This is a genomic window from Caulobacter sp. GW821-FHT10F06 (genome assembly GCF_058809215.1).
In genome coordinates this window covers 111,354-167,424 of the sequence record NZ_JBXASK010000009.1, presented here as the reverse complement: position 1 = coordinate 167,424, position 56,071 = coordinate 111,354, and the positions used below count along the sequence as shown (strand labels likewise).

General features: G+C 68.2%; 53 protein-coding genes and 1 other RNA gene (2 of these 54 only partly in view). 27 read left to right on the top strand and 27 right to left on the bottom strand.

The features are described 5' to 3' along the window. The 5 genes from AC1RUS_RS19660 to coxB form a co-directional block, all read right to left on the bottom strand. Window positions 1-331, bottom strand: the 5' portion of a protein-coding gene (locus AC1RUS_RS19660) for a cytochrome c oxidase assembly protein (RefSeq protein WP_492918273.1). The gene continues 299 nt to the left of window position 1, outside the view; only the first 331 of its 630 coding nucleotides appear in the window; the start codon lies at window positions 329-331; the stop codon falls past the left edge of the window. Beyond that, window positions 321-470 (bottom strand): cytochrome c oxidase system small membrane protein, encoded by a 150-nt coding sequence (locus AC1RUS_RS19655; RefSeq protein ID WP_492918272.1) that lies wholly within the window; start codon window positions 468-470, stop codon window positions 321-323. Before AC1RUS_RS19655 ends, AC1RUS_RS19660 begins: the two co-directional genes overlap by 11 nt. Then, complete coding sequence (gene cyoE, locus AC1RUS_RS19650; RefSeq protein WP_492918271.1) at window positions 467-1,480, bottom strand: heme o synthase; 1,014 nt, start codon at window positions 1,478-1,480, stop codon at window positions 467-469. Before cyoE ends, AC1RUS_RS19655 begins: the two co-directional genes overlap by 4 nt. Before the next feature lie 100 nt (window positions 1,481-1,580). Continuing rightward, a complete protein-coding gene (gene ctaD / locus AC1RUS_RS19645; RefSeq protein ID WP_492918270.1) occupies window positions 1,581-3,242 on the bottom strand; it encodes a cytochrome c oxidase subunit I in 1,662 nt (553 codons plus the stop codon). Window positions 3,243-3,265: 23 nt separating this feature from the next. After that, window positions 3,266-4,189, bottom strand: coding sequence for a cytochrome c oxidase subunit II (coxB, locus tag AC1RUS_RS19640; protein WP_492918269.1), 924 nt, complete (start codon window positions 4,187-4,189; stop codon window positions 3,266-3,268). A 366-nt stretch (window positions 4,190-4,555) separates the two neighbouring features. Between coxB and AC1RUS_RS19635 the strand changes: the two genes are divergently transcribed. From AC1RUS_RS19635 to AC1RUS_RS19615, 5 genes are all read left to right on the top strand, one after another. Beyond that, window positions 4,556-4,882: a PadR family transcriptional regulator gene (locus AC1RUS_RS19635; protein ID WP_492918268.1), complete on the top strand. Its 327-nt coding sequence runs from the start codon at window positions 4,556-4,558 to the stop codon at window positions 4,880-4,882. Beyond that, complete coding sequence (locus AC1RUS_RS19630; protein WP_492918267.1) at window positions 4,879-5,445, top strand: DUF1700 domain-containing protein; 567 nt, start codon at window positions 4,879-4,881, stop codon at window positions 5,443-5,445. Before AC1RUS_RS19635 ends, AC1RUS_RS19630 begins: the two co-directional genes overlap by 4 nt. Window positions 5,446-5,455: 10 nt before the next feature. Next, window positions 5,456-6,262, top strand: a complete 807-nt coding sequence (locus AC1RUS_RS19625; RefSeq protein ID WP_492918266.1) for a GIN domain-containing protein — start codon at window positions 5,456-5,458, stop codon at window positions 6,260-6,262. Between the two features lie 62 nt (window positions 6,263-6,324). Next, the gene (gene tldD / locus AC1RUS_RS19620; protein ID WP_492918265.1) at window positions 6,325-7,755 is read left to right on the top strand and encodes a metalloprotease TldD; all 1,431 of its coding nucleotides are present in this window, start codon (window positions 6,325-6,327) and stop codon (window positions 7,753-7,755) included. 356 nt (window positions 7,756-8,111) lie between these two features. Beyond that, window positions 8,112-10,109, top strand: a complete 1,998-nt coding sequence (locus AC1RUS_RS19615) for a TonB-dependent receptor plug domain-containing protein (RefSeq protein ID WP_492918264.1) — start codon at window positions 8,112-8,114, stop codon at window positions 10,107-10,109. 161 nt (window positions 10,110-10,270) lie between these two features. Here the strand turns inward: AC1RUS_RS19615 and AC1RUS_RS19610 are convergent, their stop codons facing one another. Continuing rightward, window positions 10,271-12,169, bottom strand: coding sequence for a peptide MFS transporter (locus AC1RUS_RS19610; protein WP_492918263.1), 1,899 nt, complete (start codon window positions 12,167-12,169; stop codon window positions 10,271-10,273). A gap of 187 nt (window positions 12,170-12,356) precedes the next feature. On the opposite strand from AC1RUS_RS19610, the gene AC1RUS_RS19605 reads away from it, so the two are divergent. Beyond that, window positions 12,357-12,851, top strand: coding sequence for a DUF427 domain-containing protein (locus AC1RUS_RS19605; protein WP_492918262.1), 495 nt, complete (start codon window positions 12,357-12,359; stop codon window positions 12,849-12,851). Between the two features lie 246 nt (window positions 12,852-13,097). Beyond that, a complete protein-coding gene (locus AC1RUS_RS19600; RefSeq protein ID WP_492918261.1) occupies window positions 13,098-13,244 on the top strand; it encodes a hypothetical protein in 147 nt (48 codons plus the stop codon). A 4-nt stretch (window positions 13,245-13,248) separates the two neighbouring features. On the opposite strand, the gene recR is transcribed toward AC1RUS_RS19600, so the two are convergent. The 4 genes from recR to ffs form a co-directional block, all read right to left on the bottom strand. Beyond that, window positions 13,249-13,857, bottom strand: a complete 609-nt coding sequence (recR, locus tag AC1RUS_RS19595) for a recombination mediator RecR (protein WP_492918260.1) — start codon at window positions 13,855-13,857, stop codon at window positions 13,249-13,251. Window positions 13,858-13,979: 122 nt separating this feature from the next. Continuing rightward, complete coding sequence (locus AC1RUS_RS19590; RefSeq protein WP_492918259.1) at window positions 13,980-14,309, bottom strand: YbaB/EbfC family nucleoid-associated protein; 330 nt, start codon at window positions 14,307-14,309, stop codon at window positions 13,980-13,982. Window positions 14,310-14,434: 125 nt separating this feature from the next. Beyond that, window positions 14,435-16,276 (bottom strand): DNA polymerase III subunit gamma/tau, encoded by a 1,842-nt coding sequence (locus tag AC1RUS_RS19585; protein ID WP_492918258.1) that lies wholly within the window; start codon window positions 16,274-16,276, stop codon window positions 14,435-14,437. Window positions 16,277-16,378: 102 nt separating this feature from the next. Continuing rightward, window positions 16,379-16,471, bottom strand: an RNA gene (gene ffs / locus AC1RUS_RS19580) — signal recognition particle sRNA small type. A gap of 86 nt (window positions 16,472-16,557) precedes the next feature. Between ffs and nudC the strand changes: the two genes are divergently transcribed. Together nudC and AC1RUS_RS19570 are read left to right on the top strand one after the other, a co-directional pair. Next, window positions 16,558-17,499: an NAD(+) diphosphatase gene (gene nudC, locus AC1RUS_RS19575; protein WP_492918257.1), complete on the top strand. Its 942-nt coding sequence runs from the start codon at window positions 16,558-16,560 to the stop codon at window positions 17,497-17,499. 216 nt (window positions 17,500-17,715) lie between these two features. After that, window positions 17,716-18,954, top strand: coding sequence for an acetyl-CoA C-acetyltransferase (locus AC1RUS_RS19570; protein WP_492918256.1), 1,239 nt, complete (start codon window positions 17,716-17,718; stop codon window positions 18,952-18,954). 124 nt (window positions 18,955-19,078) lie between these two features. Here AC1RUS_RS19570 and AC1RUS_RS19565 read toward each other — a convergent pair whose 3' ends face one another. Beyond that, window positions 19,079-20,533 (bottom strand): AMP nucleosidase, encoded by a 1,455-nt coding sequence (locus AC1RUS_RS19565; protein ID WP_492918255.1) that lies wholly within the window; start codon window positions 20,531-20,533, stop codon window positions 19,079-19,081. 301 nt (window positions 20,534-20,834) lie between these two features. On the opposite strand from AC1RUS_RS19565, the gene AC1RUS_RS19560 reads away from it, so the two are divergent. Together AC1RUS_RS19560 and AC1RUS_RS19555 are read left to right on the top strand one after the other, a co-directional pair. Beyond that, entirely contained in the window at window positions 20,835-22,088 is a 1,254-nt protein-coding gene (locus AC1RUS_RS19560; protein ID WP_492918254.1) for a dicarboxylate/amino acid:cation symporter, read from the top strand. Window positions 22,089-22,254: 166 nt separating this feature from the next. Beyond that, window positions 22,255-22,680, top strand: a complete 426-nt coding sequence (locus AC1RUS_RS19555; protein WP_492918253.1) for a DUF6491 family protein — start codon at window positions 22,255-22,257, stop codon at window positions 22,678-22,680. Between the two features lie 18 nt (window positions 22,681-22,698). On the opposite strand, the gene AC1RUS_RS19550 is transcribed toward AC1RUS_RS19555, so the two are convergent. The 3 genes from AC1RUS_RS19550 to AC1RUS_RS19540 all read right to left on the bottom strand — a co-directional run bounded on the left by AC1RUS_RS19550 (window position 22,699) and on the right by AC1RUS_RS19540 (window position 26,754). Continuing rightward, the gene (locus tag AC1RUS_RS19550) at window positions 22,699-24,546 is read right to left on the bottom strand and encodes a caspase family protein (RefSeq protein ID WP_492918252.1); all 1,848 of its coding nucleotides are present in this window, start codon (window positions 24,544-24,546) and stop codon (window positions 22,699-22,701) included. A 96-nt stretch (window positions 24,547-24,642) separates the two neighbouring features. Next, the gene (locus AC1RUS_RS19545) at window positions 24,643-25,524 is read right to left on the bottom strand and encodes a 2-dehydropantoate 2-reductase (protein ID WP_492918251.1); all 882 of its coding nucleotides are present in this window, start codon (window positions 25,522-25,524) and stop codon (window positions 24,643-24,645) included. Window positions 25,525-25,713: 189 nt separating this feature from the next. Continuing rightward, window positions 25,714-26,754 (bottom strand): ribonucleotide-diphosphate reductase subunit beta, encoded by a 1,041-nt coding sequence (locus AC1RUS_RS19540; RefSeq protein WP_492918250.1) that lies wholly within the window; start codon window positions 26,752-26,754, stop codon window positions 25,714-25,716. A 145-nt stretch (window positions 26,755-26,899) separates the two neighbouring features. On the opposite strand from AC1RUS_RS19540, the gene AC1RUS_RS19535 reads away from it, so the two are divergent. From AC1RUS_RS19535 to AC1RUS_RS19520, 4 genes are all read left to right on the top strand, one after another. Then, the gene (locus AC1RUS_RS19535; RefSeq protein WP_492918249.1) at window positions 26,900-27,571 is read left to right on the top strand and encodes a glutathione S-transferase family protein; all 672 of its coding nucleotides are present in this window, start codon (window positions 26,900-26,902) and stop codon (window positions 27,569-27,571) included. A gap of 68 nt (window positions 27,572-27,639) precedes the next feature. Continuing rightward, window positions 27,640-27,894, top strand: coding sequence for a type II toxin-antitoxin system Phd/YefM family antitoxin (locus tag AC1RUS_RS19530; RefSeq protein ID WP_492918248.1), 255 nt, complete (start codon window positions 27,640-27,642; stop codon window positions 27,892-27,894). Beyond that, window positions 27,894-28,319, top strand: a complete 426-nt coding sequence (locus tag AC1RUS_RS19525) for a type II toxin-antitoxin system VapC family toxin (RefSeq protein ID WP_492918247.1) — start codon at window positions 27,894-27,896, stop codon at window positions 28,317-28,319. Before AC1RUS_RS19530 ends, AC1RUS_RS19525 begins: the two co-directional genes overlap by 1 nt. 224 nt (window positions 28,320-28,543) lie before the next feature. Further along, window positions 28,544-29,596 (top strand): aspartate-semialdehyde dehydrogenase, encoded by a 1,053-nt coding sequence (locus tag AC1RUS_RS19520; protein WP_492918246.1) that lies wholly within the window; start codon window positions 28,544-28,546, stop codon window positions 29,594-29,596. A gap of 87 nt (window positions 29,597-29,683) precedes the next feature. Here the strand turns inward: AC1RUS_RS19520 and AC1RUS_RS19515 are convergent, their stop codons facing one another. Continuing rightward, complete coding sequence (locus tag AC1RUS_RS19515; protein ID WP_492918245.1) at window positions 29,684-30,622, bottom strand: LysR family transcriptional regulator; 939 nt, start codon at window positions 30,620-30,622, stop codon at window positions 29,684-29,686. 96 nt (window positions 30,623-30,718) lie between these two features. Here AC1RUS_RS19515 and AC1RUS_RS19510 point away from each other — a divergent pair, with 96 nt between their 5' ends. The 4 genes from AC1RUS_RS19510 (at window position 30,719) to AC1RUS_RS19495 (ending at window position 34,799) form a co-directional block, all read left to right on the top strand. Next, a complete protein-coding gene (locus AC1RUS_RS19510) occupies window positions 30,719-31,879 on the top strand; it encodes an MFS transporter (RefSeq protein ID WP_492918244.1) in 1,161 nt (386 codons plus the stop codon). A 175-nt stretch (window positions 31,880-32,054) separates the two neighbouring features. Then, window positions 32,055-32,825, top strand: a complete 771-nt coding sequence (locus tag AC1RUS_RS19505; RefSeq protein ID WP_492918243.1) for a sulfite exporter TauE/SafE family protein — start codon at window positions 32,055-32,057, stop codon at window positions 32,823-32,825. A gap of 71 nt (window positions 32,826-32,896) precedes the next feature. Continuing rightward, on the top strand, window positions 32,897-33,556 hold the full coding sequence (gene trhA / locus AC1RUS_RS19500) for a PAQR family membrane homeostasis protein TrhA (protein WP_492918242.1): 660 nt from the start codon (window positions 32,897-32,899) through the stop codon (window positions 33,554-33,556). Between the two features lie 7 nt (window positions 33,557-33,563). Further along, a complete protein-coding gene (locus AC1RUS_RS19495) occupies window positions 33,564-34,799 on the top strand; it encodes a patatin-like phospholipase family protein (protein ID WP_492918241.1) in 1,236 nt (411 codons plus the stop codon). 132 nt (window positions 34,800-34,931) lie between these two features. On the opposite strand, the gene AC1RUS_RS19490 is transcribed toward AC1RUS_RS19495, so the two are convergent. From AC1RUS_RS19490 to AC1RUS_RS19435, 12 genes are all read right to left on the bottom strand, one after another. Beyond that, window positions 34,932-35,252 (bottom strand): hypothetical protein, encoded by a 321-nt coding sequence (locus AC1RUS_RS19490; protein ID WP_492918240.1) that lies wholly within the window; start codon window positions 35,250-35,252, stop codon window positions 34,932-34,934. A gap of 60 nt (window positions 35,253-35,312) precedes the next feature. After that, window positions 35,313-36,260 carry a lipid A-modifier LpxR family protein gene (locus tag AC1RUS_RS19485; RefSeq protein WP_492918239.1) on the bottom strand — a complete coding sequence of 316 codons (948 nt, stop codon included), beginning with the start codon at window positions 36,258-36,260 and terminating at the stop codon, window positions 35,313-35,315. Between the two features lie 227 nt (window positions 36,261-36,487). Next, the gene (locus AC1RUS_RS19480; RefSeq protein ID WP_492918238.1) at window positions 36,488-38,371 is read right to left on the bottom strand and encodes a ribonucleoside-diphosphate reductase subunit alpha; all 1,884 of its coding nucleotides are present in this window, start codon (window positions 38,369-38,371) and stop codon (window positions 36,488-36,490) included. 413 nt (window positions 38,372-38,784) lie between these two features. Further along, entirely contained in the window at window positions 38,785-39,987 is a 1,203-nt protein-coding gene (locus AC1RUS_RS19475) for an OmpA family protein (protein ID WP_492918237.1), read from the bottom strand. Window positions 39,988-40,311: 324 nt separating this feature from the next. Continuing rightward, window positions 40,312-41,439 carry an ABC transporter permease gene (locus AC1RUS_RS19470; protein ID WP_492918236.1) on the bottom strand — a complete coding sequence of 376 codons (1,128 nt, stop codon included), beginning with the start codon at window positions 41,437-41,439 and terminating at the stop codon, window positions 40,312-40,314. Continuing rightward, a complete protein-coding gene (locus AC1RUS_RS19465) occupies window positions 41,436-42,353 on the bottom strand; it encodes an ABC transporter ATP-binding protein (protein ID WP_492918235.1) in 918 nt (305 codons plus the stop codon). The genes AC1RUS_RS19470 and AC1RUS_RS19465 overlap by 4 nt, the downstream gene beginning before the upstream one ends. After that, entirely contained in the window at window positions 42,350-43,336 is a 987-nt protein-coding gene (locus AC1RUS_RS19460; protein ID WP_492918234.1) for an HlyD family secretion protein, read from the bottom strand. Before AC1RUS_RS19460 ends, AC1RUS_RS19465 begins: the two co-directional genes overlap by 4 nt. Further along, entirely contained in the window at window positions 43,333-43,974 is a 642-nt protein-coding gene (locus AC1RUS_RS19455; protein WP_492918233.1) for a TetR/AcrR family transcriptional regulator, read from the bottom strand. The genes AC1RUS_RS19460 and AC1RUS_RS19455 overlap by 4 nt, the downstream gene beginning before the upstream one ends. Before the next feature lie 124 nt (window positions 43,975-44,098). Then, window positions 44,099-44,563 (bottom strand): hypothetical protein, encoded by a 465-nt coding sequence (locus AC1RUS_RS19450; protein WP_492918232.1) that lies wholly within the window; start codon window positions 44,561-44,563, stop codon window positions 44,099-44,101. 42 nt (window positions 44,564-44,605) lie between these two features. Then, the gene (locus tag AC1RUS_RS19445) at window positions 44,606-45,469 is read right to left on the bottom strand and encodes a dienelactone hydrolase family protein (RefSeq protein ID WP_492918231.1); all 864 of its coding nucleotides are present in this window, start codon (window positions 45,467-45,469) and stop codon (window positions 44,606-44,608) included. A 181-nt stretch (window positions 45,470-45,650) separates the two neighbouring features. Beyond that, a complete protein-coding gene (locus AC1RUS_RS19440) occupies window positions 45,651-47,438 on the bottom strand; it encodes a cation:proton antiporter domain-containing protein (protein ID WP_492918230.1) in 1,788 nt (595 codons plus the stop codon). A 22-nt stretch (window positions 47,439-47,460) separates the two neighbouring features. Next, window positions 47,461-47,709: a helix-turn-helix domain-containing protein gene (locus AC1RUS_RS19435; RefSeq protein WP_492918353.1), complete on the bottom strand. Its 249-nt coding sequence runs from the start codon at window positions 47,707-47,709 to the stop codon at window positions 47,461-47,463. 71 nt (window positions 47,710-47,780) lie between these two features. On the opposite strand from AC1RUS_RS19435, the gene ybaL reads away from it, so the two are divergent. From ybaL to AC1RUS_RS19395, 8 genes are all read left to right on the top strand, one after another. Then, window positions 47,781-49,445, top strand: coding sequence for a YbaL family putative K(+) efflux transporter (gene ybaL / locus AC1RUS_RS19430; RefSeq protein ID WP_492918229.1), 1,665 nt, complete (start codon window positions 47,781-47,783; stop codon window positions 49,443-49,445). An 85-nt stretch (window positions 49,446-49,530) separates the two neighbouring features. After that, on the top strand, window positions 49,531-50,181 hold the full coding sequence (locus AC1RUS_RS19425; protein WP_492918228.1) for a glutathione S-transferase family protein: 651 nt from the start codon (window positions 49,531-49,533) through the stop codon (window positions 50,179-50,181). Window positions 50,182-50,306: 125 nt separating this feature from the next. Continuing rightward, complete coding sequence (locus tag AC1RUS_RS19420) at window positions 50,307-50,510, top strand: hypothetical protein (protein WP_492918227.1); 204 nt, start codon at window positions 50,307-50,309, stop codon at window positions 50,508-50,510. 72 nt (window positions 50,511-50,582) lie between these two features. Then, a complete protein-coding gene (locus AC1RUS_RS19415; RefSeq protein WP_492918226.1) occupies window positions 50,583-50,981 on the top strand; it encodes a DUF2946 family protein in 399 nt (132 codons plus the stop codon). Between the two features lie 63 nt (window positions 50,982-51,044). Then, a complete protein-coding gene (locus AC1RUS_RS19410; RefSeq protein WP_492918225.1) occupies window positions 51,045-53,126 on the top strand; it encodes a TonB-dependent receptor family protein in 2,082 nt (693 codons plus the stop codon). An 11-nt stretch (window positions 53,127-53,137) separates the two neighbouring features. Next, window positions 53,138-53,650, top strand: coding sequence for a YcnI family protein (locus AC1RUS_RS19405; RefSeq protein ID WP_492918224.1), 513 nt, complete (start codon window positions 53,138-53,140; stop codon window positions 53,648-53,650). A gap of 14 nt (window positions 53,651-53,664) precedes the next feature. Further along, a complete protein-coding gene (locus AC1RUS_RS19400) occupies window positions 53,665-54,153 on the top strand; it encodes a copper chaperone PCu(A)C (protein WP_492918223.1) in 489 nt (162 codons plus the stop codon). 97 nt (window positions 54,154-54,250) lie between these two features. Next, a protein-coding gene (locus AC1RUS_RS19395) for a M13 family metallopeptidase (RefSeq protein ID WP_492918222.1) crosses the window boundary here: on the top strand, window positions 54,251-56,071 show its 5' portion. The gene runs 300 nt beyond the window's last position; the window shows 1,821 of its 2,121 coding nt (coding positions 1-1,821); the start codon lies at window positions 54,251-54,253; its stop codon lies beyond the right edge, outside the window.

Genomic DNA, 56,071 nt, shown 5'->3' with positions numbered 1-56,071 from the left:
TGGCCTTGTCGCTCTTGTTGGTGACCTTGAAGAAGGCCAGCCCCGTGTCGCCGATGCGGACCTGCTGGCTGGTCTGTTCCGTCGAGAACTCCCAGGGCAGGTTGCGGATGTTGGCGTCGAAGCGGATCGTGACCTTGCGGTCGAGGATCTTGGTCGGCTTCAGCTCCGCCTTGCGCACCGTGCCGTCGAAGCCGGTCATCTGGCAGAACAGGCGATACAGCGGCACCGAGGCGTAGGCCGCTCCGACCATGCCGAAGAAGGCCAGCACGCAGATCAGCGCGACGCGCGTGTTGCGCTTGGAGGCCTGGGTCGGGGCGGGCTTAGAAGGCACGGTGAGCCACGCTGCCGCCGAGCCTCACCACCGTGACCACGAAGATCAGGATGACGAAGGCCACCAGGCCCAGGCCCAGGGCGATGTTGCGGCCCTTGCGGGCGCGGGCGGCCTCGTCGTTCTCGACTAGCTTGGTCACGACAGCAGCTCCAGGGCTTTGACGCCCGTGACCGCCTCGCCCAGCAGGGCGGCGAACAGGGCGAACAGATAGAGGATCGAGAAGGCGAAGAGATTGCGGGCGGCCTTCGAACCGGCCTGCTTTTCGTCCTCGCTGACTTCATAGAGGTCGCGGTCGGCGAGGCGCGGATCGGCGGCGTCGCCGGCCTTGCTGAGGAACACCCGGACGGCCAGGGTGATGAACACCGCCCCGCCCAGGCCCGCCACGGCCAGATAGATCGGGCCGCCCAGGCCGGTGAGGACCGGCGACAGGCAGACGGGGATCAGGATCAGGCTGTAGATCAGGATCTGCAGGCGGGTGTGCTTGGCGCCCTTGACCACCGGCAGCATCGGCACGCCGGCCTTGGCGTAGTCGGTGCTGATATAGAGCGACAGCGCCCAGAAGTGCGGCGGGGTCCACAGGAAGATGATGGCCACCATCAGCCAGGCGTTCAGCGGGGCCGACCCGGTGGCGGCGGCCCAACCGATCGCGGGCGGCAGGGCGCCGGCCAGACCGCCGATGACGATGTTCTGGCTGGTCCAGCGCTTGAGCCACATGGTGTAGACGACGGCGTAGAAGACGATGGTGAAGGCCAACAGGCCGGCGGCCAGCCAGTTGACGGCCACGCCCAGCATCATCACCGACAGCAGGGACAGCACCACGCCCAAGGCGGCGGCGTCATCGCCGCGCACCTTGCCCGACGGCACAGGACGGCCGCGCGTGCGGCGCATCAGGCCGTCGATGTCGCTGTCGAACCACATGTTCAGCGCGCCCGAGGCGCCGGCCCCGATGGCGATGCACAGCACCGCCACGGCGGCCAGGATCGGGTTGATCGGCGCGCGCGCGGCCAGCAGGCCCGTCAGGCCGGTGAACACCACCAGCGACATGACGCGAGGCTTCAGCAGCTGGAAGAAATCCTGCCAGCGGGCGGCGGCGGGCGCCGTCGTCTCGGGCTGGTCGGTTTCCGGGGTCAGGGCGGCGGTCTTCGACATCGAGCGTCTTTATAGCGGTCTTCAATGGGCGAAGGGCGCGGCCCGGACCCTTAAGTGGTCCTGACCGCGCCCCGGCTAGGCTTAGATTGGCAGCGAGGCCTTAGTGGTGATCGTCTTCCTTGATCACCGGCGGCTCGCTGAACTGGTGGAACGGCGGCGGCGAGGACAGGGTCCATTCCAGGGTGGTGGCGCCTTCGCCCCACGGATTGGCCTCGGCCTTGCGGCGGCGGATGGCGGCTTCCAGCAGCAGGATCAGGAAGACGCCGACGCCGACGACGGTGACCATGTAGCCGACCGACGAGACGTAGTTCCACTTCGCGAAGGCTTCCGGATAGTCGACATAGCGACGCGGCATGCCTTGCAGGCCCAGGAAGTGCTGCGGGAAGAAGATCAGGTTCACGCCGATGAACATGATCCAGAACTGCAGGCAGCCCAGGAACTCGTTGTACTTCACGCCCCACATCTTCTCGAACCAGTAGAAGAAGCCGGCGAAGATGGCGAACACGGCGCCCAGCGACAGCACGTAGTGGAAGTGGGCGACGACGTAATAGGTGTCGTGCAGGCTGTAGTCGATGCCGGCGTTCGACAGGACGACGCCGGTGACGCCGCCGACCGTGAACAGGAAGATGAAGCCGATCGCCCACAGCATGGGCGTCTTGAAGCTGATCGAACCGCCCCACATCGTGGCGATCCACGAGAAGATCTTCACGCCCGTCGGGACGGCGATGATCATCGTCGCGGCCACGAAATAGGCGCGCAGGTTGATGCTCATGCCGACGGTGTACATGTGGTGCGCCCACACGACGAAGCCGACGAAGCCGATGGCGACCATGGCGTAGGCCATCGCCAGGTAGCCGAAGACCGGCTTCTTGGAGAAGGTCGAGACGATGTGGCTGATGATGCCGAACCCGGGCAGGATCAGGATGTACACTTCCGGGTGACCGAAGAACCAGAACAGGTGCTGGAACATGACGGGGTCGCCGCCGGCGGCCGGGTCGAAGAAGTGGGTGCCGAAGTTACGGTCGGTCAGCAGCATGGTGATGGCGCCGGCCAAAACGGGCAGCGACAGCAGCAGCAGGAAGGCGGTGATCAGCACCGACCAGGCGAACAGCGGCATGCGGTGCAGGGTCATGCCCGGCGCGCGCATGTTGAAGATCGTGGTGATGAAGTTGATCGCGCCCAGGATCGAGCTCGCGCCGGCCAGGTGGAGCGACAGGATCGCCAGGTCCATGGCCGGACCCTTGTGACCGATGGTCGAGAGCGGCGGATAGATCGTCCAGCCGCCGCCGAAGCCGTGGCCCGGACCGCCGTCGACGAACATCGAGGTGCAGAGCAGGACCCAGGCGGCGACCAGCAGCCAGAACGAGATGTTGTTCATCCGCGGGAAGGCCATGTCCGGCGCGCCGATCATGATCGGGACGAACCAGTTGCCGAAGCCGCCGATCATGGCGGGCATGACCATGAAGAAGATCATGATCAGGGCGTGGGCGGTGACGACGGCGTTGTAGCCGTGCTTGCCCTTGAACAGACCCAGTTGCGCCAGCACGCCGGTGTCGGAGAACACCTGGATGCCCGGCTCCATCAGCTCCCAGCGGATCAGGCCCGACAGGGCGCCGCCCACCAGACCCGCCATGATGGCGAAGATGATGTAGAGCGTGCCGATGTCCTTGTGGTTCGTCGAGAAGAACCAGCGGGCGAAGAAGGGCGGCTTGTCGTCGGCGCCGTGCGCGTCGTCGTGGTGGGTGTCAGCGGCGTGAGCCATCGGACTAATCCTGCAATCGTGTCTTAGACCGCCGGCGCGGCGGGAGCCGCGGCCGGAGCGGAAGCGGGAGCGGCGGCCGGGGTCGCAGCGGCGGGCGCGGCTTCAGCCGTGGCCGGAGCGGCGGCGGCGGCCGGCGGAGCGGTCTTGGACTTCACCCAGGCGTCGAAGTCCGCCTGCGAGACCACGTGGATCTCGATGGGCATGTTCGAGTGGTCGACGCCGCAGAGTTCCGAGCACTGGCCGTAATAGACGCCGAGCTTCTCGGCCTTGAACCAGGTTTCGTTCAGGCGGCCGGGGATGGCGTCGGTCTTCAGACCGAAGGCCGGCAGGGCGAAGGCGTGGATGACGTCGGCGCCGGTGACCTGGACGCGGATGACCTGGTTGATCGGCACGACCATCGGCTTGTCGGCGGCCAGCAGGTACGGGACCTTCTTGGCTTCGGCCTGTTCCTTGGTCAGGGGCAGCGAGGTGATTTCGCTGATCTTCTGGTCGGGATACTCGTAGCCCCAGTACCACTGGTAGCCGGTGGCCTTCACCGTCAGGTACGGCTTGGGCATGTCGTTGTAGGCGAACAGCAGCCGGAACGAGAAGATCGCGATCACCATCAGGATGATCACCGGAACGACCGTCCAGATGATCTCGATGGTGGTGTTGTGGCTGAACTTGGCCGGGATCGGGTTCGACTTCGCATTGTAGCGAATGACGATCCAGGCCAGCAGGCCGGCCACGAACAGCACGATGACCGTGATGATCGGCATCAGGATCGCGTTGTGGAACCAGATCGCGTCGTGCTTGAGCACCGAAGCGGCCGGCTGAAGGTCGATCGCCCCCGGCGTCGGCTGGCCCAGCAGATCCTCGGCGAGGGCCTGCCCCGCGAAAGCCATCGTGGCGGCGAGAGCGCTAGCGCCCGTCAAAACCCGCCGAATCCCCTGAAATTGCGCCTTCATATCCCTCACGGCCCGTTTCGGCGGCGATTTGCCGTGGATCGCTTGATCTTGATCCAACGCCACGCCGCGCCGACATGCACAATACGGCCATGACGCGGAGCCGCGCGATCGATCGCAAGAACGAGTCGACGCCAAGCCCGCCCCTTTGGCCGGTCTGCTGGCTGCATACGCGCATCATCTTCCGTTGCCAAGCACCAGAGACCACAGCGAAAGCACGGGATTGATCCCCTGGCCTTGGCTAGTTGCGAGCCACTTTCAACAAGACCGAATCCCGCCTCCGGAACATTACGTATCCTTCATAGACAGGTACCTTGCACTACTCAGTACCTGTCGGTAGAAGAGTGCAGCAACCGAGGCGAGGACCCAGTGCCGGAAGCCATTGAAATCCAACTGAAGAAGGGCGTGCTGGCGCTCTGCGTGCTGGCCCTGCTCTCACGCGGGGACAGCTACGCCTACGAGATCGCAAGCCAGCTGACGAAGGACATCGATATGGGGGAGGGAACGATCTATCCGCTCATGCGCCGCATGCAGTCGGACGGCCTGGTGGAGACCTATCTGGTCGAATCCCAGAGCGGTCCGCCGCGCAAATATTACCGCCTGACCCAGGCTGGCCGCGCCAGCTTCGCGCAGCAGAAGGCCGAATGGGCCGCCTTCACCTCGGCCGTCGAGGGCATTCTGGGAGCCGCCGCATGACCCGCAACGAATTCATGTCGCGCCTCCGGCGTGGGCTTTCGGGCCTGCCGGCCGCCACGGTCGCCGAGATCGTGGCCGACCACGAGGCCCACTTCGCCGACGCCCTGGAGGCCGGCCGCACCGAAGCCGAGGTCGCCTCGGCCCTGGGCGATCCCGATCGCCTGGCCCGCGAACTGCGCGCCGACGCCGGCCTCAAGCGCTGGGAGGAGACCAAGAGCCCCTCGAACGCCGGCGCCGCCATCGTGGCGCTGATCGGCCTGGGGGCGATCGACATCATGTTCCTGCTGCCCCTGCTGATGGGCGTGCTGGGCGCGCTGTTCGGCGTGCTGGTGGCCGTGGTCACCCTGTTCGTCAGCGGCGGTTTCGTCTTCGCCATGGGGCCGCTGACCGCGCCTCCCGGCGGACCGCTGACCGCGTTCCTGGCCGGCGTGGGCCTGATGGCCGGCGCCACCTTCCTGGGCGCGCTGCTGACCCTGTGCACGGTCGGCCTGTTCAACGCGGTCGTCTGGTACGCCCGTCTCCACTTCCGGCTGCTCAAGCCGGCCATCGATCAGCAAGCCTGAGGGGGCCAACATGATCCGCAATCTGCTTATCATCGGCGGCGCCAGCTTCGTGCTGATGCTCGGCTGCGCCGCCGGCGTGGCCGCCCTGGCCGGCCCCACCATCATGAAGGAGGGCTGGACCATTCCCTTCGACCAGGACAGCAACACCACGCTGTCGATCGGGCCCCGTCATCATTCCGGCCTCAAGGGCGGGCGGGCTTTGCCGATCGTCTCGCGTGAACTGGCCTGGAGCGGGGAAGCCCTGACGCTCGACCTGCCCATCGACGTCACCTACGTCCAGGGTCCGGTGGCGAAGGTCGAGGTCAGCGGCCCCAAGCCCTGGGTCGATCGCCTGATGCTGGAGAACGGCCGCCTCAGCTTCGCGGCGCATACCGGGCAGAATGACGACGTCCACGATGACAGTCTCACAATCGACGGCCACGGCATCCGCGTCCAAAGCAACAGCGACCGGATGAAGGTGGTCATCACCGCCCCCAATGTCAGCAGCTTCAAGCTGGACGGTTCGGGTGACCTGGACATCCAGAACTACGACCAAACCGCCATGACCCTGGCGATCAACGGCAGCGGCGACATCAATGCTTCGGGAAAGACCAAGATCCTGATGTTGGCGACATCCGGGTCCGGCGACGCCGAACTAGACGACCTGCAGGCGCTCAACGCCGAGGTTGCGATCGCCGGCAGCGGCAACGCCGGCGTCAACGCGACCAACCAGGTCAAGATCGCCATCTCGGGCAGCGGGGACGTCAGCCTGCAAAGCCAGCCGGCCAGCGAAACCAGCAATATCAGCGGCTCCGGCTCTGTGCGGCATAACTACTGAGACCCCGACTGAGACAAAGGGGCGGGGTGACGGAACGGCTTCGAACGCTTACCTGTAAGCACATGAACGCTCCGATCTCCGCCCCCTCCCTGCTGGACGCCGCCGGCGTCGATCCCGAACGCGCCCGCAAGATCCTGGGCGAGGCCCTGGCCGGCGCCGATGACGGCGAGCTCTTCCTGGAGCGCTCCGAGAGCGAGGCCTTCGTCTTCGATGACGGCCGGCTGAAGACCGCTTCCTATGATTCGGGCGAGGGCTTCGGCCTTCGCGTCGTCGCTGGCGAGACCGCCGGCTACGCTCACGCCGCCGAGATTTCCGAGGCCGCCATCGGCCGGGCCGCCGCCTCGGCCAGCCTCGCCAAGCGCGGTCACGCCGGCGTTTCGGCCGAGGGGCCCCGCGCCACGAACGAGCGGCTCTATGGCGAGGACGACCCGATCTCGTCGCCCGCCTTCTCCGACAAGGTCAGCCTGCTGCAAGAGATCGACGCCTTCGCCCGGGCCCGCGATCCGCGCGTGGTGCAGGTGATGGCCTCGATGTCGGGCGAGCGGCGGATCGTCGAGATTTTGCGCGCCGACGGCAAGCTGGTGCGCGACGTGCGCCCGCTGGTGCGGGTCAACGTCCAGGTCACGGTCGAAAAGGACGGCAAGCGCGAGAGCGGCTCGTCCGGCGCCGGCGGCCGCGCCGGCTTCTCGGCCTGGATCAGCCCGGACAAGTGGCAGGGCCAGGTCGACGAGGCCCTGCGCATGGCGCTGGTCAATCTCGACGCCGTCCCCTGCCCCGCCGGCGAGATGGACGTGGTGCTGGGCTCGGGCTGGAACGGCGTGCTGCTGCACGAGGCCGTCGGCCACGGCTTGGAAGGCGACTTCAACCGCAAGGGCATCTCGGCCTTCTCCGGCCGCATCGGCGAGCGGGTGGCGGCCAAGGGCGTCACCGTGTTCGACGACGGCTCGCTGGCCGGCCGCCGCGGCTCGCTGACCATCGACGACGAAGGCACTCCCACAGAGCGCACCATCCTGATCGAGGACGGCATTCTCGTGGGCTACATGCACGACCGCATGAGCGCCCGCCTGATGGGCATGAAGGCCACCGGCAACGGTCGCCGTCAGTCCTACGCCCACATGCCGATGCCGCGCATGACCAACACCGGCATGCTGGCCGGCAACGACGATCCCGCCGAGATGATCGCCTCTATGAAGCGCGGCCTCTACTGCGCCAATTTCGGCGGCGGCCAGGTGGACATCACCAACGGCAAGTTCGTCTTCCAGTGCACCGAGGCCTATCTGGTCGAGGACGGCAAGATCACCGCCCCGGTCAAGGGCGCGACCCTGATCGGCGACGGCCCCAGCGCCCTGACCCGCGTGACCATGATCGGCAACGACTTCGACTTCGATCCCGGCATCGGCGTCTGCGGCAAGTCGGGCCAGGGCGTGCCGGTCGGCGTGGGCCAGCCGTCGCTGAAGATCACCGGCCTGACGGTGGGCGGCACGGCGGTCTAGGACGCCAGATCGGAACTCTGACGGCGCTGGTCGTGCGTGGACGTCCGGCTCAGAAACGCCCCCTCCGTCACGATGCGTATCCGCATCGCGCCACCTCCCCCGTTGCACGGGGCAGGAGAAGAACAGCTGAACCCTCCTGCCCCGTAGCGAAGCGTGCGGGGGAGGTGGCGCGGCGCCGATAGGCGACGTGACGGAGGGGGCGTCCGGTGGCGGCCGTCCAGTCACGACGCCGGCAGCAGGGACCAGCGCCTACCACCCCCAATTCTTTCAGCGATGTAATCTACATTTCACGCTTGTAACTTTTCCTGGACGCCTCGGGCGTTCACCGTCTTGCGACTTCAGCGGGGGAACGCGGCGTGTTCGAACTCTATCTGGCGGCCCAGGCCGCGGCGACTACGGCCCAGACCGCCGAGACCCAGGGCGTCATCGTCTATGAGCGCGCCTTCTTCGACGCCTATCAGCCCAACAGCGCCTTCGACCTGATCGCGCGGCTGCCCGGCTTCGCCTTCGACGGCGGGGCCAATGTCCGCGGCTTCGACGGCGCGGCGGGCAATGTGCTGATCGACGGCCAGCGCCCCTCGTCCAAGAGCGACCGCCTGCAGGATGTGCTCAACCGCCTCCCCGCCTCGCAGGTGGCCCGGGTCGAGCTGATCCGCGGCGGCGCGCCCGGCGTCGACATGCAGGGCAAGACCATGATCGCCAACGTGGTCCTGAAGACCGGGACCAGCGTCAAGGGCCTGGCCGCCGTCTCCAACAAGGCCGTCTATGACGGCCGCAACCGGCCGGCCGCGCGGCTGGAAGGCTCGCGGCGGGCGAACGGCACGACCCTGGAAGGCAGCTTCGTCTTCGGCGGCTTCGTCGACGACGGGGCCGGCGACGGGGTCCGCGTGCGCCGCGACGCCTCGGGCGCGCCGATCCGCGTGGGCGAGGTCAAATCCGATGGCGACGGCTGGCAGACCCAGGCCAGCGGCTCGTACGAAACCCCGCTGGCCGGCGGCAAGCTGAGGATCAACGGCCGCTACAACAACGAGCGCTTCAAGTTCCAGCAGATCGACCAGGCCAGCGCCGGGACCACCGCCGAAAAGAACTTCGACGACGAGTACGAGCGCGAGCTTGGCCTGCGCTACACCCGCGACCTGGGCCCGAGAAATTCGTTGGAGACCGTCTTCCTGCACCAGGAGGACGACGAGCAGTTCGACTCCAACTATCGCGACGGCGGCTTCGTCGCCGATTTCGGCCAGCACAGCCTGACCAAGGAGGATATCGTCCGGGGCGTGTGGAAGTACCGTCCGACCTCCACCCTGTCGTTCGAGGGCGGGGCTGAGACGGCGATCAACACGCTGGAGGGGCAGACCGCCTATGCCGAGAACGGCGTCGCCATCGCCCTGCCCTCGGCCAAGGTCGACGTCGAGGAAAAGCGCGCCCAGGCCTTCGTCACCGGAACGTGGCGCGCCTCGCCCAAGCTGACCGCCGAGGCCGGCATCCGGCTGGAGAAGTCGAAGATCACCTCCACCGGCGACGTGAAGCTGGAAAAGGACCTGACCTTCGCCAAGCCGCGCCTGTCGGTGACCTGGACCCCGATCGCCCAGACCCAGGTGCGCGCCAGCATCGAGCGTAAGGTCAGCCAGCTGGACTTCGGCGATTTCGTCGCCGATTCGGCGCTGAACACCGGCCAGGTGCGAGCCGGCAATCCGGATCTCGATCCCGAGCAGTCGTGGAACGGCGAGCTGACGCTGGAACGGCGGTTTTGGAAGGACGGGGTCGCCACCCTGACCGTCCGCCACGCCGAGCTGACCGACGTCATCGACCGCGCCCCGGTGTTTACGCCGGGCGGCGGCGTCTTCGATTCGCCGGCTAATATCGGCAGCGGCACGGACGATTCGATCGGCGTGACTCTCAATCTGCCGCTGGAGAAGCTGGGCGTGACGGGCGGCCTGCTGAAGGGCGAGAGCACCTGGACCCGCTCGAAGGTCACCGACCCGACCACCGGCGAACGCCGCCGCAAGTCGGGTCAGCACCCGGTCGACTGGGAGTTGGCCTTCAGCCAGGACCTGCCCGCCAAGGGCGTGAAGTGGGGCGTCGAGGCCTATGGAGCCTGGCGCGAGACCTATTACCGGTTCTCGGAGATCGAGACCTACAAGCTGCGCACCTTCGTGATCGCCTATGTCGACTACAAGCCGCGCCCCGACATCACCCTGCGGCTCGAGGTCGACAACCTGACGGCCCGCAACTTCGAGCGCATCAACACCAGCTATGCCGGCCCGCGCCCGGGCTCGCCGCTCGACTATGTCGACACCCAGGACCTGGAGTTCGGGCGCATCCTGTTCCTGCGGGTGAGGAAGACGTTCGGATAAATGCAGTTGTCATCCCGGAAGCCTCGAAGAGGCTATCCGGGACCACGTCAGGCGCTGAGGTTGCGGTGGTCCCGGCTCTCCGCTTCGCTGCGGCCGGGATGACAGGACGTTAGAAAAAAGGCCCCGGATCGCTCCGGGGCCTTTCGTTTGTCTGCCGATCGCTAGTGGATGGTCGTTGCGGTGTCGACGGGCGCGGCGTCGGTGTCGTCCGAGCCGTGCGACCACTTCTTCAGCCAGGGCGAGCCGACCAGGAACAGCACGCCGATGCCCATCGAGACCAGGCCGATGACGTTGAACACCTGCAGCGAGGTGGACAGCGCCGCGGCGGGGTCCAGCACCTGGCCGCCCACCGTCTCGGTGGTGGTCAGGCCGGCGATGATGCCGCCGACATACTGGGCGATGGCCACGGCCATGAACCACACGGCCATCATGAACGACACGACGGCGGCCGGCGACAGCTTGGTCATCTGCGACAGGCCGACCGGCGACATGCACATCTCGCCGGTGGTGTGCAGCATGTACATCAGCACCAGGAAGATCAGCGGCATGCGGAAGGCGCCGTCGGCGAACATCGAGCCCAGCTGCAGCAGCAGGAAGCCCAGGCCCACCTGGATCAGCGCCAGGCCGAACTTGACGACGGGGTTGAGGTCCTTGCCGCGCTTGCCCAGCCAGGTCCACAGGAAGGCGAAGGCCGGGGCGAAGATCAGAATCCAGCCGGCGTTCAGGGCCTGGGTCTGCGGGGCGTTGAAGCTGGTGTTGATCCAGAAGGTCGAGCCGGCGGTGATATTGGCGACCGCCAGCTGCTCGGGCGTGGCCAGTGTGACCGCGCCGCCGAACCACTGGACCGGGGCCTTGACCAGGTCCAGCTGGACATTGGTCGAGGCGAACAGGCTCAGCGACGAACCGGCCTGTTCGAACAGGGTCCAGAACACCACCGCGCCGAAGATCAGGAACACCGCCAGGGCCAGGCGCTCGCGCTCTTCCTTGCCGCACTTGGCGACCATGAACCACACGATATAGGCCAGCGAGGCGACGATGCCGAAGGTCAGGGCCGCGCCGACGACGGCGTTGTACTGGACCAGGAAGAACACGCCGACGACGCCGACGAGCGCCAGGGCGTAGATCACCGTCTCGCGGTTGATCGGGCCCAGGATGTTCTCCTTCAGCGCCTTGGGTTCGGGCGGTTCGCCCTTGCCCTGCAGCAGCGGCTTGCCCAGCACGAACACCACGAAGCCGGCCAGCATGCCGACCCCGGCCAGGCCGAAGCCCGCCCACCAGCCGACCGTGACACCCAGCAGGCCGCACAGGATCGAGGCCCAGAACGAGCCCAGGTTGATGCCGTAGTAGTAGAGGGTGAAGCCCGGATCGCGGCGCGGATCGCCCTGCGGGTACAGTTGGCCGACGATGGTCGAGATGTTGGGCTTCAGGAAGCCCACGCCCATGATGATCAGCGAAAGCGCCAGCCAGAAGATGTTCAGGTAGGTCGGGTCGCGATCCTTGACGTCCAGCTTGTAGGCGCTCTTGGCCAGCACCGCCGGCAGCGGCGCGTCGGCCGGGAGGTTCTTGATCTCGAAATCGCCGGTCTTGGTGGCGGCGACCTCATAGGGCTTGCCGGCGACCACCAGCTTGGCGACGCGGTCCTGGCCGCGGCCTTCGGCCTGGAACTCGTAGGTCTGGCCGGCATAGGTGAGGGTCTGGGTCGCGGGCTTGCCTTCGATAGCCATGGTCAGGTGGCCGGCGACCAGCAGAATCGCGCCAAACGCCACGGCCTTGCGGGTGCCCAGATACTTGTCGGCCAGGAAGCCGCCGATCAGCGGCAGCAGATAGACCAGCGAGGTGTAGGAGCCGTAGTGGGAAGACGCGACCTTCGGGTCGAAGAGGAAGTGCTGCGTCAGATAGAAGATCAGGATCGCCCTCATGCCGTAGTAGGAGAAGCGCTCCCACATCTCGGCGAAGAACAGGATGATCAGTCCCTTGGGATGTTGCCGAAGCAACTGGATAAGCACGGGAATGCCGGTCACGAGCGTGACCAGAATCCCCAGGGCGATGACGATATTCATTCAATAACCTTGACGCAGTCGACGGATGGGGGCGACGCCATGGTCGTTTCGCCCTCGCCTCCCCCAGTTCGCGGGGAGAAGATCACGCGACAATGCGTTTAACAAGCAACGCCTTGCCGCCCGGGAGCCGAGTTCCCGTCTCGCGCGTTTTATCGGCGACACCTTTCGACTCACGGGAGAAAACCACGTGAAGATCCCTGACCAGAGCCATCCGATCACCCTCGAGCGCGAACGCGCCCGGGTGCGCGTGCTGTTCGAGGGCCATGAGATCGCCGAGAGCGACGACGTCCTGGTGCTGCGCGAGGCCGACTATCCGCCGGTGCGCTATTTCCCGCGCGAGGACGTGCGGATGATGTTCCTGCGCCGCACGGACAAGGTCACCCACTGTCCCTACAAGGGCGACGCCTCGTATTTCACGATCTATCGCGACGCCCAGGTGATCGACAACGCCGTCTGGTCCTACGAGGACCCCTATTCCACCGTCGGCCAGATCGGCAACCGCATCGCCTTCTACCCGCAGCACGTCGAATTCCAGGTCGGCGCCCTGAGCGCCGCCGACACGCGGGCCGTCGAGGACGCGATCGATGTCGACGCGGTGGTGCGCCACACCGACAGCGGTTCGGGCTCCAGCCAGGCCGAGCGCTGGCCGCCGACCGTCGACGTTCCGGACGCGACGCCCTGACGCACCTCGCCACAATTGGGTTACAATTGCGCGAATAACAGGCAATTTAGGTCAAACGAACCTTTGAGGTTCAAAATTGACAGATTTTTAGGAAAAAAATTCCAACACCCCCTCTAGCCTGGGACGCTTTGACGCGTTACGCCACTCTGCGAACCACAGTAAAGATTGGTTAAGCGTCAAGGGCGTTGCATGGGCCCTGACGCGATGGCGTCGAGCCTCCGCCAGAGAGGCAAGGGAAGGAAGCACATGGCCTATATCAGCTACGACCAAGCGCCATCCGCCGAAGCCAGCCGGATCAGCGCACCGCGCCTCGCCTGGGGCCGCCTCGCGGTGATCGCCCTCAGCGTCGGGTTCTGGGTCGGCGTCGCCTTCGCGATTCGCGCGATCTTCTAGATCTCTAGGCCGGTCGCCGGGCCCGCAGGGCCTGGGCGATCGTGCCGTCGTCCAGCCAGTCCAGGTCGCCCCCGACCGGCACGCCGCGCGCCAGCATGGTCACCGACACGCCGGCGTTCGCGCCGGTCAGCCGGTCGGCCAGGTAATGGGCCGTGGTCTGGCCGTCGACCGTGGCCGGCAGGGCCAGAATCACCTCGGCCACCTGCCCGCCCGACACCCGCGCCATCAGCTCGCCGATTCGCAGGGCCTCGGGCCCCACGCCGTCCAGCGCCGACAGCAGGCCGCCCAGCACGTGGTAGCGGCCCTTGAACTGGCCGCCGCGCTCCATCGCCCACAGCGATCCCACCTCCTCGACCACGCAGATCAGGCGGCCGTCGCGGCTTTCGTCGGCGCAGACGGCGCAGGGATCGGTGGTGTCCAACGAACCGCACACCGAGCAGGTCCGCACCTTGGCCTGGGCGTCGACCATGGCCGCCGTCAACGGGGCCAGCAGCGTGTCGCGCTTCTTCAGCAAGGCCAGCGCCGCCCGCCGACCCGAACGCGGTCCCAGCCCCGGCAGCTTGGACAGCAGGGCGATCAGGCGCTCGATCTCGGGTCCGGCGGAAGCGGCCAATTGTGCTCCTTAGCTCACTCTATCTTTGTCATCCCGGACGAAGACCCGGGACCGCCGGAAACACGGCGTTTGCCGCGGTCCCGGATAGTCTCTGCGAGGCTTCCGGGATGACAGGTTTTGGATCAGAACTTCATGCCGGGCAGGCCGCCCATCATGCCGGCCATGGGACCGGCGGCGTCCTGCATCAGCTTGGCCTGGGCGGCGTCGAGCTTCTTCTTGGCGTCGGCGTGGGCGGCGACGATCAGGTCCTCGATGACCTCGCCTTCGCCAGGCGCGATCAGGCTCTCGTCGATCCTGACCTTGGCCAGCTCGCCTGTGCCCTTCAGGGTCACCGTCACCATGCCGCCGCCCGAGGCGCCCTCGACCAGGGTCTCGGCCAGCCGCGCCTGGGCGTCGGCCAGTTTCTGCTGCATCGCCTGGGCCTGCTTCATCAGGCCGCCGAGGTCTTTCATGGTCTGCTCCACCTTAGAAACTGTCATCCCGGCCAAGCGCGCAGCGCGCCGAGCCGGGACCACAGGAAACTCAGCGCTTGTCGCGGTCCCGGCTCTTCGCTGCGCTCGGCCGGGATGACAATCTCTCAGTCCTCCGCCTCATCCGGCTCGATCGGCGCGGACTCGGGGACCATCATCTTGCGGACGTCGACGATCTCGAGGCCCGGAAAGGCGCTCATCAGCGAGGCGACGAAGGGGTCGGCCTTGATCTGGGCCAGGGCTTCGCGCTCCTCGCGCTTCTGGCGCTCCATCAGGGTCTCGGCCCCGCCGCCGCCCTCGGCCGCCACCAGCCAGGGCTGGCCGGTCCACTCCTTCAGGGCCCGCACCAGGCGACCGGCCAGATTGCCGGGCGCGCCGGGGGCAGCCTCGTAGGTGATCGCGCCGGGACGGAAGCTGATCGGACGCACGAACTGCTCGACATCCAGCCGCAGACCGATGTCGCGCTTGGCGGCGATCAGGGCCAGGACGTCATCGAACGAGGCCAGCACCGGCATGGCCTGGGCGGCCGGCGCGGCCATCGACATGATCTGGGCGCTGGCGGTCGCGCCGCCGCCGGATCCGCCGCCGCCCAGCGAACCGCCGCCGGGCGCGCCGCCACCGACAGGCGTGCCGTCGCGCAGGGCCTTCAGGGCTTCTTCCGGACCGGGCAGATCGGCCGCGTAGCACAGGCGGATCAGGGCCATCTCGGCGGCGGCCCGGGCGTCGGGCGCGCGGCGCACCTCGTCATGGGCCTTCAGCAGCATCTGCCACAGCCGCGACAGCGTGCCGGCAGAGGTGTGAGCGCCGATGGCGGCCAGCCGCGCGGCCTGCTCCTTGGGCAGGGTCAAGGCGTCGGGACCCAGGGCCTTGGCCACGGCGGCGCCATGGCAGTGGTCCAGCAGGTCCAGCATCACCACCGCCGGATCGGCCCCGAAGCCCCACAGGGCGCGGAAGCCTTCCAGGGCGTCGGCGGGCTTGCCGCCCATCACCGCTTCAAACAGGGCGATGGTCTGGCCGCGATCGGCCAGGCCCAGCATGTCGCGCACGACGGCGGCCGAGACGGTGGCCCCGCGCTCGGTCTGGACGATGGCCTGGTCGAGCAGCGACAGGCCGTCGCGCACCGAACCCTCGGCGGCGCGGGCGATCAGGGCCAGGCCGTCGGCGTCGACCCGCGCGCCTTCCTTGGCGGCGATCTTGTCGAAGTGCTTGACCAGCACGTCGGGCTCGACCCGGCGCAGGTCGAAGCGCTGGGTGCGCGACAGGATCGTCACCGGCACCTTGCGGATCTCGGTGGTGGCGAAGATGAACTTGGCGTGCGGCGGCGGCTCTTCCAGCGTCTTCAGCAGGGCGTTGAACGCCGCCGTCGACAGCATGTGCACTTCGTCGATGATGTAGACTTTATAGCGCGCCTCGACCGGGGCGTAGCGCACCCCGTCCAAGAGCTCGCGCATCTCGTCGACCTTGGTGCGCGAGGCGGCGTCCAGCTCCAGCACGTCCATGTGCCGGCCTTCGATGATGGCCTTGCAGTGGCGGCCGTCGACGGTGAGGTCGACCGAGGGCTGGTGGACGGTGTCGGTCTCGTAGTTCAGGGCGCGGGCCAGCAGGCGGGCGGTCGTGGTCTTGCCCACGCCCCGGACGCCGGTCAGCATGAAGGCGTGGGCGATGCGGCCGCTGGAGAAGGCGTTGGCCAGGGTGCGGACCATGGCCTCCTGGCCGATCAGGTCCTCGAAGGTGCGCGGACGATATTTGCGCGCCAGCACGGTATAGGCGGCGTCTGGGTCGGACGGCGTCTCGGCCACGAGCGGGGTCGGCGCGGCGACAGCCGGAACCGCGGCGGGCTCGGCGACCGGCGGCGCGCCGAAGATGTCGGCCGTGTTCTCATCCCGCTCGGCGGGCTCTTCGTCCCACGGCGGCGCGGAATCGGTGTTGAGGTCGTCGTGGTCGGCCATGGCCTTGAGTGTAGAGCGTCGGAGCGCGCGGCAAAAGGCTCGGCCTGCTCGCGCGGGCGATCTGCTGACAGATTTAAGGGCCAGTAGGTTTTTAGGGGAAGGTGGAGACCGGCAGACGACCCGGAGCGAAACTCGTTGTGGCTGCTGCCTCTCGGCCCTGACCAGATTGGCGAGGACTCCGCCCGTCACCGATCTCCGAGGCCTATATCGCGAGTCCGAGCAGCGGATGCAAGACCGTGCGACGTCGTGACGACTCTTCGTGGCTGGGTTACAGAAATCGCATGCCTCTCTCAATCATCACCAACACCTTCGCCGGCAACCCCCTGGACCGCTCCAGCGAGCGGCGGGGCGACGAGGCCTGGATCGCCGAAAAGCTGGCCGACACCGGCTCACTGGCCGTGGCGATCTGGAACGGCAAGCCTCTGGTCGAAGACATCCTGGACGAGGACGGCAAGCCCGTGGGGGCCCAGATCGCCTATCTCCGCGCCGACATGGCCCAGGACCTGGCCGGCGGGACCGAGAAGCTGCTGTTCCTGGGCCTGTGGAAAGACATCGCGGTTTTCGCCGTCGATCTCGACATCGGCACCGATCCGGCCGAGGGCGTGCTGAAGGGCCTGGGCCGGTTCGAGGAGCTGCGCGGGATCGCCGCCGCGATGCCGCCCGCCGACGCCGGCATCCTGGCCACCGCGCGCTCGATGTTCGAATGGCGCCGCCGCCATCGCTGGTGCAGCGCCTGCGGCCAGCCCTCCACCGTCAGCGACGCCGGCTGGAAGCGGATCTGCCCCGCCTGCAAGGCCGAGCACTTCCCGCGCACCGACCCTGTGGCGATCATGCTGGCGGTGCACGAGGACAAGTGCCTGCTGGGCCGCCAGGCCGCCTGGCCGGCCGGCATGTTCTCGGCCCTGGCCGGCTTCATCGAGCCCGGCGAGACCATCGAGGAAGGCTGCGCCCGCGAGCTGATGGAAGAGGCCGGCCTCACGGCCACCACCGTCCGCTACCACTCCAGCCAGCCCTGGCCGTGGCCCTCGTCGTTGATGATGGGCCTGATCGCCCAGGTCGACAGCAACAACGCCGCCCCCGACCAGACCGAACTGGAAGAGGTGCGCTGGTTCACCAAGGACGAGGCCGGGGCGCTGATCCGGGGCGAGATGGAGGGCGCGTTCGCCCCACCGGCGCTGGCGATCGCGCATCAGCTGATCAAGGCTTGGGTGGAGGAGGCTTAAACTCCGCTCTCAAAGTAGCTGTCATCCCGGACAAGCGCGCAGCGCGCCGATCCGGGACCGCCGGAAGCTCCGAGCCTGCCGTGGTCCCGGGTCTTCGCTGCGCTACGCCCGGGATGACAAGAATTTTTTGAATTGGTGCAGACTGCCCCCACGGCAGGTCATTTCTACTCCCTCCCGACAGCCGGCGACCGATCGGCGAGACATGGGAGCAGACACATGGCCGAAGCCTGGATCATCGACGCCTGCCGTACGCCGCGCGGGATCGGCAAGGTCGGCAAGGGCGCGTTGGCGGATATCCATCCCCAGCAACTGGCGGCCAGCGTGCTGAGCGCCCTCGCCGCCCGCAACAATCTCAACACCGCCGATGTCGACGACATCATCTGGGGCACCTCCAGCCAGCGCGGCAAGCAGGGCGGGGACCTGGGCCGGATGGCGGCGCTGGACGCCGGCTACGACATCAAGGCCTCGGGCATGACGCTGGACCGCTTCTGCGGATCGGGCATCACCACCGCCAACCTGGCCGCCGCCTCGATCATGTCGGGCATGGAGGACCTGGTCATCGCGGGCGGGACCGAGATGATGTCCTACACCGCCGCCTCGGCCACGCCGGGCGCGCCGCCGATGATGGACAACGGCAACCTGCGCCTGCGGGCCCGCCATCCACAGTCACACCAGGGCGTCTGCGCCGACGCCATCGCCACGCTGGAAGGCGTCTCGCGCCAGGCGGTCGATGACCTGGCCCTGGTCAGCCAGCAACGCGCCGACGCCGCCATTCGCGGCGGCCATTTCGACAAGAGCCTGGTGCCGGTGTTTAAGGAAGACGGTTCGCTGGCCCTGGACCGCGAGGAATTCCCCCGCCCGCAGACCACCGCCGAGGGCCTGGCCGGCCTGAAGCCCGCCTTCGCCGCCATGGCCGAGTTCGCCCTGGACGAGGCCGGGACCACCTATGGCGGCTTGATCCGGCAGGTCTATCCGGACCTGAAGATCGAGCACATCCACCATGCCGGCAATTCGTCGGGCGTGGTGGACGGCGCGGCGGCGATCCTGATGGCCTCGCCGGACTATGCGCGCAAGCACGGCCTCAAGCCCCGCGCCCGGGTGCTGGCCATGGCCAATATCGGCGACAGCCCGACCCTGATGCTCAACGCCCCCGTCCCCGCCGCCCGCAAGGCCCTGGCCAAGGCCGGGCTGACGGTCGACGACATCGACCTGTGGGAAATCAACGAGGCCTTCGCGGTGGTGGCCGAGAAGTTCATCCGCGACCTGAAGCTGGACCGCGACAAGGTCAATGTGAACGGCGGGGCCATGGCCCTGGGCCACCCGATCGGCGCGACGGGCTCGATCCTGATCGGCACGATGCTGGACGAGCTGGAGCGGCGCGACCTGAAGCGCGGGCTGATCACGATGTGCGCGGCGGGCGGCATGGCGCCGGCGATCATTATCGAGCGGATGTAGGGGCGGAGAGGACCCCCTCCGGCCCTCCGGGCCACCTCCCCCAAAGGGGGAGGATCTAAGAAAGGCGGATGCTCCCCCTTTGGGGGAGCTGTCGCGGAGCGACTGAGGGGGTCCTCAACGGCGCTTAACGGAACGGCGGCTCGTCGAACGCCCGCAGCTTGCGCGAGTGCAGGTTCGGGCCTTCTTCCAGCAGCAGCTTGCAGGCCATGATGCCGATCTGCAGGTGCTGGCTGATCGCCCGCTCGTAGAAGGCGTTGGCCTGGCCCGGCAGCTTGATCTCGCCGTGCAGCGGCTTGTCGGACACGCACAGCAGCGTCCCGTAGGGCACCCTGAAGCGATAGCCCTGGGCCGAGATCGTCGCCGACTCCATGTCGATGGCCACGGCGCGGCTCTGGTTGAAGCGCAGGGCCGACAGGCTGTGGCGGAGCTCCCAGTTGCGGTCGTCGGTGGTGACCACCGTGCCGGTGCGCAGGCGCTTCTTCAGCTGATCGCCGCTGTCGCCGCTGATGGCTTTCGAGGCGTCGTAGAGGGCGCGCTGGACCTCGGCGATCGACGGCACCGGAATCTCCGGCGGCAGGACGGCGTCCAGCACATGGTCGTCGCGCAGATAGGCGTGGGCCAGCACGTAGTCGCCGATGGTCTGGGTGTCGCGCAGGCCGCCGCAGTGGCCGATCATCAGCCAGGCCTGGGGTCGCAGCACGGCCAGGTGGTCGCAGATGGTCTTGGCGTTGGACGGGCCGACGCCGATATTGACCAGGGTGATGCCCGTGCCGTCCTTGCCCATCAGATGGTAGGCCGGCATCTGGTGCTTGCGCCAGGTCGACTCCGCCACCGCCAGTTCCGGATTGACCGTGTTGGCGGTCAGCATCAGGCCGCCCGAGCACGACATCGCCTCATAGGGGCTGTCGGGCGCCTGCAGCTGCTCGATGCCCCAGCGGACGAACTCGTCGACATAGCGGTGGTAGTTGGTGAACAGGATGAACTGCTGCACGTGCTCGGCCGGGGCGCCGGTGTAGTGCTTCAGGCGGGCCAGCGAGAAGTCGGTGCGCAGGCCGTCGAACAGGGCCAGCGGCCGGGTCTCTTCCAGGGCCGCGTCCCAGACGCCGTCGGCGATCTCGTCGCCGATGAAGGCCAGGTCCGTGGTCGGGAAGAAGCGGGCGATGTCCTCGGACCGCACGTCGGCCTGGTTCAGGTCGATGCTGGCGTCCAGCACGTACGGATAGGGGATTTCCTGACGCGAACGGTCGACCTCGATCTCGACGTCGAAGTCGTTCATCAGCAGGGTCAGCTGCTCGACCAGATAGTCCTTGAACTGGGCCGGCTTGGTGACCGTCGTGGCGTACACGCCCGGACGGCTGACGCGGGCGTAGGAGCGGGCCAGCTTGGGCGGCAGGGCTTCGGGATCGTAGGTCAGGCGCAGTTCGGGATAGGCGAAGGTCCCGTCGAACCGCTGTTGCGGATCGGGGCGCGCGCCGTTTTCGAGATAGGCCTTGAGGGCGGTCCGGAGGGCGCCCACGGCGCGCTCGTATTCGTCATTGAGCCGTTCGACGACGGCGATTGCTTTTTCTTGGTTTGACATGGGTCCTTATACCGGCGTTTCGCGACATTGGCGAGACGCGGGGCCCGCAAATGGGAATGATTTATTACTTAGCCGGAATGCGGGCGCCCGACCGCCTCGGCTGCCCGCAAACCGAGCCTGTTTATCCAGCTTGGCGAACGCCGGCCCGGCTCGCGCCCTTCAAGAGCATGGACGAACCCGCGCGTGTCGGCCAAAAGGGTTGAAATGCCCAGGGGGGTGCGGATAGCTCGCCCTCGTACGTCATACCTACACTGGGCGCAGAAAAGACCGATCTCGCCTGCCCGGCGCCCGAGGAAACTTCATGAACAAGCGCTTCGCGTACCTGATCATCGCCTCCATGATCCTCGGGGTCCTCGTGGGCTGGGCCTGCAACCAGTATCTCGATCCGGCCCAGGCCAAGATGGCCGCCAGCAACCTGTCGCTGGTCACCGACGTCTTCCTGCGCCTGATCAAGATGATCATCGCGCCGCTGGTCTTCACCACCCTGGTGGCCGGCATCGCCCACATGGAAGACGCCGCCGCCGTCGGCCGCATCGGCGCCAAGACCATGCTTTGGTTCATCAGCGCCTCGGCCGTGTCGCTGCTGCTGGGCCTCTTGATGGTCCACCTGCTGCACCCGGGCCAGGGCCTGAACCTGACGGAGATGTCGACCTCGGCCGCGCCCGCCGCGACCACCGAGGCCTTCACCCTGAAGGGCTTCCTGACCCACCTTGTGCCGACCTCGATCTTCGACGCCATGGCCAAGAACGAGATCCTGCAGATCGTCGTCTTCTCGCTGTTCGTCGGCACCGCCGTCGCCTCGCTGGACAACAAGGCCCCGCAGGTCCTGGAGCTGGCCGAGCAGGCCGCCTCGGTGATGCTGAAGGTCACCGGCTTCGTCATGAAGCTGGCCCCGCTGGCCATCTTCGCCGCCCTGGCCTCGACCATCGCCACGCAGGGCCTGTCGATGCTGGCCGTCTACGGCAAGTTCGTGCTGGGCTTCTACGCCACCATGGGCACGCTGTGGCTGATCCTGTTCATCGCCGGCTTCCTGGTGCTGGGCAAGCGGGTGATCCCGCTGTTCGGCGTGATCCGCGACCCGGCCCTGCTGGCCTTCTCGACCGCCAGCTCGGAAGCCGCCTATCCGCGCATCCTCGACAGCCTGCCCAAGGTGGGCGTGCGCCGTCGCATCGTCTCGTTCGTGCTGCCGCTGGGCTACTCGTTCAACCTCGACGGCTCGATGCTGTACTGCACCTTCGCCACCATGTTCATCATGCAGGCGCACGGCGTGCACCTGTCGGTCCAGCAGCAGATCTTCATGCTGCTGCTGCTGATGGTGACCTCCAAGGGCATCGCCGGCGTGCCGCGCGCCTCGCTGGTGGTGATCATGGCCACCCTGACCTATTTCGGCCTGCCGGAAGCCTGGATCGCCCTGGTCCTCGGCGTCGACCACCTGCTGGACATGGGCCGCTCGGCCACCAACGTGGTCGGCAATTCGGTGGCCGCCGCCGTGGTCGCCAAGTGGGAAGGCGAACTGGACGACATCGTCCCGGACGAAGAGCCCGCCAAGGCCTAGCCTTCTGCGATCCATCGTCGAACGGCCCGCTTCGGACATCCGAGGCGGGCCGTTTTCGGTTTGGGGCGCCGCCTGCGCTCGATGTGCAGTAATTACTGTACACGCCATTGACATGGCCCTGTCGAAGGCCAATCTTCAAGGGAGGGGACAGGTTAGGGATCACATCATGAGCACCATCATGCCTATCACCCGCGTCGCCCTGACGGCCCTGGCCGCGGCCGGCCTCGTCGCCTCGACGGCCCACGCCCAGGCTCCGGCCCAAACCCCGGCCAAGCCGGCCCGCGTCGAGCGGCCCTGCTTCTCGCTGTCGGACTGGCACGGCTGGAGCGCGCCCAACGACAAGACCATGTACCTGAAGGTGCGCGCCAAGGACGTCTATCGCCTCGACCTGGCCCATGGCTCCAGCCAGCTGACCTGGCCCGGCTCGCACCTGGTCACCGTGGTGCGCGGCAGCGACCGGATCTGCACGCCGATCGACCTGGACCTGCGGGTTTCCGACGGCCAGGGCTTCGCCGTGCCGATCCGCGCCAAGACCATCACCAAGCTGACCCCGGACGAAATCGCGGCGATCCCCAAGAAGGACCGCCCCTAGCGATCACCCGCCGGCGGCTCAGCCTGACAGGCGCGGCGTCGAGGCGCCGGGCTTGCCCTTGGCCTTGGCCGGCGACTTGCCGGCCGCCGCGCCAGTGTTCCACGGCACCTTGGCCTTGACGATCGCCGTCGGGCCCAGGATCTGCGGGGTCTGATCGTACTGCAGGTCGATCAGCCGCTTGCGCGCGGCCTCGACCAGGCCCTCGAACGAGATCGATTTGTTCTCGCGCAGCAGGCTGGCCATGCAGAAGGTGAAGGCGCCGTAGCTGGTGGCGCCGTGCCGGTACTCGTAGGACAGCTGCTCCTCGCCGCAGGCCTCGATGATCAGCGGCAAGTAGGGGCCGACGATCTTGCTCTCGGTCTTCTTCTTGGCCTGGACGTATTCGCTGGCCGTGGTCATGCGCAGCATCGACGCGCGGCCCAGCCGGGCGGTCGAGCCGTTCTTGCCGAAGAAGTCCGCGTTCGACTTGTTGCGGGTCGAGAAGTCGGCGTTCAGGCGTTTGAAGTCGCGCGCCACCCACATCTGGGTGGCCGCGTCCCACTTCAGTTCGCGGTGGCGGATGTCGTCCGGCGGCGAGATGCCCCGCGCCCTGGGACCGCCCTGGCGGTGCACGCCGCCCGAGTGGCAGCAGTCGAAGATCAGCACCAGACGCAGGTCGTAGGGCAGCTGGCTGTAGAGGGCGAAGATCTGGTCGTCCGTGATCGAGGTCTCCGGCGACCAGTCGAAATCCCAGGGCACCAGGGTCTCGTTCTGCCGGTCCGGCTCGAACTCGTCGCCATATTCCGGGATCCGGGCCCCGTGGCCGCTATAGTAGAACACCCGCTCGTCGCCGGGCTGGGCGTCGTCCAGCAGCCAGCGCAGACGCTCCAGGATGCCCGAGGCGGTGGCGCGGTCGTCCAGGCAGGTGCGGATCTCGCCCGGCGCAAAGCCACACTCCTGCAGGGCCGCGCTCATCGTGAAGACGTCGTTGACGCAGCCGGCCAGGCGGTCGCTCTCGCGCGGATATTCGTTGATGCCCACCAGCAGGGCCCGGCGGCGCGACTTGGCCGACTTGGGCTTGGGCGTCTTGCGCCAGGGATCGGCCGTCGCGCCGAAGGCCTTGCCCCCAGCCGCTTGGTTGCCCAGCGGCCGCCACAGCGAGCCTACGGTGACGTTGTGGCCCAGATAGGCCTCGGCGTCGTGATCCCCCACGCCCGGCAGGTCGAACGGCGTCAGCAGCTGGGTGAAGTTGGGCGTGCCCGACAGCTGGATCTGGGCGGTGAAGACGTCGTCGTGCTCGTTGTAGAGATGGTGCCAGTGGCGCACGGCCAGCGGCTCGACCCGGCCCTGGGTCAGGTTGCCGACCACGAACGGATTGCCGATCTGGCAGCCGAAGGTGACGTAGTGGGCGTTGGCCAGCAGCTTGGCGATATCGGCCTGCCGGGCCTCCTCGTGCGAAAAGGCGTTGTAGGTGACCAGCGAGCCCAGGCTGTGGGCCAGGATCACGTCGGGCTGGAACTCCTTGACCGCGTCCAGCATCAGCTTGCGGGTCTGGGCCTGGAAGCCCTTGTCCTCGACCCAGGCCACCACGTAGCCGGCCGTCCAGCGCACCTTGTCGGAGACGTCCGACACCAGGCCCCGCTCGCGGCGACCGATCTGGGAGACGCCGCTGCGCGACAGCTTCCACAGGGCTTTCATCGTCTCGGCGAAGCTGATCTTGGTCTTCTCGAAGATCGGGTCGTAGGTGACGAACTTGAACTCGAGCGCGATGTCGGCGTCGCTGGCGAAGGTGTCGCGGACGGTCTTTTCCCAGACCTCCTTCCACGGCGAGCTGCGCTGGTCGCCCAGTCCGTGGACGCCCAGAATCCTGATGGTCTTCCTGGCCATGACGTTTCCCCCTGCTCCGGCCCCGCGCCCTCGAAAGTTGAGCTTGGCCGCTTGATACCATTTGAGCAGGAAGAAATCGAGACTGACGGAACGTCGTTATCCGGACGGTTGGGCCGCCGCATTGATCAGCGCCACGATCATGGCGTTGGCCGGCGTGGCGATCCCGTGCCGGGCGCCGCGCCGCACGATGACGCCGTTGCGGGCGTCCAGCTCCATCGGCCGGCCAGCCGCGCGGTCGGCGTGCAGGGAATTGACCGAGTCGGCCGGCGCGCCGCGATAGTTGGCGATTACGGTTTCGGGCAGGTCGTCGGCGAGGTCCGCACCCTCGGCCCGGCCCACCGCCACGCATTCGCGCACCAGGGTCCGCATGACCTCCGCCACAGCGTCGTCATGGACGACGCCGGCGGGCTTGAGCACCAGGGCGTTGACCGCGCCCGCGCAGTTCAGGGCCAGCTTCTTCCAGGCCTCGGTCTTGAAGTCGGGCACGGTGGAGACCGCAATCGGGGTGTGGGCGAACAGGGCGACGAAGGCGCGGCCGGCCGCGTCGTCCGGAACCTTGATCGAACCGTCGCGGCGCTGGTGGATGCGCCCGGGCGCGCTGCGCTCGGCGGGGATGTCGACCACGGCCGGAACGATGCGCTCGGCCGGCAGGCGATCCAGGAACGGCTCCAGATGCTCGACGCCGTTGCGCAGCACCGCCAACCGCGTCGCGGGCCCGACCAGAGCGTCCAGCCAGCCCTCGGCCGAGGCGGTGTCATAGGTCTTGGTGGCGATCAGCACCCAGTCGACGGGCGAGGCCTGGGTCGGATCGGTGAACACCGCCGGGCGCGCCGAGATCGCGCCGCCGGGCGTCTGGACCTCCAGGCTCTCGAGCGGGGTGCGCGCGCAGACCGCCACCGACAGGTCCGGGTTCTGGGCCAGCCACGCGGCGATGGTCCCACCGACCGCGCCGGGTCCGATCAAGGCGATGGTGGTCATGTAGCGCTCCGCTCAAAAGAAAACCCTCTCCCCTTGCGGGAGAGGGTGGCCCGCGAAGCGGGTCGGGTGAGGGGGCGCGCCGTCTTATCCGGACAGGTCCTTCGATCCCTCGTCCGTCAGCCTGTGGCTGACACCCCGGCCTTCGCCGGGGCAGGCTCTTCTCCCGCAAGGGGAGAAGGATCAAATCGCTCACTCCGCCGGCAGCGAATTCTCGGCGCGCTTGGTCAGCATGTTGTCGAAGCTGCTCCACACGCCGTCGGCGCCGTGCCATTGGCCCTTGGTGGCGGCCTTCGAATATTCGGTGGCGCGGGCTTCGAAGAAGTTGGCGTGCTCGACGCCGCTCAGCAGCGACTGCAGCCACGGCAGCGGGTTTTCCTTCACGCCGTACACTTCCGGCAGGTGCAGCTGGCGCAGGCGCCAGTCGGCGATGAAGCGGATGTATTGCTTGATGTCTTCCGGGGTCATGCCCTGGATTTCGCCGGCCTCGAAGGCCAGGTCGATGAAGTTGTCCTCCATCGTCACCACGGTCTTGCAGCACTCGACGATGTCGGCGGCCACTTCGGGCGTGACGCACTGCGTCTCGGCGTTGAAGGCGTGGTAGAGCTTGATGATGCCTTCGCAGTGCAGGCTCTCGTCGCGGATCGACCACGAGACGATCTGGCCCATGCCCTTCATCTTGTTGAAGCGCGGGAAGTTCATCAGCATCGCGAACGAAGCGAACAGCTGCAGGCCCTCGGTGAAGCCGCCGAACATGGCCAGCGTGCGGGCGATGTCGGCATTGGTCTCGACGCCGAACTTCTGCATGAAGTCGTGCTTGTCGCGCATGGCCTGGTATTCCATGAACGCGCCGAATTCGCTCTCCGGCATGCCGATGGTTTCCAGCAGCAGCGCGTAGGCCGCGATATGGATGGTCTCCATATTGGCGAACGACGACAGCATCATCTTCACTTCGGTGGGTTTGAACACCCGGCCGTAGCGTTCCATGTAGTTGTCGGCCACCTCGATGTCCGACTGCGTGAAGAAGCGGAAGATCTGCGTCAGCAGGTTCCGTTCCTTGTCGTTGAGCTTGACCGCCCAGTCCTTGAGGTCCTCGCCGAGGGGCACTTCCTCGGGCATCCAGTGGACCTGCTGCTGCTTCTTCCAGAACTCGTGAGCCCACGGATAGCGGAAGGGCTTGTAGGCGCCGGAGGGGGTCAGGAGGCCTGGCGTGGTGATCAGCTTGGCGGACATGAGGAACCCCTGGGACGAGAATCGAGCGGACAGGCTATGATACGGAACGTCGGACAGTAAGCCAGAACCACGCCCCTGCTGTCTACCTGGCATCCACTAGATATGGTGTGGCCACGTGCCGCATCCACAAGATAGAGCTTGGCCTGTGGAAAAACCTTTTCGCCTTTTCAGCGCCCTAGGTTCAGGCGGCGTGCCCGTCGAAGCGGCCATGACCCTGATGGGCCTGCCGTACGAGATCATCGAAGCCCCCACCTGGGAAGGCGAGGCCGAGCAGGCCAAGGTCGCCGTCGTCAATCCGCTCAAGCAGATCCCGGCCCTGGTCACCCCTGCCGGCGAAACGATCACCGAGAGCGCCGCCATCCTGATGTGGCTGGCCGACAACCATCCCGCAGCGGGCCTGGCCCCCGCGCTTGATTCGCCGCTGCGGGCCCAGTTCCTGCGCTGGATGATCTTCGTCCCGGCCTCGATCTATTCGCTGTTCTGGGTGCGCGACGAGCCCTCGCGCCTGGGCGGGCCCGACCCGCAGGTCCAGGCCGCGATCAAGACCGCCACCGCCGAGCGCATCCTTGACTGCTGGGCGATGATGGAGAGTCAGCTCTCCCCCGGCCGCTACCTGCTCGGCGACCAGATGACCGTCCTCGACCTCTACGTCGCCGTGGTCAGCCGCTGGGGCCCTCGCCGGGTGCGCTTCTACGAGGTCGCGCCGAAGATGGCCGAGGTGGTCAAGAGCGTGGACGCTGATCCGAGGCTGGCGGCGTTCTGGGAGCAGCGCTTCCCGTTCTTCGAGGGCTGGGAGCGGTTGGGCCAGCAGGCCTAAGGGGCGACCGTTTGATCCACGGCCGCAATTGTAGTAACGTACCTACAATGATCGCTGGATTGTAGCCCATGACCATCACCACCCTGTCGAGCCGGGAATTCAATCAAGACGCCAGCGGCGCCAAGAAGGCCGCCGCGAATGGCCCGGTGTTCATCACCGACCGCGGCCAGCCGCGTCACGTCCTGCTCAGCATAGAGGCCTACCGCCAACTGACGGGCGCCCGCCGCAGCATCGCCGACGCGCTGGCCATGGCCGACGGCGACGAGGTCGCGTTCGAAGCCCCGCGCGCCAACATCACCAGCCGGCCCGTCGATCTCGATTGATGTTCGTCCTCGACACCAACGTCGTCTCCGAACTGCGCAAGTCCCGCCACGGCAAGGCCGACCCCCATGTCGTCGCGTGGGCCGACCAGGCCGACGCCGCGACGCTCTACATCTCGGCGATCACGGTCCTTGAGCTGGAAACCGGCGTCCTGCAGATCGAGCGCCGCGACGCCAGGCAGGGCGCGGTCCTGCGCGCCTGGCTGAACGATCAGGTGCTGGTCGAGTTCAAGGACCGCGTGCTGCCGATCGACACCGCCGTGGCCCGGCGCTGCGCCGGGCTGCATGTGCCCGATCCGCGCGCCGAACGCGATGCATTGATCGCGGCGACGGCCCTGGTTCACGGCATGATGGTGGTCACCCGCAACACCGCCGACTTCGCCGCGACCGGCGCGCGCCTGCTCAATCCGTGGAACGCCGGAGCCTAGCGACTTTACCTTCGCCAGCTTCACCGCTAAAAGCCGGGCCGATGTCCTTCGCCGCGACCAAAATTATGACCCCAAAAACGACCCGCTTCGGTGGGGCGTCTTCGGGTCTGCGCGCGATCTAGCCAGCATCCCCAAGTCAGCCCCGCCGATGCGCGGGGCGGCTCTCGACATCCAGAGACCTTCAAGCTCCCCGCGCCTCCGCACTTTTCAGGAGACGTCCCGTCATGAGCTTCAAGTTTTCCCGATCCAATCCGCCGCATGTCGGCGTCGTCGGCGCCACCGGCCTGGTGGGCGGCATGATGCGCGAACTGCTGGCGCAGCGGAACTTTCCGCTGGCCAGCCTGCGCGTGTTCGCCTCGGCCCGTTCGGCGGGCTCCAAGCTGCCGTGGGGCGACGGCGAGGTGACGGTCGAGGACGCCGAGACGGCGGACTTCGCCGGTCTGGACCTGGTGTTCTTCTCGGCCGGCGGCGACACCTCGCGCGCGCTGGCCCCCAAGGCCGCCGCGGCCGGCGCGATCGTCATCGACAACTCCTCGGCCTGGCGCAGCGACCCCGACGCGCCGCTGGTGGTGGCCGAGGTCAATCCCGAGGCCCTGCGCGACATCCCCAAGGGCATCGTCGCCAATCCCAACTGCACCACCATGGCCGCCATGCCGGCGCTGAAGCCCCTGCACGACTTTGCCGGCCTCAAGCGCCTGACCGTCAGCACCTATCAGGCGGCCTCGGGCGGCGGCCTGGCCGGCATCGAGGTGCTGGCCAAGCAGCTGGCCGCCGGCGCCAAGGGCGACGTGGCGGGCCTGGCCCTCAACAGTGACGCCGTCGACCTGCCGCCGCCCGAGAAGTGGGCCGTGCCCCTGGCCTATAACGTCGTGCCGCTGAACTACGTGCTGGCCGAGGACGGCTACACCGAGGAAGAGCTGAAGCTGCGCGACGAGAGCCGCAAGATCCTCGGCTTGCCGGACCTGCCGGTCAGCGGCACCTGCGTGCGCGTGCCGGTGTTCACCGGCCACTCGCTGTCGATCAACGCCGAGTTCGAACGGCCGATTTCGGTGGCCGAGGCCACGGCGCTGCTGGCCAAGGCGCCGGGCGTGGTGCTGGACGACGTGCCCAACCCTCTGGCCGCCACCGGCCAGGATCCGGTGTTCGTCGGCCGCCTGCGTCCCGATCCGACCGTCGCGCACGGGCTGGCGCTGTTCGTGGTCGGCGACAACCTGCGCAAGGGCGCGGCCCTGAACGCGGTGCAGATCGCCGAGGTGATGCTGGATATGGCCGGCTAAGGGCTGTCATCCCGGCCAAGCGCGAAGCGCGCCGAGCCGGGACCGCCGGAAGCTCCGAGCTTGTCGCGGTCCCGGCGCTTCGCTGCGCTACGGCCGGGATGACACCGTCGACGATGGCGGCCGCTTCAGGTCCACCGCCTCGACCAGGAAATCCAGGAACGCCCGCACCCGCGCCGGCAGGCGGCCGCCGTGGCCGACATAGACGGCGTGGACCGCCTCCAGGTCCGGCGGGGTGAAGGCGTCCAGCACCGTCACCAAGCGGCCGGCCTCGAGGTCGGGCCCGATGTGGTAGCGCGCCAGCCGCGCCAGGCCCTGGCCCGCGAGGGCCAACCGCCGGGCGCTCTCGCCGTCGCTGACCGCCACGCGGCCCGGCGCCGGCAACGACACCCGCTGGCCATCGATCACGAACGGCCATTCGTCGGTGTGGCGCGCGAAGTTGAAGCTGATCAGGTCGTGGCGCGGCAGGTCGGACGGGCTGTCCAGCCGCGCGGCGCGGGCCAGATAGTCCGGCGAGGCCACATAGACGATGGCGCTTTCGCCCAGCTTGCGGGCCATCAGCTGCGAGGGCCGCATCGGCCCCACGCGGATGGCGACATCGGCCCGCTCGCCGATCAGGTCGATGACCTGGTCGGTGACGGTGATGTCCAGCGTCACGTCCGGAAAGCGTCCGGTGAAGCGCGGGGCCAGGGGTAGCAGGAAATGCAGGCCGAACGGAATGCTGGCGTTCACCCGCACCCGGCCGCGCGGCGTGGCGTCGGCGGCCACCGAGCGCTCGGCCTCGTCGAGGTCGGCTAGCACCCGCCGCGAATGTTCAAGAAAGGTCGCGCCCTCGGCCGTAAGCTCGATCTTGCGGGTCGAGCGATTGACCAGCCGCACGCCCAGCCGCGCCTCCAGCCGGGCGATCAGCTTGCTGACCGCCGACGGTGTCATGCCCAGGGTCCGGGCCGCCGGGGTGAAGCCGCCCAGTTCGACGACGCGGGCGAAGGCTTCCATCTCGCCGGCGCGATTGACCTCCAGACGGGCCATGATGACTTGAACTCACAAATCCAGTTCTTTTCGACAATCTAGTTCACAGGCGATCTGTAAGCCATCTGCGGGTTCGACATTCATTCGGAGCCCGTCATGCCCATCGCCCTCTACGCCCTGACCGTCGGAGCCTTCGGGATCGGCGTCACGGAGTTCGTCATCATGGGCCTGCTGATGCAGGTCTCCGCCGACCTCCACGTCTCGATCCCGACCGCCGGCCTGCTGATGACCGGCTACGCCCTGGGCGTCTTCGTCGGCGCGCCGATCCTGACCCTGGCCACCCGCACCCTGCCCCGCAAGACCACGCTGCTGGCTCTGATGGCGATCTTCACGATCGGCAACCTGGCCTGCGCCCTGGCGCCCAGCTATCCGATGCTGATGGCCGCCCGGGTGATCACCGCCCTGGCCCACGGCACCTTCTTCGGGGTCGGATCGCTGGTGGCGATGAGCCTGGTGGCGCCCGAGCGCAAGGCCTCGGCCATCGCTGTGATGTTCACCGGCCTGACCATCGCCACCCTGCTGGGCGTGCCGTTCGGGTCGTGGCTGGGCCTGGCCTTCGGCTGGCGCGCGACTTTCTGGGCGGTGGCCGGCGTCGGCCTGCTGGCCCTGGTGGTGCTGGCCGTGTTCGTGCCGCGCGCTCAGGAGAAGGTCGTCCCCGCCCCGTTGAAGGACGAGTTCGCCGTGCTGGCCCGGCCGCAGGTGCAGGTCGGTCTGCTGATGACCGTGCTGGGCTTTGGCGGCGTGTTCGCGGTGTTCACCTACATCCAGCCGATCCTGACGCAGCTGGCCGGCTATTCGAAGGAAGCCGTCTCGCCGATCCTGCTGGTGTTCGGCGCGGGTCTGGTCGGCGGCAACCTGGTGGGCGGCCACTGGGCGGACAGGAACCTGTCCGGCGCCCTGCTGGGGACCCTGGCCCTGCTGACCGTGGTCATGCTGGGTTCGGCCTTCGCCTTCCACGATCGCGTCGGCGCGGTGATCGCCGCCTTCCTGCTGGGCGCGACCGCCTTCGCCACGGTCGCCCCGCTGCAGATGCGGGTGCTGCAACAGGCCGGCGGCGCGGGCCAGGGCCTGGCCTCGAGCCTGAACATCGCGGCCTTCAATCTCGGCAACGCGTTCGGCGCCTGGCTGGGCGGCGCGGTGATCGCCCACGGCCCGGGCCTGGGCTCGGTTCCGCTAGTCGCAGCGATCGTGCCCCTGTCGGCGCTGGGCCTGGCGGCGGTGAGCCTGCGGACGGAGCGGCGGGTTCTGACGGCTTAGGTCCGGGAGGACCCCCTCCGGCCCTCCGGGCCACCTCCCCCGAAAGGGGGAGGATCTACATCAGCCGAGCCTTCTCGATGCTCCCCCTTCGGGGGAGCTGTCGCGGAGCGACTGAGGGGGTCCTCAACGGCGCCGGCCATGGCTCCCTAAAGATCCGACTGCTAACACCCGCCCCATGCTCACCGACCCCTTCTTCTACGCCGTCGCCATCCCCGCCGTGATCCTGCTGGGCCTGGCCAAGGGCGGGTTCGCGGGGATCGGGGTGGTGGCCGTGCCGATGATGGCGCTGGCGGTGTCGCCGGTGCTGGCGGCGTCGATCACCCTGCCGATCCTGCTGGTCCAGGACGTGGTCAGCGTCTGGGCGTTCCGGAAGAACTGGGACAAGGGCCTGCTGATCCTGATGCTGCCGGCCGCGGCGGTGGGCATCTTCCTGGGCTGGGCCCTGGCGGCCTTCGTCTCGTCAGCGGCGGTCGAGCTGGCCGTGGGCCTTGTGTCGATCCTCTTCGCCCTGCAGCGCCTGTGGGCCGAGCGCGCGGTCAAGGCCGCCGCCCAGGTCGAGGCCACGCCGGGCCGGCCTTGGCTGGGCGCCCTGTGCGGCATGGCGGCCGGCTTCACCAGCCAGATCGCCCACGCCGGCGGCCCGCCGTTCCAGATCTATGTCCTGCCGCGCCGCCTGCCGCGCGACGCCTTCATCGGCACCAGCGCCATCTTCTTCGCGGTCGTGAACTGGATGAAGGTCCCGGCCTATGTCGCCCTGGGCCAGTTCACGCCGAAGGTCCTGGCCACGGCCGGGGTGCTGCTGCCCCTGGCCATCGCCTCGACCTGGGCCGGGGTCTGGCTGGTGCGACGCGTGCCGGCCGAGGGCTTCTACAAGGTCATCTATGTCCTTTTGGTCGCGGTCGGCGGAAAGCTGGCCTTCGATGGGGCCCACGGTCTGCTTTCCTGACGACCCGCCGCCCTTTCGGCGCCATGATGATCGTCGTTCATACGTCACTCCATGCGGTTAGACTGGGCGCCATGACCGACATCACCACCCACTATCCGACCCCGGCCGCGAAATGCGCCGACCTCGTCGTGCACCTGGCCGGCCTGGCCTGCGCCCTGCTGGGCGGCGGCATCCTGCTGGGCCTGGCCTTTGGCCTGGGCTCGCTGAGCCAAGTGGCGGCGGTCTCGGTCTATACGGTCGGCCTGATCACGATGCTGTCGCTGTCGACCGCCTACAACTTCGCCAAGGCCCGCTGGCGACCGCTGCTGCGCCGCTTCGACCATGCCGGCATCTTCATCATGATCGCCGCGTCCTACACCCCCTTCACCACCCAGAACCTGCATGGCTGGTGGGCGATCGGCATGACCTCGGCGGTGTGGAGCGTCGCCACGGTCGGCGTGCTGGCCAAGCTGTTCCTGCCGGGCCTGGACAAACGGTTCTGGGTTGGCCTGTACCTGGCTCTGGGCTGGCTGGTGCTGGTCGCCATCAAGCCGATGTTCCACGGCATGTCGTGGGTGGCCCTGCTGCTGCTGGCCATCGGCGGCCTGGTCTATTCGACCGGAACCATCTTCTATCTGATGCGTCGTCTGAAGTTCCGACGGGCCATCTGGCATGGCCACGTCATCGGCGGCGCGGGCCTGCACTACGCCGCCGTGCTGGTCGGGGTGGTCCTGGCCGGCGCCCGCGCGTGAGTCCAGCTTGAACAAGCCTCCCGATAAACTCTCCATCCAGATCCAGGGCCTCTTCCGCGACCGCAAGATGCCCGATCCTCTGCGCGGCAAGCGCCTGTCCGCGCCGCCCGCCGACAGCCACGCCGAGGCCGTCGACTTCCCCGGCGTGCGCCTGACCGTCGACCAGGCCGACCAGGCTCTGAACGCCGTCGCCGACCGGCTGACCCCGACCCGCTCGTTGCTGGGCAAGGACGACTTCAACATCCTGGCCCTGTCGGGCGGCGCCTCGGGCGGCGCGTTCGGCGCGGGCGTGCTGGTGGGCCTGACCAAGGCCGGCAAGCGGCCCGAGTTCGCCATCGTCACCGGGGTCAGCACCGGGGCCCTGATCGCGCCCCTGGCCTTCGTGGGTTCGGAATGGGACGAGCGGCTGATGGACGCCTATGTCGGCGGCCACGCGGCCGAGCTGCTGAGCCTGAAAGGCTTCGCCGGCGCCCTGGGCCCTAGCCTGTTCAAGGGCGAGGGACTGGACGCCCTGGTCGAGCCGTTCATCGACGAGCACCTCGTCAACGCCGTGGCCCGCGAGCACGCCCGGGGCCGGCGGCTGCTGATCGCCACCACCAATCTCGACAACCAGAAGGCCACCATCTGGGACATGGGCGCGATCGCCCAGCGCGGCGGCGACAAGGCCCTGCGGCTGTTCCGCGACGTGCTGATCGCCTCGGCCACGGTGCCGGGCCTGTTCCCGCCCAAGCTGTTCGACGTCGAGGCCGGAGGCGAGCAATATCAGGAGATGCATGTCGACGGCGGCGTCGCCGCGCCGCTGTTCCTGATGCCCGAGGCCCTGCTGCACTGGCGCAACCTGGGCAACCGCCTGCGGCGCGGCCGGGTCTATGTGATCGTCAACACAGTGCTGGACCCCTCGCCGCGCTCGACCGTGCCGGGCGTGGCCTCGATCATGGGCCGCAGCTTCGAGACCATGCTGCGGTTCTCGTATCGCCAGGCCCTGAGCCTGGCCTCGGGCTTCTGCGCCCGGCACAACCTGCCGCTCAGCGTAGCCTCGATCCCGTCCAGCTTCGATGGGCTGAACATGCTGAAGTTCGACACCGCCACCATGCGCAAGATCTTCGACGAGGGCGTGGAGCTGGCGGCGGCCGACAAGGTCTGGACCCACCCGTCCGCCGAGCCGACCGGCTGGCGAGGCCTCTTCAAGCGCCAGCCGACGCGGATCGAGCTGGGCCCGATCCCGGGGGATGCGCTGGAGTAGGGCATATTCGATCCTCCCCCTTGGGGGAGGTGGCCCGGAGGGTCGGAGGGGTCCTCTCCGGCTTATCCAGTTGAGGACCCCCTCAGTCGCTCCGCGACAGCTCCCCCAAAGGGGGAGCATCTGACAAAAGGCCTAGGCCTTCTTCAGATACCGCGCGCGGAGCTTTTCCACGTTCGGCGGATCGGCGCGGAAGTCGGACGCCAGGCCCAGGCGGGCGTTGCACGACGGGCAGCGCACCGAGTCCTCGTCGGCGAGGTCCGGCGAAGGATCGAAACGCGTGCCGCACGGCTTGCATTTCCAGTCGCCGACCGCGGGCGGCGGCGCCGGCGGCGGTTCGGGCGTCACGGGACGAGCCGGCTTGGCGATGCGCTCAAGCGGCTTGGGGCCTCCGGGAGCGGCGACGCCGCTCTTCAGGCTCAAAATCTTGCGGCGAGGAGGCTCGCTGTCGGTCATGGGGGGCGCTATCGCACGATCACGGCGCGAAACTCAAGCGCCAGCGCGATAATGATGGCGCTACCAGTGCGGCTTGAGGCTGAACGACAGGGCGACCATGGAGTCCTTCTGGGTCGCCATGCCCATGATCTGGTCCTTGGCCTTCATCTCGCGATGGATGTAGCCCAGCGAGGCCTGCATCGGCCCGCGACGCCAGGCGACGCCGGCCTGGGAGTCGCCGATCAGCTTGCTGTTGACGTCGGAGGTCAGGCCGGCCCGGCTCCAGTCGCCGTCCTGGCCGCGCAGCATGTTCATGCCGACGGCGCGCCCGCTGGCGGCCGCGAACACATACCAGCGACCGCGCTGGCCGAAGGCCTCGCCGCCGTCGCGCAGACCCAGCGAGTCGCTGACGCGATCCTCGACGTTCTTGCCCAGGCGCACCGTGGCGCCGGCCTCGGCCGAGCCGCCGGCGTCGCCGAAGCCCAGGCCGGCATGGGGCGTGACGTCCAGCGCATATTTGCCGGCCGCGAACTTCACCGCCGAAGGCCAGCCGCGCGTCAGGGTGACATCCACGTCGTCGGTGTCGAAATTATCGGAGTCCGGCCGCACCAGGGTCAGGGGCGCGATCGCGGCGGTGCGCGAGACATTGGCCACCGAAACGCGGACCGAATCGACGGCCCCGCCCTTCTCGGCCACGACGAAGGCGTTCGAACGCCAGGAGACCGGGCCTCGGCCGTCATAATAGCGGTCGGCGTCCAGCAGGCGGGCGTCGCCATAGGACGCGGCCGGCGACAGAGCGAATTCGCCCTCGACCTGTGCGGCGGGCGAGTCGACCTCGCGCGGCATGAAGCCGGCGGCGGGACGCACGTCGCGGAGGCTGAGATTGATCGGCTTGGCGGGCGGGGCGGCCAGCTTGAAATTCGGCGTGACGGGGGTCTTGCGCGCGGCGACGGAGACCTTACCTACAGGCTTGGACGCCTTGGCCGCCTTCACGGCCGCCATCGCGGAACAGGGCAGCGCTCCCGTCACGGCGAAAGCCATGACCGTCAGGCAGAGCGTGGAAATCCCTCTTCCAACAACCCGCATTGCGGATTCCCCAATCCCAATCGAACCCAGCCTAGCCGGTAATTCGACGCTGTCCACCGTGACGAAAGCCCGCATGGTGAACAGGCGCTAGGGATTTTGGTTCCCGGACATGGAAACGGCGGCGTGGAGGGCTCCACGCCGCCGTTTTGATCAGGTCGTCCAGGCCGCCCTTATTGGCAGGCGAGGCATTCCTCGTAGTCCGTCTTTTCCGGGGCGTCGAAGCCGTTGGCCGGGCCGGCCACGGCCGTGTCGGAGCCGGCATAGGCGGCGCGTTGCACCGACTTGGAGCGCAGGTAGTACAGCGACTTCACGCCGCGCTCCCAGGCCTGCCAGTGCAGCATGTGCAGGTCCCACTTGTCGACGTCGCCCGGCAGGAAGATGTTCACCGACTGGCTCTGGCAGATTTCCGGCGTGCGGTCGGCGGCCAGCTCGACCACCCAGCGCTGGTCCAGCTCGAAGGCGGTCTTGTAGACGTCCTTGTCGTCCTGGCTCAGGAACTCCAGGTGCTGGACCGAGCCTTCGTTCTCCAAGATCGAGCCCCACACCGCGTCGGTGTTCTGGCCCTTCTCCTCGAGCAGCTTCTCCAGGTAGGGGTTTTTCACCGCGAACGAGCCCGACAGGGTCTTGTGGGTGTAGATATTGGCCGGGATCGGCTCGATGCCGGCGCTGGTGCCGCCGCAGATGATCGAGATCGAGGCCGTCGGGGCGATGGCCAGCTTGTGCGAGAAGCGCTCCATCGAGCCGCGCTCGGCGGCGTCGGGGCACGGGCCCTTCTCTTCGCCCAGGGCGATCGAGGCCTTGTCGGCCTCGCGGCGCAGGTGCTTGAACATCCGCATGTTCCAGCTCTTGGCCAGGGCGCTCTCGAACGGCACGTTCTGGCTCTGCAGGAAGCTGTGGAAGCCCATCAGGCCCAGGCCCACCGAACGCTCGCGCATGGCGGCGTAGGCGGCGGCCGAGGCCGCGTCCGGCGCGCGGTCGATGAAGTCCTGCAGGACGTTATCGAGGAAGCGCATGATGTCCTGGATGAACAGCGGGTGGTCGCGCCATTCCATGAAGGTCTCGGCGTTCACCGACGACAGACAGCAGACCGCCGTGCGGTCGTTGCCCAGGTGGTCGACGCCGGTGTGCAACATGATCTCGCTGCACAGGTTCGACTGGCGCACCGTCAGGCCCAGCTCGCGCTGGTGCTGGGGCATGGCGCGGTTCACGGTGTCGGAGAAGATCAGGTAGGGCTCGCCGGTCTGCAGGCGCAGCTCCAGCACCTTCTGCCACAGGGCGCGAGCGTCGACTTCGCGGACGACTTCGCCGGTCTTGGGCGAGCGCAGGCCGAACTTGGCGCCGTCGCGCACCGCGAACATGAATTCGTCGGTGATCGAGATGCCGTGGTGCAGGTTCAGGGACTTGCGGTTGAAGTCGCCCGACGGCTTGCGGATCTCGAGGAACTCCTCGATCTCCGGGTGGTGGATGTCGAGATAGACGGCCGCCGAGCCGCGACGCAGCGAGCCTTGGCTGATCGCCAGGGTCAGGCTGTCCATGACGCGGATGAAGGGGATGATGCCCGAGGTCTGGCCCTGGCCCTTCACCTTCTCGCCGATCGAGCGGACGTTGCCCCAGTAGGTGCCGATGCCGCCGCCGTTGGCCGCCAGCCAGACGTTCTCGTTCCAGACACCCAGGATGCCGTCCAGGCTGTCGCCGACGGCGTTCAGGAAGCAGCTGATCGGCAGGCCGCGCTCGGCGCCGCCGTTCGACAGCACCGGGGTCGAGGGCATGAACCACAGCTGGCTCATATAGTCGTAGACGCGCTGGGCGTGGTCGGCGTCGTCGGCGAAGGCCGTCGACACGCGGGCGAACATGTCCTGATACGACTCACCCGGCAGCAGGTAGCGGTCTTCCAGGGTGGTCTTGCCGAAGTCGGTCAGCAGGGCGTCGCGCGAGCGATCGACCTCGACCTTGCGCACCAGCGACAGCTGGGGACGCTCCGACACCCGCATGCCTTCGGTGCGCGCCTTGGAGACAGGCTGAATCTTCGCCGCTTCACTGCCAGTCATGATCAAAATCCATAATCAATCAGCGTGTTCCGGAGAAGGGAACGCCCCGTCCAGCCGCTACATCTTGTGGCCGAGGAGCCCCCTCAGCCCACATATGGGGCCACAGTGGCTAATGACTCGTCAACGGCGAGATGCGCCTCCGGAGCGAGTTTTTCGTTAACAAGCTGTGAACGCCCTGAACTTGCTGGGCAGGATCAAAGGGTTGCCTGGACGAAGTTTTTGCAGGCGCGACAGACGGTCGCAAGACGGCGCGAACGATCCGCCCCCGGACACCAGCGTTCGCTCACAGGATGACCACAAGATCTGGGCGCCGGCTGTTCGCCTCGCGGACAGACCACACCCGTCAGAGCGACCCTTCGGACAAAAAGAAAGGGCCCGGCGTTTCCGCCGGGCCCTCCCCAATCAGATGGATCTTGATCTTAGAAGTTGATCGAGATCGTGGAACGGCGGTTCAGCGGTTCCTTCACACCGTCGCCGGTGGCGACGGCCGGAGCGCTTTCGCCCTTCCAGTCGACGGCCAGGGCGCCGGCGGCGACGCCTTGACCCACCAGAGCGTCGGCGACGGCCTTAGCGCGGCGTTCCGAGAGCTTGGCGTTGTACTTCGGCGAACCCGAGGTGTCGGTGTGACCGACGACCACCAGCTTCGTCGCCTTGCCGGCGTTGGCGTAGTTCGCGGCTTCCGTGACCACCGACTGAGCTTCCGGCGTCAGGATCGATTGATCGAACGGGAAGTAGACGATGAACTCGCGAGCCTCATACGCCGGCGGAGGCGGCGGGGGAGGCGGCGGGGGCGGAGGCGGCGGGGGCGGAGGAGGCGGCGGCGGCGGCGGGGGCGGCGGCGGCGGGGGCGGCGAAGCGAAGGAATAGCGCAGACCCACGGTCAGCGACTGGTCCTTGTATTGGCCCTCGAAGGCGCCCGGCTGCAGCAGACCCGAACCCACCGATTGGAACGCCGTGTCGTTGCCCGCCAGGTAGCGGTAGGTCACGTCGATCTTCAGCTTGTCGGTCGCCTTGATCGACGCGCCGGCGATGGCTTGCCAGGCGACGGTCAGGTCGTTGTCGTCGACGCTCAGGTTCTGGATGGCCGCGTTGGTCGCGGTCACGGTGCCCACGCCGCTGAACTGGCCGAGGGCCTTGATGTCCACGCGGTTCAGGCCGACGCCGGCGCCGATGAAGGGGTTCAGCCAGGCGTCCGGAGCGAAGTCGTACAGGACGTTCGCCATCAGGGTCCAGGAGTCGATCGAACCGTCCGGCGAGCCGCAGGTCGGGGCGGCGGCGGTGCGCACGACGCCCGGGGTGCAGAGGCCGCGCGGTTGCTGGCGAACGCCATTGCCGCGAACCGAGGTCAGATCGCCGGGGCGATAGCCGCCTTCGACTTCAGCGCGCCAGTTCGGGGTGAACTGGTAGCCGAGACGAACGAAGCCGGTCCAGTCGCGGTCCGAAGCCCACTCCCAGTGATAGTGCGCGCCGTCCGGAGCGTTGGCTTCCGATTCGGTCTTCAGAGCCGTCGGCCAGTGGTAGCCAAGGTCGACCGCGCCGTACCAGCCGGTCTCTTGCGCCGAGACGCCCGACGCGGCGCAAACCGCAGCCAGAGCGACTCCCGCCAGGAGTTTGAATTTCATATCAAGAGCCCTCTATTGCCCTGCTCCGGCCGAAAACGACCGAGCATTGTTATACCAAGGCGAACGTCCCGGGAAAGTGTCAGCAAAGCCACACTCGTCAGGTTTCGCTGACCTGGATATCTGCTCCAGGAAGCTAAACAAGACCGCCCCACAAAATCAACTTCCGAGTATGTCGGCCGAGTTTTCCGCAGAGAGCGCCAGCATGGATGGGTTCGCACGTGAATCCTCGCCGCGCAAGGCCTTGATGAATGAAAAGGCGGCGCGTTGACGCAGTCTGAACATTGTTTTTGAGGATATTCGCCCGCCACGCGATCAGCAGGACTGTCAATCCAGCGTCGTTCGATAACGCGCCATCGCCAGGGCGGCGACAAGAATAACGAATAGTCCGAGCGCGGATAGACTGGTCCACATCTCCGTAAAGCCGAGACCTTTGAGCAGCGCGCCGCGCACCACGCGAAGAAAGTGCGTGACCGGAATGACGCTGCCCAGGGCCTGGGCCCAGGCCGGCATGCCGCGGAACGGGAACATGAAGCCCGACAGCAGGATCGACGGCATGATGTAGAAGAACGACATCTGCATGGCCTGCAGCTGGGTTCGCGCCAGCGTCGAGATCAGGAAGCCCAGCGACAGCGAGCCGATGATGAACAGCAGCACGCCGGCCGCCAGGGCCAGCCAGCCGCCGGCCATCGGCACGGCGAACAGCGCCCTGGCCAGGGTCAGGATCACCACGGTCTGGATCAGGCCCACGGCGACATAGGGCGTCAGCTTGCCGATCATCACCTCGATGGGCCTGGCCGGCGTGGCCAGCAGGCTCTCCATGGTGCCGCGCTCGTATTCGCGGGTGACGCCCAGCGAGGTCATCATCACGAGCGTCATCGACAGGATCACGCCCAGCAGGCCCGGCACGATGTTGTAGGCGGTGATGGCTTCGGGATTGTAGCGCTTGTGGACCACCACCTCGAACGGCGGGCTGGACGGCCGGGCGACGGCGCCGACCAGGTCGCGGGCCAGGGCGTTCTGCGGCAGGCTGGCCAGGGCCGCGATCGCCCCGCCGGTGGCGGCGGGATCCGAAGCGTCGGCCTCGACCAGGATCTGGGCCTGGTCACCGCGCACCACCCGCCGCGTGAAGTCGGGCGGGATGGTCAGGGCGAACTGGACCTCGCCCCGGGCGATGGCGTCGTCGAGCTCGGCCCGCGAGGCCGCCTGGCGGACGATCCGGAAATAGCCGCTGTTGACCAGCGCCGCGAGCGTCGAGCGGGCCATCGGCCCCTGGTCCTGCACATAGACCGCCGTCGGCAGGTTCCGGGGATCGTTGTTGATGGCGTAGCCGAACAGCAGGAGCTGCACGATCGGCATCACCAGGATCATGCCGTAGGTCAGCCGATCGCGGGTGAGCTGGATGAACTCCTTGATCAGCACCGCCAGGATGCGCGCGCCCGACAGACCGCTCATTGAAAATTGTCCTGAGCGCCGCCCATCAGGCGGATGAAGACGTCCTCCAGCGTCGGCTGCACCTCGGTCCAGACCAGCGGCGGCTGGCGATAGGGCGCGACGGCGGCCTCCAGCGCGACACGGTCGGTCCCGCTGACATGCAGGGCCGCCCCGAACGGCGCGGCCATGGCCACGCCCGGCTTGCCGGCCAGCTCGCGGGCCAGCCGGTCGGCGCCGACGCCTTCCGCGCGGAACGTCACAAGCCCCGACTGCTTGATGACCTCGTCGGCCGTGCCGCGCGCCATCAGCTTGCCGTAGGCGATATAGGCGATGTCGTGACAGCGCTCGGCCTCGTCCATGTAGTGGGTGGAGACCATCACGGTCAGGCCCTCGGCCGACAGGGCGTGGATTTCGTCCCAGAACTCGCGCCGGGCCTTGGGGTCGACGCCGGCGGTGGGTTCGTCGAGCAGCAGCAGCTTGGGCCCATGCATGACGCTGGCGGCCAGGGCCAGGCGCTGCTTCCAGCCGCCCGACAGGCTGCCGGCCAGCTGCTTCTTGCGGGCGGTCAGGCCCAGGCGGTCCAGGCTCTCCTTCACCCGCTCGCGGCGGCGGTCCAGCTCGTGGACACGGGCCACGAAGTCGAGGTTCTCCTCGATCGACAGGTCTTCGTAGAGCGAGAACTTCTGGGTCATGTAGCCGGTCTGGCGCTTGACCGCTTCGGCGTCCTTGCGGAAGTCCAGGCCCAGCACCCGGCCCTCGCCGCTGTCGGGGGTCAGCAGGCCGCACAGCATCCGCAAGGTGGTGGTCTTGCCCGAGCCGTTGGGCCCCAGGAAGCCGGTGATCTTGCCGGTCTCGACCTGGATGGCGACGTCCTGCACCACGTGTCGTGGGCCAAAGCTCTTGTTCAGCCCGACGACGTCGACCGCCAGGGTCACCGCCGATCCTCCGGCAGTGGGACGATGTCGACCGGCTGGCCGGGGGCCAGGGTCGCGCCGCCTTCGGGCCGGGCCTCGACTAGGAACACCAACCGCTGGCGGGCCTCGCGGCTGTAGATCACCGGCGGGGTGAACTCGGGCTTGGGGCTGACATAGTTGATCCGCGCCGCGCGGGTCGGGCCGCAGCCGTCGCAGTCGAAGCGCACGCCGGTCCCGACGCGATAGCGGGCCACCTCCCCTTCCGGCACGAAGAACCGCAGGCGCACCCGGTCGTCGGCCAGCAGGGCCACCACCGGCTGGTTGGCGGCGGTCCATTCGCCGGGCTGGTAGAAGACGTCCTGCACCCGGGCGGCGGCCGGGGCCTTGGGGCTGATCAGGTCGAGGCGGTTCTGGGCGGCGGCCAGGGCCTCGCGGGCGGCGTCGGCCTGGGCCTGGGCGGCGCGCACGGCGTCGGGCCGCGCGCCCAGGGTCCCGACGTCCTTGCGCCGGGCCACGGCGCGCGACTGGGCCACGGCGGTGTCGCGCGCGGCCCGGGCGGTGTCGAGACGAGCCGGCGCGTAGATGCCCCTGCGCACCAGCGGCGCGATGCGGTCGTACTCGGCCTGGGCCTGGCGGACGGCGGCCTCGGCGGCGGCGCGCTCGGCGTCAAAGACCGCCAGCTCCTGCGGCCGCTGGCCCTTCTCGGCGTCGCGGACCTGGGCCTGGGCGGCCGTCAGCTGCGCGGCGGCCTGGTCGCGGGCGGCGGCCAGCTGGGCGGCGTCCAGCGAGAAGAGCGGCTGGCCCGCGCTCACCCGGTCGCCCCGCCTCACCGCGACCGTGCTGACCAGCCCCGCGCCGGACGCTCCGACATAGAGGGTCTCGCCCTCGACATAACCCGACAGGCGATGCGGCGGGTGGGCCGACGGCCCGAAGGCGCGCCAGACCACGGCCCCGACCACGACGACGGCGACCGCCGCCACGGCGATGCGAACGATGGGTTTCATGCCGCCCCCCTCTCGACTGTGGTCAGGCCGGCGATCACCGTCTCGGCGTGCTGGCGGACCAGCGCCTCGAGGTCGACCGCCGGCGCGCCGATCGGCGTGAAGGTCTCGCGCCACAGCACCCCGACCAGCACCGGCCCCATGATGCTGAAGGCGTGGAAGCGCGGATCGCCCGGCCGCACCTCGCCGCGCGACTGGGCGGCGGCGATCGCGTCGGTGATGGCGGCCAGCGCCCGGCTGATCACCTCGTCGTGCCAGACCCGCGCCAACTCCGGGAAGTTGCGTGACTCGCCGATCACCAGCTTGGCCACAGCCCCCACCTTTGAGGCGCCGATCACCTTGACGATGCCGGCGAAGGCCATCCGCAGCGTGTCGGGGAAGGGCGTGTCGGGCTGGCCGAGGATCGCCTCGATCACGTCGAGGTTCGGGGCCACCGCCTGGCGCACCACCGCCTGGAAGAGCTCTTCCTTGGTCTCGAAATAGAGATAGAGCGCGCCCTTGGACACGCCCGCCTCGCGGGCGATGTCGTCCAGCCGCGCGGCCGCGAAGCCCTTCTCGGCGAACACCTCCAGCGCCGCCTGGACGATCTCGCCCGGCCGCGCCTGGCTCCGCCTGCGCCACTTCGGTTGTCCCGGCTCCATCGCCCCTGCTCGATTATATATCTGACTGGCCAGATACATAACGTAAGCCAAGCCCTGCCGCAAGATCGCCCGTCCGGCGACCTCTCGACACCGGACGATCAGGACTAGGTGTCAGGGACTGGGACTAGCGGTCGACCGTCAGGGCCACGATGGCCGCGCCGGCGGCGACCACCAGGGCGTCCTCGATCAGGCCGCTGCGGGTCTGGCCGACCTGGGCCATGGCGCGCTTGCGACCGGCCAGCGTCAGATAGGCCAGGGGCACGGCGGTCGCGACCGCCACAGCGGCTCCCGCCTTCTCCTTGCCGCGCGGGGCCAGGGCCGCGCCGGCGATGCCGGCGCTCAGCACCCGGGCCAGCAAGCCCAGGAAGACCGTGCGGTCGGGCGCCGACTTCATCTTGTCGCCGAACAGCTCTCCCGCGCCCATGGCCAGGGCGCCGAACTTGAACAGCGGATGATCCAGCAGGACCAGCCGCCCGGGCGTGTCACGGCCCGCCAGGCGCGCGGTCGCGATCGTGGCCATCGGCGTCATCGAGCGCGCGCTGGCGACGGCGCCGATCAGGGCGGAGGGAAGCAGTTCGAGCGTTTTCATCCAGGCTCAACACGCCAGTCGAGCCGAGGTTTCCGCCCGCCCTTAGGTCAGCCGCGCCTTGTACAGCGCCGAGAGCTCCGCCCAAGCGCGCTCGGCGGAAGCCTCGTCGTAGCTGGGATTGCCGGGCACGCACCAGCCGTGGTTGGCCGGATAGACCTCGACGCTGGAGGTCAGCTTGGCCGCCTCGAAGGCCGCCTTCAGCCTGTCCTTGGCGTCGGGCGCGCGGGCGTCGTCGTTCTTGGCGACCGCGCAGCGCACCTCGGCCTTCATGGCCGGGATCAGCAGGTGCGGGCTGGTCGGCTGGTCGGTGACCAGGCCGCCGCCGTGGAAGGTCATGGCCGCGCCGATCCGGCCCGGCGCCGCGGCGGCCGTGCGGAAGGTCAGGTGGCCGCCCATGCAGTAGCCCTGCACGCCGGCCTTCTTGCGCTTGTCGGCCTGGGGCTGGGCGTCGAGATAGGCCAGGAAGGCGGCCGCGTCGCGCGCCGCGCCGTCGGGCGTCAGCGTGGCCGACAGGGCGGTGATCTGGGCGCGATCCTCGGGCTTGGCGAAGTCGAAGCCGTCGCCCGGAACCGGCGCGCGCCGGCTGCGGTAGAACGGGTTGGGGACCAGCACCACATAGCCCTGGGCGGCTAGGCGCTTGCCGATGTCGCGGAACACCGGGCGCAGGCCCTGGTTGTCGGTCCAAATCAGCACCGCCGGCCACTTGCCCTTGCCTTCGGGATGGAACAGCGCCGCGTCGCAGACCCCGTCGGCGGTCTTGATGTCGACGCTCTTCTCGACCGTCGTCGCGGCCGCCGAGGCGTGTGTGGCGGCGAAGGCGGCGACGGCGCCCAGCGACAGACTGAACGCCCGCCGCGACAGGGACGGCGCGGAATCGGGATCCTGGCAGATGTCGTCGTCGCACATGGTCGGTCGCCTTCGAGGGAGGGTGAGGCGGGGACTTTAGCGTCAGGCGCGCCCGATTGACCATCGACCATCTCTGTCATCCCGGAAGCCTCGCAGAGGCTATCCGGGACCGCCGGAAGCTCCGAGCCTGGTGCGGTCCCGGGTCAGCGCTGCGCTTGCCCGGGATGACAGGTTCGGGTGACTATCGCAGCGACGCGTCCCGCAGCCGCCGCCGCTTGCCGCCAAGCGCGTCGGGGCGATTGAGCACCTTGCGGTACTCGTCGCGGCGTTCGTGGATCGAGGCGATGACCAGGCCCATCGGCACGCCGATGTCGACCAGCACGGCCTCGGAGAGCTGCAAGCTGGCCTCGATGGTCTCGGGCACGGCGTCGGTGGCGCCCAGTTCGTAGAGCCGCGCGGCGTGGCGGGCGTCGCGGGCCCGGACCACGATGGCCAGGTCCGGCCGCGCGCCGCGCGCGGAGGCGACCACCGCCTCGGCGGCTTCGGGCGCGTCCATGGTGATGACCACCGCCCGCGCCGTGGCCAGGCCGCAGCGCTCCAGCAGCTCCAGCCGCGAGGCGTCGCCGTAATAGATGCGGCTGCCGTCGCGGCGGCCCTGCTCGACCAGGCGGGCGTCGCGCTCGACGGCGGTCCAGGGCAGGTCGTGGCGCTTGAGCATGTCGGCCACCAGCTTGCCGACCCGGCCGTAGCCGATGATCAGCACCTGGCCCTCGGGCTCCGGATCCAGGCGGTCGACGGCCGGCTTGGGGGCCTCCGAGGTCTGGACGTTGGACTTGCGCCCGAACTTCGCGCCCAGGGCCGCCAGGGCCGGGATCAGGAACATGGTCAGGGTCGCCGAGACCAGCACCGCCTGGCCGATCGAGCGCGGCACGACATGGGCGCCCATGGCGTTGTCGAGGATGACGAAGGCGAACTCGCCGCCGGCCGCCAGGATGAGGGCCGACTCGGTCGAGGCCTTGACGCCCAGCCGCAGGGCCAGGCCGCCCAGGAACACGATCACGCCCTTGACCACCAGCAGCCCCAGGGCGACGCCCAGGATCAGCACCGGCTTGGCGAACAGCAGCGACAGGTCCAGGCGGATGCCCAGCGACACGAAGAACAGGCTGAGCAGCAGGCCCTTGAAGGGCTCGATCTTGACCTCGACCTCGTGGCGATACTCGGTCTCGGCCAGCAGCACGCCGGCCACGAACGCGCCCAGGGCCATCGACAGGCCCGACAGCGCGCTGACCATGCCCGCGCCGATGATCACCAGCAGGCAGGCGGCCATGAACATCTCTTCGCTCTTGGCCTTGGCGACGGACTTCAGCATCGGCCGCAAGGCCAGCCGGCCCACCAGCACCAGCGCGCCCAGCCCGAGCGCCGCCGGGACCAGGGCGGCCAGGTCCTTCAGCACGAAGACTCCGTCGCCGCGTCCCAGGATAGTCAGGGTGATCAGGATCGGAGCCACGGCCAGATCCTGGAACAGCAGCACCGAGAAGGTCGCCCGGCCGCCCTCGGAATGCAGCCGCCGCCGCTCGGCCAGCACCGGCACGGCGATGGCGGTGGAGGACAGGGTCAGAGCCGCGCCGATGGCCAGGGCCGCGACGGGCGGTTGGCCCAGGGCCATGGCGCCCAGCCCCAGGGCGATGGAGCAGCCGATCACCTGGGCCGCGCCCAGGCCGAAGACCAGCTTGCGCATCAGCCGCAGCCGCTCCCACGACAGCTCCAGCCCGATCATGAACAGCAGGAAGACGACGCCGAACTCGGCCAGCTGGGCGATTTCGTCGGGATTGTCGACGGTGACGTAGTCCAGCCACGGGGCGAAGTGGATCAGCCGGCCCAGGCCGAACGGTCCCAGGATCACGCCGGCCAGCAGGAAGCCGAGGATGGGATTGATCTTCAGGCGCTTGAAGATCGGCGCGACGATGCCCGCGGTGGCCAGGAACAGGACCAGGTCCTTGTAGTCCGCTGGTGAAACCTCGTGCTGCACGCGCTCTCCCTCTAGCTCCGGTCTAGCTCGCCAGCTTCAGCCGCACGCCCGGCCCCGCCTCGTCGGCGAAGATCAAGGTCACTCCTCCGGCCTCGATCGCCTCGATGAGCAGGCGTTCGGTGCTATGGTGCAACGCGTGGCGCTCGGTCTCGAAATCCTTGACCGTGCTGCGTGACACGCCCGCCTTGTCGGCGAGATCGCCCTGGGACCAGCTGAGCAGGCCCCGGGCGCCCCTGCACTGAGCAGGGAGGAGAATTTTTGCGTGTGGCATATGGCAAATCCGGGTGACGTCACCCATATTGGTTGAGTACGCCCGAAAACGTTGACCGTCAAGGAGAGCCTTTGCACCATACCTCGCTGATCGCCACCATCGTCGCGGGCCTGGGACTGGCCTTCGTGTTCGGCGCCATCGCCAACCGGCTGAAGCTGCCGGTGCTGGTCGGCTACCTGCTGGCCGGCGTGCTGGTGGGGCCGTTCACCCCCGGCTACGTGGCCGACCAGGAGCTGGTGCCGCAGCTGGCCGAGATCGGCGTGATCCTGCTGATGTTCGGGGTGGGCCTGCACTTCTCGCTGAAGGACCTGATGGCGGTGCGCAAGATCGCCATCCCCGGCGCCATCGTGCAGATCGCGGCGGCGACGGTGATGGGCCTGGGCCTGGCGCTGCTGCTCGGCTGGGGCGTCGGCGCTGGGATCGTCTTCGGCCTCGCGCTATCGGTCGCCTCGACCGTGGTGCTGCTGCGGGCGCTTCAAGAGCGACGCCTGATCGAGACCGGACGCGGCAAGATCGCGGTCGGCTGGCTGATCGTCGAGGACCTGGCCATGGTCCTGGCCCTGGTCCTGCTGCCGGCGCTGTCGGGCATGCTGGGCGGCGAGGCCGCCGCGCCCGGACCAGGCGGCGTGGCCGGCGCCTTCGCCATCACCCTGGGCAAGGTCGCCGCGTTCGTGGCCTTCATGCTGATCGTCGGCCGCCGGGTGATCCCGTGGATCCTGCACCGCATCGCCCATACCGGTTCGCGCGAGCTGTTCCGCCTGGGCGTGCTGGCCATCGCCCTGGGCGTGGCGTTCGGCTCGGCGGCGCTGTTCGGCGTCTCGTTCGCCTTGGGCGCTTTCTTCGCCGGCATGATCATGGCCGAGAGCGAGCTGTCGCAACAGGCCGCCAACGAGACCCTGCCCCTGCGCGACGCCTTCGCGGTGCTGTTCTTCGTGTCGATCGGCATGTTGTTCGACCCGATGGTGCTGCTGCGCGAGCCGCTGGCGGTGCTGGCCACCCTGGCGATCATCGTCGTCGGCAAGTCGCTGGCCGCCCTGATCATCGTGCTGGCCTTCAAGCGCCCGATGAGCACGGCCCTGACCATCTCGGCCAGCCTGGCGCAGATCGGCGAGTTCTCGTTCATCCTGGCGGGCCTGGGCGTCTCGCTGAAGCTGCTGCCCGACGACGGCCGCGACCTGGTGCTGGCCGGCGCGATTCTTTCGATCCTGGTCAATCCGCTGCTGTTCGCGATCCTCGACAAGGTGCTGCCCAAGATGATCGCCAAGGAGCGCAAGGCCGCCGGCGAGGCCCCTGTCGCGGCCGCCGCCCTCCCCCACGCCCTGCTGGTCGGCTACGGCCGGGTCGGGAAACTCGTCGCCGAAGGCCTGAAGGGCAAGACGCCGCTGGTGGTCATCGAGGACGACGCCGAACGCGCCGCCGAGCTGAAGGCCGCCGGCTTCGAGACCGTCGGCGGCAACGCTGTCCTGCCCGAGGTGCTGCTGAAGGCGGGCCTGGACAAGGCCACCCACCTGTTCGTCGCCGTGCCCAACCCGTTCGAGGCCTCGCGGATCATCGAGCAGGCCCGCGCCGCCAATCCGGGCGCCGAGATCATCGCCCGCGCCTATACCGACGCCGATGTCGACCTTCTCAAGTCGATGGGCGCCACCTACGCCCTGATCGGCGAGGAGGAGATCGCCAAGGGCATGCTGGCCCGCGCCCCGCGCAAGAAGCCGGCGGCCGCCCAAGGGCATCACTAGGACGGGGCGTCACGAAAAGTCCGCGCGCCTGTCGGAAGGGCTCACTATCGTTCGTCCTCGGGGAGACCTCACGCGGAGACCGACCATGAGCCCGACCATCACCGCCTTCGAAGCCTCGCCCGATCGCGGCCGGGGCCTGGCGCGCGACATGCCGGTGCGCTGGGCGTTCGAGGAGGTGGGCCAGCCCTACGGGGTCAAGCTGGTGTCCTTCGCCGACATGAAGGCGGCCGAGCACAAGACGCGCCAGCCCTTCGGCCAGATCCCCACCTATCAGGACGGCGACCTCACCCTGTTCGAGTCGGGCGCCATCGTGTTCCAGATCGCCCAGGGCCATCCGGGCCTGCTGCCGGACGCCCCGACCGCCCGGGCCCATGCGATCAACTGGATGTTCGCCGCGCTCAGCACGATCGAGCCGCCGATCCTGGCCCGCGAGGCCGCCGTGCTGATGGAGCGCGACCAGCCCTGGTACGCGGCCCGCCTGCCGATCCTGGAACAGCGCATCCGCCCCCGGCTCAGCGATCTGTCCCAGCGCCTGGGCGACGCCAACTGGCTCGACGGCGACTTCAGCGCCGGCGACCTGCTGATGGTGACCGTCCTGCGCCGACTGAAGACGTCGCCGTTCCTGGCCGACTATCCCAACCTCGTCGCCTATGTCGCCCGCGCCGAAGCCCGCCCGGCCTTCCAGCGCGCCTTCGCCGCTCAGTTGGCGGTGTTCGAGGCGGCGCAGGGCGGGTGACGCTCAAGACCCCTCTCTATGAGAGAGGGGTTCCGAGGGCCGCCCACCCCAACCCCGACCTTGAGCCCTTCCGCATCAAGGTGATCAATGACCCCATGATCCACCCGCGACGGAGGCAGGGTTCCATGTTGCAGGACACGACACTCGACAGGCACGCCCAGACCGCCGAGCTGGACCTGGTCGCCGGGCCGATCCAGCTGCGCCTGCGCGCGCGGTTCACGCCGCTGGGCCTGCTGACGCTGGGGGTGCTGCTGAGCGGGGTCGTGGCGTCCAGCTCGGCGGTCGTCTGGGCGGCGCGACGCCGGCGGCCTCACCGCGAGCCCAGTTGAGCGCCGCGCGCGGTCATGCCTCAGCGACGCTTGATTGACCCGGCCCTGGCCAGGGCTTAGTCACGCCACGTCATGAAAGCCCGTCGGGGAAAATCCGGATCTGGTCTGCTCGTCGCCTGGTTGGCGGCGCTCGCGGTGCTGGCCCAGACCCTGGTCCCGGCCATCGCCATGGCCCGCTCGACCCGCAGCGGCGAAGCCATCGTCATCTGTACGGTCGAGGGCGCCAAGCTGGTCAGGGTCGGCGGCGACGACAAACCCGTCCCCGACAAGATGTTCGGCGGCTTCAAGTGCGGCCAGTGCGTAGCCGCCAGCCTGGCCGCCGTGACGCCCGACCCGGCCTCGACCGTCATCCCCGTCCGCTACGCCGCCCGCCTCGAGATCGCCGTCGTGCGGGTGCTGGGCGTGCGCGGCCACGCCCGCGCCCCGCCCCGGCCGCCCGGCCAGGGCCCACCCCTCCTCCTGAACGCCTGACCCTCCTCCGCGTTACGGCCGAGCCGTCGCGCGCCTCGTCACGTTTTCAGGACTTCACGTTCCATGACCTTCTCGTTTCGTCGCGCCCTGATGCTGGGCGCCGCCGGCCTCTGCCTGTCGTCCGTCATCGCTCCCCTTGGGGCTCACGCCGAAGAGCAGACCAACCTCGACTCCGTGCTGGTCACCGCCCGTCCCAACACCGAGGACCCGCCCGTCGTGGCCCGCGCCCGCAAGCGCCTGTCGGAGACCCCCGGCGCGGTGGCGGTGATCTCGTCCGAGGCCTACGCCAACCGCTACGCCCTGGGCCTGACCGACACCGTCCGCGACGTGCCCGGCGTCTTCGCCCAGAAGAAGTTCGGCGAGGACGCCCGCGTGGCCATTCGGGGCTCGGGCGTCGGCAACAACAGCCACAACCGCGGCATCCTGCTGGCCCAGGACGGCGTGCCGCTGAACGAGGCCGACGGCTATGGCGACTTTCAGCTGGTCGATCCGCTGCTGGCCCGCTTCACCGAGGTCTACAAGGGCGGCAACGCCCTGCGCTTCGGCGGCGCCCTGCTGGGCGGGGCGATCAACCTGGTCACGCCGACGGGCAGGACCGCCGGGGCCGACACCCTTCTCCGCGTCGAGGGCGGGTCGTTCGGCACGGCCCGCGTCCATGGCGAGATGGCCCGGCAGTCGGGCGACGACGACCTCTTCGTCGGCGCGACCCTCTCCAACAGCGACGGCTGGCGCCAGCAGAGCAACGCTTCGGCCGCCCGACTCTCGGCCAATCTCGGCCACAGCTTCGGCCAGGATCGCGAGGTGCGGCTCTATGTCAGCGGCGCGGACCTGAAGCAGCAGATCGCCGGCGCGGTCACGCTGAACCAGGCCCTGAACAGCCCGAGGAACGCCGCCGCCGCCAACCTCGCCAACAATTACGGGCGCAACATGCGCAACGCCCGCGCCAGCCTGCAGACCACCTGGCGGCTCTCCGACACCACCGTGTTCGAGGGCGGCGTCTATGGCGCCTGGAAGGATCTGGACCACCCGATCTTCCAGGTTGTCGACCAGGAAAGCCGCACCTTCGGCGCCTTCGGACGGCTGGACTGGACGGGCCAGCTGGGCGGTCGCGCCGCCGATCTCTTCGCCGGCGTCTCCTATCGCGTCGGCGATCTGGACGCCCGCCAGTGGCTGAACCTGCGAAGCTCCAGAGGCGCGCTGCAGGCCTTCTCGCGCCAGAACGCGGAGGCGCTGGACGTCTTCGCCGAGGGTCGCCTGTTCATCACCCCGCGCGTCGCCGTCGTCGCCGGCGGGACCTACGGGACCGCGAGCCGCGATTACCAGGCCTACAAACTGCCGGGCGTCGCCACGAGCTTCGACCTGACGGCCGCCCGCGACTATGACTGGTTCGCCCCGCGCCTGGGCCTGCTGTTCCAGGTCGACGCCGACAGCCAGCTGTTCGCCAACCTGACCCGCTCGGTCGAGCCGCCCAACTTCGGCGCCTTCTCGCCGACGGCGGCGGCGGGCTTCGCGCCTGTGGTCCCGCAGACCGCCTGGACCGGCGAGGTCGGGGCGCGCGGTCGCAAGGGCCCCCTGGCCTGGGACGTGGCCCTCTATCGCGCCGAGCTGAAGCACGAACTGCTGACCTTCACGGTCGATCCCGACCACCCGGCCGCCACCTTCAACGCCGACAAGACCCTGCACCAGGGGATCGAGGCCGGGCTCGACTGGCGGATCACGCCGCGCGTGCGCCTGCGCCAGACCTATGCCTGGTCGGACTTCCACTTCGACGGCGACGCCCAGTACGGCGACAACGCCCTGCCGGTGGTGCCCGAGCACCTCTATCGCGCCGAGCTGAAATACGAGCACCCGGCCGGCTGGTTCGTCGCGCCCGCCGTCGAGTGGTCGCCGCGCGGCCCCTTCGTCGACTATCGCAACAAGGTGCGCGCGCCCGACTACGCCATCGCCTCGCTGGGCGCGGGCTACACGCGAGGCGGGGTGACCTTGTTCCTCGACGCGCGCAATCTGTTCGACAAGCGCTACGTCAACACCGTCAATGCGGTCGCCAACCCGGCCTCGGTGTCGGCGGCGACCATCGAGAACACCGCGGCGTTCTGGCCGGGCGAGGGACGCGGAGTCTTCGCCGGCGTCTCGGGCAAGTTCTAGGAGAGACCTGGATGCGCAAGATCGCTCTTCTCATCGCCCTGGCCGCGCCCCTGCCGGCCAGGGCCCATGTCGTCGTCGCGCCGGACACCGCCAAGGCCGGCTCCTATTCGGCCGTCGCCTTCCGGGTGGGCCACGCCTGCTCGGCTGGCGACGCGACGCTCAAGGTGAGGATCGAAATCCCGCCGGGCGTCGCCTCGGCCCGGCCGCAGCCCAAGCCGGGCTGGACCTACGTCATCGAGCAGGACATCGGCGCCGATCCCAAGGCCGGGCCGTCGGCGATCACCTTCAGCGGCCGCCTGCCCGACGAGGCCTTCGACGACTTCAACGTGCTGATGAAGCTGCCCGCCACGGGCGAGACCCTGGTCTTTCCGGTCATCCAGACCTGCGAGAAGGGCGAGAGCCAGTGGACGGAAGTGCCCAACCCCGCCGCGCCGGACGAGAAGCTCTCCCGCCCCGCCCCCGTCCTTCGCCTGATGCCGCCAAACTCTTCGCCGACAGCCGCGCCGGCGGGCCACCAGCATTGATCCGGAGACAGACCATGCGCCACACGACTCTCCTCGCGCTCGGCGCCGTCGCGGCGATCGCCGCCCCCGCCTTGGCCGGCGACTACAAGGTCGGCGCCCTGACCATCCAGGCCCCGTGGACCCGCCCAGCCCAGGCCGGCATGAACGGCGTGGGCTTCCTGACCATCGCCAACGCCGGCCCCAAGCCGGTCAAGCTGCTCGGCGCCGAGAGCCCGATCGCCGGCAAGGTCGAGATGCACAACTCGTCCATGACCGCCAACGGCGTCATGACCATGCGCCGGCAGGACGCCGGGGTCGTGATCCCCGCCGGCGGCAAGCTGGCCTTCGCCCCGGGCGGCTATCACTTCATGTTGCTGGGCCTGAAACAGCCTCTGGTCGTGGGGCAAAAAGCCCCCGTAACGCTGATCTTCGAAAATGGCCGTCGCGCGATGGTTGAATTGACCGTCCAGAGCGCCGCGCCCCCGGCGCCTATGGGTTTAGCAACTGAACACCAGCATCACTAAACGGCCATTTTGGGCGGACATGACAAATTTGTAAGGGAGGATTTTTTCCACGGCGAGGCAGATTGCCGCCAGCTCACACCAACGGATGCCTATTTCCATGAAACGAGTTTGGTTCGCCGCCGCCGCCGTGGCTGCGTTGTCTATGTCCGCCTTCGGCGCGCAGGCTCACGAAGAGCATGCGTGCGTCAATGACGCCTGCACCGTCCAATCGCTGCTGCCCGCCCTCGCCGAGGGCGTCGCGGCCGGCGACGTGACCTCGCTGGACTCGCCCAAGTACGGCGCCTGGGGCTTCGACATCTCGGGCATGGATACGTCCGTGAAGCCGGGCGACGACTTCTACAAGTTCGCCAACGGCAATTGGGACGCCAGGACGGTGATCCCGTCCGACCGCACCCGCTACGGCAACTTCGACAAGCTGTCGGAACTGTCGGAAGCCCGCACCAAGGCGATCATCGAAGCCGCCGCCGCCGACAAGGCCGCGACCGGCGAGAAGGCCAAGATCGGCGCCGCCTACCGCGCTTTCATGGACGAAGCGACTATCGAGACGCTGGACGCCAAGCCGATCCAGCCGTGGCTGGACGGCGTCAAGAAGATCAAGACCAAGGACGAGTTCACCGCCCTGATGGGCAAGAGCTCGACCACCCCCTACTCGGCCCTGATCGGCCTGGGCATCTCGACCGACGCCAAGAGCCCGCAGCGCTACGCCGTCTACGCCTCGACCGGCGGCCTCAGCCTGCCCGACCGCGACTACTATCTGGACGCCAAGTTCGCCGACAAGAAGACGGCCTATCTGGCCTATGTCGAGAAGATGCTGACCCTGGGCGGCTGGGACAAGCCGGCCGAAAGCGCCAAGGCCGTGGTCGATTTCGAGACCAAGCTGGCCGACGCCTCGTGGACCCGCGTCGAGCGCCGCAACCGCGACAAAACCTACAACCCGGCCACCCTGACCGAGCTGCAGGCCCTGACCCCGGGCTATGACTGGAACCGCTACCTGGTCGGCACCGAGCTGCCCAAGGTCGACCGCTTCATCGTCACGACCAACACCTCGTTCCCGAAGTACGCCAAGATCTACGCCGACACCCCGATCGAGACCCTGAAGGCCTGGCAGGCGTTCAAGGTGATCGACGGCGGCGCGCCGATGCTGTCCAAGCGCTTCGTCGACGCCCAGTTCGAGTTCCGCAACAAGACCCTGGCCGGCCAGCCCGAGCAGCGTCCCCGCTGGAAGCGCGGCGTCGGCGCGGTCAACGGCATGCTGGGCGAAGCGGTCGGCAAGGAATATGTCGCCGCCTACTTCCCGCCCGCCTCAAAGGCCAAGATGGTCGCCCTGGTCGGCGACATCCGCACCGTCCTGAAGGCCCGCATCGACGCGTCCGACTGGATGGGCCCGGAGACCAAGGCCAAGGCCCAGGACAAGCTGGCCAAGTTCACCGTCAAGATCGGCTATCCCGACACTTGGCGTGACTATTCCAAGCTGGAGATCAAGGAAGGCGACGCCTACGGCAACGCCCAGCGCACCGGCGTGTGGGACTACCGCCACGACGTCGAGCGCCTGAACCAGCCGGTCGACAAGACCGAGTGGGGCATGACCCCGCAGACGGTCAACGCCTACTACAACTCGGTCAACAACGAGATCGTGTTCCCGGCCGCCATCCTGCAGGCTCCGTTCTTCCATCCCGACGCGGATCCGGCCGTCAACTACGGCGGCATCGGCGGCGTGATCGGCCACGAGATCGGCCACGGCTTCGACGACCAGGGCCGCAAGTCCGACGGCGACGGCGTGCTGCGCGACTGGTGGACGGCGGAAGACGCCGCCAAGTTCGAGATCCAGAAGGCCAAGCTGGGCGCTCAGTACTCGGCGTTCGAGCCCTTCCCGGGCATGCACGTCAACGGCGACCTGACCATGGGCGAGAACATCGGC

What these genes read in the sequence shown, in the direction of transcription:
- AC1RUS_RS19625 (WP_492918266.1), top strand. Translation starts at nt 5,456, where the DNA reads ATGATCCGCAATCTGCTTATCATCGGCGGCGCCAGCTTCGTGCTGATG.
- AC1RUS_RS19475 (WP_492918237.1), bottom strand. Translation starts at nt 39,987, where the DNA reads ATGAAATTCAAACTCCTGGCGGGAGTCGCTCTGGCTGCGGTTTGCGCC.
- coxB (WP_492918269.1), bottom strand. Translation starts at nt 4,189, where the DNA reads ATGAAGGCGCAATTTCAGGGGATTCGGCGGGTTTTGACGGGCGCTAGC.
- AC1RUS_RS19570 (WP_492918256.1), top strand. Translation starts at nt 17,716, where the DNA reads ATGGCCGAAGCCTGGATCATCGACGCCTGCCGTACGCCGCGCGGGATC.
- AC1RUS_RS19460 (WP_492918234.1), bottom strand. Translation starts at nt 43,336, where the DNA reads ATGAAACCCATCGTTCGCATCGCCGTGGCGGCGGTCGCCGTCGTCGTG.
- AC1RUS_RS19585 (WP_492918258.1), bottom strand. Translation starts at nt 16,276, where the DNA reads ATGGCCGACCACGACGACCTCAACACCGATTCCGCGCCGCCGTGGGAC.
- AC1RUS_RS19520 (WP_492918246.1), top strand. Translation starts at nt 28,544, where the DNA reads ATGAGCTTCAAGTTTTCCCGATCCAATCCGCCGCATGTCGGCGTCGTC.
- AC1RUS_RS19410 (WP_492918225.1), top strand. Translation starts at nt 51,045, where the DNA reads ATGACCTTCTCGTTTCGTCGCGCCCTGATGCTGGGCGCCGCCGGCCTC.
- AC1RUS_RS19600 (WP_492918261.1), top strand. Translation starts at nt 13,098, where the DNA reads ATGGCCTATATCAGCTACGACCAAGCGCCATCCGCCGAAGCCAGCCGG.
- AC1RUS_RS19450 (WP_492918232.1), bottom strand. Translation starts at nt 44,563, where the DNA reads ATGAAAACGCTCGAACTGCTTCCCTCCGCCCTGATCGGCGCCGTCGCC.
- AC1RUS_RS19530 (WP_492918248.1), top strand. Translation starts at nt 27,640, where the DNA reads ATGACCATCACCACCCTGTCGAGCCGGGAATTCAATCAAGACGCCAGC.
- AC1RUS_RS19470 (WP_492918236.1), bottom strand. Translation starts at nt 41,439, where the DNA reads ATGAGCGGTCTGTCGGGCGCGCGCATCCTGGCGGTGCTGATCAAGGAG.
- AC1RUS_RS19425 (WP_492918228.1), top strand. Translation starts at nt 49,531, where the DNA reads ATGAGCCCGACCATCACCGCCTTCGAAGCCTCGCCCGATCGCGGCCGG.
- AC1RUS_RS19525 (WP_492918247.1), top strand. Translation starts at nt 27,894, where the DNA reads ATGTTCGTCCTCGACACCAACGTCGTCTCCGAACTGCGCAAGTCCCGC.
- AC1RUS_RS19435 (WP_492918353.1), bottom strand. Translation starts at nt 47,709, where the DNA reads ATGCCACACGCAAAAATTCTCCTCCCTGCTCAGTGCAGGGGCGCCCGG.
- AC1RUS_RS19630 (WP_492918267.1), top strand. Translation starts at nt 4,879, where the DNA reads ATGACCCGCAACGAATTCATGTCGCGCCTCCGGCGTGGGCTTTCGGGC.
- AC1RUS_RS19540 (WP_492918250.1), bottom strand. Translation starts at nt 26,754, where the DNA reads ATGTCCGCCAAGCTGATCACCACGCCAGGCCTCCTGACCCCCTCCGGC.
- AC1RUS_RS19400 (WP_492918223.1), top strand. Translation starts at nt 53,665, where the DNA reads ATGCGCCACACGACTCTCCTCGCGCTCGGCGCCGTCGCGGCGATCGCC.
- AC1RUS_RS19515 (WP_492918245.1), bottom strand. Translation starts at nt 30,622, where the DNA reads ATGGCCCGTCTGGAGGTCAATCGCGCCGGCGAGATGGAAGCCTTCGCC.
- AC1RUS_RS19445 (WP_492918231.1), bottom strand. Translation starts at nt 45,469, where the DNA reads ATGTGCGACGACGACATCTGCCAGGATCCCGATTCCGCGCCGTCCCTG.
- nudC (WP_492918257.1), top strand. Translation starts at nt 16,558, where the DNA reads ATGCCTCTCTCAATCATCACCAACACCTTCGCCGGCAACCCCCTGGAC.
- AC1RUS_RS19420 (WP_492918227.1), top strand. Translation starts at nt 50,307, where the DNA reads ATGTTGCAGGACACGACACTCGACAGGCACGCCCAGACCGCCGAGCTG.
- cyoE (WP_492918271.1), bottom strand. Translation starts at nt 1,480, where the DNA reads ATGTCGAAGACCGCCGCCCTGACCCCGGAAACCGACCAGCCCGAGACG.
- AC1RUS_RS19505 (WP_492918243.1), top strand. Translation starts at nt 32,055, where the DNA reads ATGCTCACCGACCCCTTCTTCTACGCCGTCGCCATCCCCGCCGTGATC.
- tldD (WP_492918265.1), top strand. Translation starts at nt 6,325, where the DNA reads ATGAACGCTCCGATCTCCGCCCCCTCCCTGCTGGACGCCGCCGGCGTC.
- AC1RUS_RS19610 (WP_492918263.1), bottom strand. Translation starts at nt 12,169, where the DNA reads ATGAATATCGTCATCGCCCTGGGGATTCTGGTCACGCTCGTGACCGGC.
- trhA (WP_492918242.1), top strand. Translation starts at nt 32,897, where the DNA reads ATGACCGACATCACCACCCACTATCCGACCCCGGCCGCGAAATGCGCC.
- AC1RUS_RS19565 (WP_492918255.1), bottom strand. Translation starts at nt 20,533, where the DNA reads ATGTCAAACCAAGAAAAAGCAATCGCCGTCGTCGAACGGCTCAATGAC.
- AC1RUS_RS19560 (WP_492918254.1), top strand. Translation starts at nt 20,835, where the DNA reads ATGAACAAGCGCTTCGCGTACCTGATCATCGCCTCCATGATCCTCGGG.
- AC1RUS_RS19415 (WP_492918226.1), top strand. Translation starts at nt 50,583, where the DNA reads ATGAAAGCCCGTCGGGGAAAATCCGGATCTGGTCTGCTCGTCGCCTGG.
- AC1RUS_RS19590 (WP_492918259.1), bottom strand. Translation starts at nt 14,309, where the DNA reads ATGAAAGACCTCGGCGGCCTGATGAAGCAGGCCCAGGCGATGCAGCAG.
- ctaD (WP_492918270.1), bottom strand. Translation starts at nt 3,242, where the DNA reads ATGGCTCACGCCGCTGACACCCACCACGACGACGCGCACGGCGCCGAC.
- AC1RUS_RS19550 (WP_492918252.1), bottom strand. Translation starts at nt 24,546, where the DNA reads ATGGCCAGGAAGACCATCAGGATTCTGGGCGTCCACGGACTGGGCGAC.
- AC1RUS_RS19510 (WP_492918244.1), top strand. Translation starts at nt 30,719, where the DNA reads ATGCCCATCGCCCTCTACGCCCTGACCGTCGGAGCCTTCGGGATCGGC.
- AC1RUS_RS19490 (WP_492918240.1), bottom strand. Translation starts at nt 35,252, where the DNA reads ATGACCGACAGCGAGCCTCCTCGCCGCAAGATTTTGAGCCTGAAGAGC.
- AC1RUS_RS19545 (WP_492918251.1), bottom strand. Translation starts at nt 25,524, where the DNA reads ATGACCACCATCGCCTTGATCGGACCCGGCGCGGTCGGTGGGACCATC.
- AC1RUS_RS19455 (WP_492918233.1), bottom strand. Translation starts at nt 43,974, where the DNA reads ATGGAGCCGGGACAACCGAAGTGGCGCAGGCGGAGCCAGGCGCGGCCG.
- AC1RUS_RS19555 (WP_492918253.1), top strand. Translation starts at nt 22,255, where the DNA reads ATGAGCACCATCATGCCTATCACCCGCGTCGCCCTGACGGCCCTGGCC.
- AC1RUS_RS19405 (WP_492918224.1), top strand. Translation starts at nt 53,138, where the DNA reads ATGCGCAAGATCGCTCTTCTCATCGCCCTGGCCGCGCCCCTGCCGGCC.